The following is a 57,671-nucleotide window of genomic DNA, read 5'->3' on the forward strand; positions in this document are numbered from 1 at the left end:
GGACCTTGGTAGACGTCATTGCCGACAGCCACATCCAACACGCCCGAGCTTGCGCCGGCTGCGATGGTGATGGTTTTGCCGCTTTCCAAAGTAACAGTGACAGGACCGTTCTGCGCGGTGACCGGTTTGCCGTCGGCGCCGGTCAGCGTGGCGGTGTAGGTGATCGTGCCGTTTTCGTTCACGGTCGGCGTAGCGGTCAACGTCACGGTAGTAGCGTCTATCGAATCGGTAATCGTAGTCACCGCAGGCGCAGTGCTCGGCACCAAACTCTCGAAGTTGCCACCGGTCGCGCTAGTAATGGTGGTGCTGACAGTGCTGCCGTTGTTGTAGACGTCGTTGGCCGGGGTGTCCACGGCAACGGTGCCTGTAGTGGCACCGGCGGCGATGTTGATCACCGCGCCATTGCTCAAGGTCACGGTCACTGGGGTTTGAGCGGCATTGGTCAAGGTGGCGGTGTAGGTAATCTGGCCGCCTTCGGTGACGGTGTTGCTGGCCGAGAGGGTCAGGCCGGTGGTATCGACCGAATCGGTAATAGTGGTCACCGCAGGCGCAGTGCTCGGCACCAGATTCTCGAAGTTGCCACCGGTCGCGCCAGTAATGGTGGTGCTGACAGTGCTGCCGTTGTTGTAGACGTCGTTGGCCGGGGTGTCCACGGCCACTGTGCCGGTCGTCTGGCCGGCGGCAATGGCGATGACCGAGCCGTTGCTCAAGGTCACGGTCACTGGCGTCTGGGCCGGATTGGTCAGGGTGGCGGTGTAGGTGATCGAACCGCCTTCAGTGACGGTGTTGCTGGCGGACAGAGTCAGGCCAGTGGTGTCCACCGAGTCGGTAATCGTAGTCACCGCAGGCGCGGTGCTCGGCACCAGGTTCTCGAAGTTGCCACCGGTCGCACCGGTAATGGTGGTGCTGACAGTGCTGCCGTTGTTGTAGACGTCGTTGGCTGGCGTCTCGACGTTGACGGTGCCGGTGGTCTGGCCCGCAGCGATGTTGATCACCGCGCCATTGCTCAAGGTCACGGTCACTGGGGTTTGAGCGGCATTGGTCAAGGTCGCGGTGTAGGTAATCTGACCGCCTTCGGTGACGGTGTTGCTGGCGGACAGGGTCAGGCCAGTGGTATCGACCGAATCGGTAATGGTGGTCACCGCAGGCGCAGTGCTCGGCACCAGGTTCTCGAAGTTGCCACCGGTCGCGCCAGTAATGGTGGTGCTGACAGTGCTGCCGTTGTTGTAGACATCGTTGGCCGGGGTATCCACGGCCACTGTGCCGCTAGTCTGGCCGGCAGCAATGGTTATGACCGAGCCGTTGCTCAAGGTCACGGTCACTGGCGTCTGGGCCGGGTTGGTCAGGGTGGCGGTGTAGGTGATCTGGCCACCTTCGGTCACCGTGTTGCCTGCGCTCAGGGTGACATTGGTGGTGTCGATGGTATCGGTGATCTGAGTCACTGCCGGGGTGGTGGGCAGGGTCACGGCAATGCCGGTGCCACCGGTGGTCCCGGTGACGCTCACGCTGATCTGGCTGGCGTCGTTGTAGACGGTATCGTTCGCTGCCAGCGGTACGTTGACGCTACCGGTCGTTTGGCCGGCCGGGATTACGATCACGGAGCCGTTGGACAGGGTCACGGTCAGGTTGGTCTGGGGCGCCTGGGTGACCGTCGCGGTATAGACCAGTACACCACCGGCCTCGGTCAGGGTCGGGGTGGCGCTCAGGGTCAGTGTCGCGTTGAGCAGGGTGTTGGCTGTGGTATTGGCGTTGGTGTCGAGACCGTTGATGTTGTTGTCAGCGACGGCGGCCGTGCTCAAGCCTTCAGTCGGGAAACCGATGGTCGGATCGACGCTGCCGGCGGTGGCGTCCAGTGCCACGAAGCTGTGACCGCCACCGGCGGCACCCCCCGCGCCCGCAGCGGTAGCACCGGCGGCCGTGGCTTCAAGGGCAGTGGTCGGGTCGGCGCCCGCAGCGATGGCTTGCTGCAGCTCTTCTACGGACGGCGCGGCCTGGGCAGTGGCTTGCGCCAGGTCCGTGGACGAGTCCGGGGCGTTGGCGCTCCATTGGGTATCGCGACCCAGGTCCAGGGTACGGCCATCGGCCAATTCCAATGTGACGGCGCCGGCCGGCCCGGTGTCCAACTGATCGCCTGTGTAGAGGCGATCGCCTTCAATGAGTACGCGACGGATGCCCTCTGGGGATACGACGAAAACCTGACCAACAATGCTTTTGACGACGGCAATAACACTGCTCATTGAAGACTCTCCGGGTGCCACGTTCAGTAGACTTCCATGGACCCGGGGGCCTCTGGGCCTCGGCGGTCTGGACGTTCTCTTTAACTAAGTAAGGTTGTTTGACGCTTTACCGTGTCAGAAATTTGGCTGTCTAGTTTCGATTTATTTGTTTATGCCAAACTATTGACCTTATGTTGGCCATCCTAAACAATCGCTTCAGTAATGTCACATTGATATTTAAGCGGCGACCTGTCCTTTCGGTGCTTGATCCAGTTCTTGTTTCGAACTTTCCGACATACGGTCATTCCGGTTGCCATCATCCGATGCAGCGCCACGTTTCGCTGTGATTCAAGACAAGAGTTCAGGAAAAAACCACCATGCGTCCGCACTTGTTCATGGCTTTGCCCTTCGCCCTCGCCGCAAATTTCGTACAAGCACAAACCTTGCCGCAAGCCATGCAACAGGCCTTGGATGTCCATCCGGAAATCCAGGCCGGTGTGAACAGTCGTCTCGCGGCGGATTACCAACTCAAGGCGGCCAAGGGCGGCTACCTGCCTAGGGTGGACCTTGCAGCCGGGTACGGGCGTGAAGGCACTGACAGCGTCACCACCCGATCGGGCAGCAACAACCATTGGGAAACCCTGAACCGCAGCGAGTCGAGCCTGCGCCTGTCACAAATGGTTTTTGACGGTTTTGCGACGTCCAGCGAAGTGGGGCGTCAACAAGCCACCGTCAACGCCCGTGCCTACTCGTTGCTGGATGCGTCCGAGCGCACCGGCCTGACCGTGGCCCAGGTCTACCTGGATGTGCTGACCCGTCGCGAGTTCGTGCGCCTGGCCGAGGAAAACCTCAAGAGTCATGAACGCATCTTCGACCAGATCAAGCTGCGCACCTCCCGTGGCGTGGGCAGTGGCGCCGACCTGGACCAGGCCGAAGCGCGCATGGCCCAGGCCCGCAACAACCTGATCACCGAACAGACCAACCTGGCCGACGCCGAGACCAACTTCCTCAGCGCCGTGGGCCAAATGCCCGATCAACTGGAGCGCCCCGCCGATTTTCTGGCGCTGTTGCCGGCCAACCTGACCGAAGCCCGCGCCCAGATGCTGGAAAACAGCCCGGTGCTGCGTTCGGCCGAAGCGGACATCGCCGCCGCCGAACAACAGTACGAAGCCGCCAAGTCGAGTTTCTACCCACGTTTCGACGCTGAGCTGGGCCGCACGGCCGACAATGACCTGGACGGCCAGAACGGTCATAACAATGAATGGCAAGCCATGCTGCGCATGCGTTTCAACCTGTATGCCGGTGGCAGCAACAAGGCGGACCTGGAATCCAAGTCGTACCTGTCCAACCAGGCCCTGGACATCCGCAACAATGCCCTGCGCCAATTGAATGAAGAGCTGGGCCTGGCCTGGAACGCCCTGAACAACGCCAATGCCCAGGTGCCGATCGCCCAGCAATACGTGGACCACAGCACCAGCGTGCGTACCGCCTATCAGAGGCAGTTCAGCCTTGGCGAGCGGACCCTGCTCGACTTGCTCGACAGCGAAAACGAGCTGTTCACAGCTTCCCGGCGCCTGGCGGAAATCAAGAATGTGCAGTTGTTCACCCAATACCGGATCAAGGCAACCATGGGCCAACTGTTGAAAAGCCAGGGTGTGGTCGCACCGTTGGCATCGGTTGTGCAGAACGACGTGAAACCCAAGGTTCAGTTGCCTGGGATGAATTGAGTCCTACCACCTGTTTTAATCAGTCAGAGTGCCGAGCGTGGAATCAGAAGTCAGTCCAGTCGAACTAGTTCATGACCCGCGCACGCTGCACGACGACCCGTTGCTGGACGGTCTGCTGGCGCTCTGCATGCTGCATCAGAAGCCGGCCAGCGCAGCGATGCTCACCACGGGCTTGCCACTGCCCAAGCAACGGCTGAGCGTCGAATTATTGTCGCGCGCGGCGGCCCGTGCCGGTCTGCAAGGCCGGGTGCTGCAACGCAAGCTGGAGCAGATCCCGACCATCGCCATGCCGGCGCTGTTGCTGCTCAAAGACGGCCGCAGTGCCGTGCTGCTGGGCTGGGTCGGTGACGACCAGGCGCGGCTGCTGCTCAGCGAAAGCGATGGAGGGGAGGTCACGGTCAGCCGCGAACTGCTGGCGGACGACTACAGCGGCAAGGTGTTCTTCGCCCAACCGCAGCATAAATTTGACGTCAACCACGGCACGCTCATTCCCCGGGCGCGTTCGTGGTTCCGCGACACCCTCAAGCGGTCCCGCTGGCTATACGCCGACGCCATCGCCGCGAGCCTGCTAATCAACATCATCGCCATGGCCGCGCCACTGTTCGTGATGAACGTCTACGACCGCGTGGTGCCGAACCAGGCCGAATCGACCCTGTGGGTGCTGGCCGTCGGTATCACCGGCGCCTATGTGTTCGATCTGATCCTCAAGATGCTGCGCAGCCTGTGCCTGGACCTGGCGGGCAAGAAAACCGATCTGATCATCTCGGCGACGCTGTTCGAGCGTATCGTCGGCATGTCCATGAAGTACCGCCCGGCGCGGGTCGGCAGCTTTGCCCAGAACATCCATGAGTTCCAGAGCCTGCGGGACTTCCTCGCCTCGCTGACCCTCACCAGCCTGATCGACTTGCCGTTCACCCTGCTGATCTTCATGGTCATCGCGATTATCGGCGGGCACCTGGTGTGGATTCCGGTGCTGGCGTTCCCGATTGCCCTGCTGATCGGCTATGCGTTGCAGAAGCCCCTGGTGGCGACGATGGAGCGCACCATGGCCCTGGGCGCCGAGCGCCAGTCCAGCCTGATCGAGACCCTGGCCGGCCTGGACGCGGTGAAGGTCAACAACGCCGAGAGCGAGCGTCAATACCAGTGGGAGCAGACCATCGGCACCCTCAGTCGCCTCGAACTGCGGGTGAAGATGCTGTCCGGGCTGGCGATGAACATCACCTTGCTGATCCAGCAATTGGCCGGGGTGATCATGATCGTCTTCGGCGTTTACCTGATCATCGCCGGCAACCTGAGCATGGGTGGGCTGGTTGCCTGCTACATGCTCAGCGGCCGCGCCCTCAGCCCGCTGGCGTCGCTGTCGGGCCTGTTGACCCGTTACCAGCAGGCGCGGGTGACCATGACCTCGGTCGACCAGATGATGGAGCTGCCCCAGGAGCGCAATTTCGACGAGCGCCCCCTCAGCCGCAAGGTGTTGCAGGGCGCCATTGAATGCCGTCAGTTGAGCTTCACCTACCCGAACCAGCAGAACGCTGCGCTGAAAAACATCAATCTGGTGATCAAGCCGGGGGAGAAAATCGGCATCATCGGTCGTAGCGGTTCGGGCAAAAGCTCGCTCGCCAAATTGCTGGTGGGCCTGTATCAGCCTGACGACGGTGCCTTGCTGGTGGACGGCGTGGACATCCGCCAGATCGACGTCAGCGAGCTGCGCTACAACATTGGCTACGTGCCCCAGGACATCCAGCTGCTGGCCGGCACCCTGCGGGACAACCTGACCTCCGGCGCCCGTTACGTCGAAGACGAACTGGTGCTCCAGGCCGCTGAGCTGGCGGGCGTGCACGAATTCGCCCGCCTGCATCCGCAAGGCTATGAACTGCAAGTCGGCGAGCGCGGGCAGAACCTGTCCGGTGGCCAGCGCCAGAACGTCGCCCTGGCCCGCGCGCTGCTGCTCAACCCGCCCATCCTGCTGTTGGACGAACCCACCAGCGCCATGGACAACACCGGTGAAGAACGCTTGAAACAGCGTCTGGCCGCCGTGGTGGAAAACAAGACCGTGCTGTTGGTGACGCACCGGGCATCCTTGCTGTCGCTGGTGGATCGCCTGCTGGTGGTCGACCGTGGACAGATCCTCGCCGATGGCCCGAAAGCCGCTGTCATGGAAGCGCTGAAGAAGGGGCAGATCAGTGTTGCTTAAGTCAGGTTTAAAGGGCGGGGTGGGCCGCTATTTCAAAGGTTCCGACTCGCTGCACGGCCAACCGCTGCCCGAGGTCAACAAAGCCCTGATCGAGGACGCTCCCCGGGTGGTGCGTTTGACGATCTGGGGCATCATCGGCTTCTTTGTGTTCCTGATGCTGTGGGCCAACTTCGCCGAGATCGACGAAGTGACCAAGGGCGACGGCAAGGCGATCCCATCGTCCAAGATCCAGAAAGTCCAGAACCTGGAAGGCGGTATCGTCGCTGAGCTGTTCGTCAAGGAAGGGCAGATCGTCGATGTCGGCGCGTCGTTGATTCGCCTGGACGACACACGGTTTGTCTCCAACGTCGGCGAAACCGAGGCTGATCGACTGTCCATGCTGTTGCGAGTCGAGCGCCTGAGCGCCGAGGTCGATGACCGGCCGCTGAACTTCCCGGCCGATGTGCTCAAGGCGGTGCCGGGCCAGGCCGCCAGCGAAGAGTCGCTGTACATCAGTCGCCGCCAGCAGTTGCACGATGAAATCGGCGGCTTGCAGGAGCAGTTGATCCAGCGCCAGCAGGAACTGCGCGAGTTCGTGTCCAAGCAGGCGCAGTACCGCTCCGGCCTGGCCTTGCAACGCCAGGAAATCAACATGTCCGAACCGCTGGTGGCCCAGGGTGCGGTGTCGCCGGTGGAAGTGCTGCGGCTCAAGCGCGCCGAAGTCGAGACCCGTGGGCAACTGGACGCCACGACGCTGGCGATCCCCCGCGCCGAATCGGCGATCAAGGAAGTGCAGCGCAAGATCGACGAGACCCGCGGCAAGTTCCGCAGCGAAGCCCTGACCCAGCTCAACGAAGCCCGCACCGACCTGAACAAGGCCCAGGCCACCGGCAAGGCCCTGGAAGACCGGGTGAGCCGGACCCTGGTGACGTCGCCCGTGCGTGGCATTGTCAATAAATTGCTGGTGAACACCATCGGCGGCGTGATCCAGCCCGGCAGCGACCTGGTGGAAATCGTGCCGCTGGACGACACCATCCTGGTGGAAGCGAAAATCCGTCCACAGGACATCGCCTTCCTGCACCCCGGCCAGGACGCCACGGTGAAATTCACCGCGTACGACTACACCATCTACGGCGGGATGAAAGCCAAGCTGGAACAGATCGGCGCCGACACCATCACCGATGAAGACAAGAAAACCACCTACTACATCATCAAGCTGCGCACCGAACGCAGCCACCTGGGCACGCCTGAAAAACCCTTGCTGATCATCCCAGGGATGGTGGCGTCGGTGGACATCATCACCGGCAAGAAAACCGTGCTCAGCTACCTGCTCAAGCCCATCATCAAGGCCCGGTCCGAGGCGTTGCACGAGCGCTAGAAACCCAATAACTCGGGCCGGCGCTATCTCTGTGGCGAGGGGATTTATCCCCGCTGGGCTGCGCAGCAGCCCCCGAAATAGCTGAATGTAACCAAGCCTGACACACCGAGGTGGCAGGTTTTAGGGCTGCTTCGCACCCCAGCGGGGATAAATCCCCTCGCCACAGGGAGGGCGGTGAAAACTCTAAGCCATATCGTTATTCATTAACGGTATTTAAATTTCAATTCTTATACCCTTAAAGTCATCCTCCTGCGTACCTGCCGACCAATCGGCACGCCGCACGACACAAACCAACACGGTGACCCGTGAGTTTTTGATCGATTGCGCGCCCATTGAAGCGCGCTGTGTGGGAGTGATGTATGCCAGCCGTTTCCTTTTCTCCAGATTCAAATGCCGCGACCATCGCGCCGCAGTCGTTCGCCATCCTCCCGTTTCGCGATGCCGTCGGCGCCGAGATCGTCGGGCTGGACCTGTCCCGGCCCATCAACGACCAGGATTTCGCCCGCATCCATCGCGCGCACCTGGACTATCACGTCGTGGTGTTCCGTGACCAGCGCATCACCCCCGAACAGCACATCGCCTTCAGCCGCCGTTTTGGCGTGCTGCAAATCCATGTGCTCAAGCAGTTCCTGCTGGCCGGGCATCCGGAAATCCTCATCGTGTCCAACATCATCGAAAACGGCCAATCCATTGGCCTCGGCGATGCAGGCAAGTTCTGGCATTCGGACCTTTCCTATAAGGAGCTGCCCAGCCTCGGCTCGATGCTCCACGCCCAGGAACTGCCGAGCGAAGGCGGCGACACGCTGTTCGCCGACATGCACAAGGCCTGGGACGGTTTGCCCGAAACGTTGCGTAAAGCGGTCGAGGGCCGTTCGGCGGCGCATTCCTACACTGCGCGCTACAGCGAAACCAAATTCGAAGGCAACTGGCGCCCGACGTTGACGCCGGAGCAACTGGCCCAGGTGGCCGAAGTCGTGCACCCCATCGTCCGCACCCACCCGGAAACCGGGCGCAAGGCATTGTTCGTCAGTGAGGGGTTCACCACCCGCATCGTCGGCCTGCCGGAGGATGAAAGCAAAGCCATCCTGACGGAGCTGTATGCCCACAGCGTGTTGCCTCAAAACATCTATCGCCATCAATGGCAGCCCCATGACTTGGTGTTCTGGGACAACCGCTCGCTGATCCACCTGGCCGCCGGTTGCCCGAGCCATCTGCGCCGCAAGCTGTATCGCACCACCATCCAGGGCGACGCCCCTTTCTGATCGGCTGCGCCTCGCGCCAAGAGCCCGGAGAATCACCATGTCCAAGCGCATTGCTTTTGCACCGCTGGCCGCCGCCATCGGCCTGGGCTTCAGTTTGCTGGCCGGCAGCCTGGTCGCGCCGGCCAGCGCCCACGCCGAGGGCGAGATTCGGATCGCCGAGCAGTTCGGCATCGTTTACCTGTTGCTGAACGTGGTCCGCGACCAGCAATTGATCGAGAAGCACGGCAAGGAAGAGGGCATCGACATCAAGGTCGATTGGACCCAACTGTCCGGTGGGGCGGCGGTCAACGATGCATTGCTGTCGGGTTCCATCGACATTGCCGGAGCCGGCGTCGGGCCGTTGCTGACGGTCTGGGACCGCACCCGTGGCAAGCAGAACGTCAAGGCCGTGGCTTCCCTGGGCAACTTTCCCTATTACCTGTTGAGCAACAACCCCAAGGTCAAGACCATTGCCGACTTCACCGAGAAGGACCGCATCGCGGTGCCAGCGGTGGGTGTTTCGGTGCAGTCGCGTTTCCTGCAATACGCCGCCGCCAAGCAGTGGGGTGACAAGGACTTCAATCGCCTCGACAAGTACACCTTGGCCGTCCCGCACCCGGATGCCACGGCGGCGTTGATTGCCGGCGGCACTGAATTGACCGGGCATTTTTCCAACCCGCCGTTCCAGGACCAGGCCCTGCAAAACCCCAACGTCCATGTGGTGCTCAACTCCTATGACGTGCTCGGGCCGAACTCACCCACGGTGCTGTTCGCCACTGAGAAATTCCGCGATGAAAACCCGAAGACCTACAAGGCGTTCGTCGAGGCGCTGACCGAAGCGGCCGAGTTCGCCCAGAACGATAAAGGTGCGGCGGCGGACACCTACCTGCGGGTGACCAAGGCCAAGATCGACCGGGCGACCTTGTTGAAAATCATCGACAACCCGCAAATCGAATTCACCGTCACACCGAAAAACACCTACCCGCTGGCCGAATTCCTCTACCGCGTCGGCGCCATCAAGAACAAGCCGGCGTCATGGGAAGACTATTTCTTCCAGGACGCCAAACCGTTGCAGGGGAGCTGATTGTCATGAACGCGCGTTTGCAAGGCCACGCGGCCAGCAATCCCACCGCCACCGGCACGGCATTGCTGTCGGTGGACAACGTCAGCCTGGAGTACCGCACGCCACAACGCGTGGTGCGGGCCACCCACCAGGTGAGTTTCGAAGTCGACCCGGCGGACCGTTTTGTTTTGCTTGGCCCGTCCGGGTGCGGCAAGTCCACCTTGCTCAAGGCCATTGGTGGCTTCATCACGCCGTGCGAAGGCGAGATTCGCTTGCAAGGCCAAACCGTCAACGCGCCGGGACCGGACCGGATCGTGGTATTCCAGGAGTTCGATCAACTGCCACCGTGGAAAACCGTCAAGCAGAACGTGATGTTCGCGCTGCTGGCGTCCGGCACCCTCAAGCGTCGCGAGGCCGAGGAGCGGGCGCTGCATTACCTCGACAAAGTGGGCCTGGCGGCGTTTGCCGATGCCTACCCTCACACGTTGTCCGGTGGCATGAAAGCGCGCGTCGCCATTGCCCGGGCGTTGGCGATGCAGCCGAAAATCCTCTTGATGGACGAGCCCTTCGCCGCCCTCGATGCCCTGACCCGACGCAAGATGCAGGAAGAACTGCTGCTGCTCTGGGAAGAGGTGCGTTTCACGCTGTTGTTCGTCACCCATTCCATCGAGGAAGCGTTGGTAGTGGGCAATCGCATCCTGCTGCTGTCACCGCACCCCGGGCGTGTGCGGGCGGAAGTCCACAGCCATCAATACGATCTGCACAGCCTCGGTGGCGTGGGGTTCCAGCACACGGCGCGGCGGATTCATGGCTTGCTGTTCAATGAAGGTCAGCCGCCTGAAACCGAGCGTGAGCTGGATTTCACCGACATCCGTATCGCCTATTGACCCCCGTAGGAGCTGCCGAAGGCTGCGATCTTTTGATCTTTCGCTTGTCGGCGCAAAGATCGCAGCCTCGCTTCGCTCGGCAGCTCCTACAGGTTGGTGCAAGGCATTGAGGAAGAGAGTTTTATGAGCCAGTTATCGCCTGCGCGCGAAGAGTACGAAGTCGACCTGCAACCCCTGACCCACGTGCCATTGGAGCGGGAGTTGCCCTTGGGCCAGCGCCTCTGGCAACAGGGTTGGCTGCGCAAAAGTTTGATCCTGTTGTTGCTGGCGGTGGTGTGGGAGGGCGTGGCGCGCTACCAGAACAATGACCTGCTGCTGCCGAGTTTCTTGCAGACCGCCAGCGCTTTGTACGACGGTTTGCTCAGCGGCGAGCTGTTGGGCAAGGTGTGGATTTCCCTGGTGGTGCTGCTCAAGGGCTATTTACTGGGCATCGTCCTGGCGTTTGGCTTGACCACCTTGGCGGTGTCGACGCAGTTGGGCCGCGACCTGCTCAGCACGTTGACGTCGATGTTCAATCCGCTGCCGGCCATCGCCCTGTTGCCGTTGGCGCTGCTGTGGTTCGGCCTGGGGCAGAACAGCCTGATTTTCGTGCTGGTGCATTCGGTGCTGTGGGCGCTGGCGTTGAACATGTACGCGGGGTTTCTCGGTGTGTCGGAAACGCTGCGCATGGCCGGGCGCAACTACGGGCTCAAGGGCCTGCGTTTTGTGCTGTTCATCCTGATTCCGGCAGCGCTGCCGTCGATTCTCGCCGGGCTGAAAATCGGCTGGGCCTTCGCCTGGCGCACCCTGATCGCCGCCGAACTGGTATTCGGCGCCACCAGCGGCAAGGGCGGCCTGGGCTGGTACATCTTCCAGAACCGCAACGAGCTGTACACCGACAAGGTGTTTGCCGGGTTGGCGGTGGTGATTTTGATTGGGTTGTTGGTGGAGAACCTGGTGTTCGACAGTTTGGAACGGGTGACGGTGAAGCGTTGGGGGATGCAGCGCTAATCGGTGGGGTGAATGAACCCTGTAGTGAGGGTTGTCTGGGCTGGCCTCATCGCGAGCAAGCTCGCTCCCACAGTTGACGGGCGTTGATCTCGATATCTTAGTCGACACAAAACCCCTGTGGGAGCGAGCTTGCTCGCGATGGCGGTTTTCAATCCACCACAGGAATGTCAGCCCGAAGCCTGGACCTCAAGCCGATCCATTGCCCGCTCCACCAATAAATGCACGCCATCAGCCATGCGGCTGATCGCCAGGATGACACTGCGACGACTGCCTTCAACGTCATCCGCCAGGTCGGCGGCGATGGCGCTGATGGACAGCAGGTCTTCGGAGGCATTGGCCAGCAGGGTTTCGGTGTCGATGTCCGGGGCGACCATGAAGAGGTGGGCGGTTTGGGTTTTGCCAGAGGCTTCATCGGTCGGTTTGGGATTGAGGTAGTAGTCGAGGGCGCGTTGGGCGGCTTCGTCGAGCTTTTTGGACTCTGGGGTCTCAGCGCGGGTGTCAGGTGAGACGGGGGGAGGGTTAGGTGTAGGTTTGAACATGGTAGGTTTCCATTGGAGAACCACTTTGAATCGCTTGCACGCGATGGAAGGTGGCAGCTGTGAGCGAGTGTGCAAGACCGGGTAACCATACCAAAACCCCGGCAGACCTTGAGAGTCTCCCGAACACAGCCGCCATAAAACGCGGGCACGAATGCACCATAAATGGCCGGAGGCATTATGATTCGGTTGTTGTACCCGGACTTGCACGTCCGTGTCACCGTTTTTTCAGTGACAAACCCAGACTAGCGGCGGGCCCGAAGCCGGACAAGTTCACCAATATCGCTACAACTTGAAGGAAATCTCCTAGGACCCAACTGTACGAGTGCACCCAATCCAAATAGCCAGATAAAGCCTCCTCCTTTTCCATTAGACTTGCGACCCTCCAGCAAGCCTTCAGGACACGGAATGCCAGTCCCTCAAAGCCCCCTTCGCAAAGCCTTGGTCAATTGGCTTTATACCGCCGCCCTGATGCATCTGCTTGCCGGCATCACCTTGAGCTGGGCAGGCCATTCGGGCTTGCTCGATGGCTACCTGCAAAACATCGAACAGGCCTTCTGGGGCGCCGCCGTGGTGCCCGCGACGGCCAGCGCACAGCAGGTCTGGTGGCTGGCCTTGTTCGGCGCCACGTTGCAAAGCTACGCGTTGTACATGTTCGCCCTCGTGCACATCGGCAATCGACTGAAAAGCGCCATGCCTTGGGCCTGGATAATCGCCGGCATCCTGCTCTGGGCGCCCCAGGACATGTTGATTTCCGCCCAGGCGCGGGTCTGGTCGCACTTGTGGCTCGACGGTCTCGCGCTGCTGCTGTTACTGCCGCCGCTGTTCTGGCTCTATCGCCATGACCGCCGCACCTCCCTGACTGACCACGCGCCGAGTGATGCAAACCATGCCTGACTTTTCCCTGCTGGACTGGGCCATCACGCTGTTGATCGCCCAGGCGATCCTGGGCGCGCTGGATACCCTGTATCACCACGAACTGACCGTCGCCTTGCCCTATCGCCACAGTGCGCGGCTGGAGCTGTCGATCCACGCCTTGCGTTCGTGCTTCTACGGGATCTTGTTCCTGGGCATTGCCCATCTGGCCTTCGAAGGCACCTGGGCGATTGTCATCGCGTTGCTGTTCGCCTTGGAGATCGGCCTGACGCTGTGGGACTTCGTGGTCGAGGACCGTAGCCGCAAACTGCCGCCCATCGAGCGCATCATGCACACGGTACTGGCGGTCAACGGCGGTGCCTTCTTCGCGCTGTACGGGGTGCAGCTGGCGCAGTGGGCGAGTTTGCCCACCGGCCTGAGCGGGATCGACCTGGGCTGGCGCGGCTGGCTGCTGACCTTGTTCGCCATCGGGGTCACGGCCTCGGGGATTCGCGACGGCTTGGCGGCCTTGCGCATGCAGCGCGCGGGCAAGCCCGCCAACCCGTTTGCCGGTGGCGCCTATAAGCGCGTGCTGGTCACGGGGGGCACCGGGTTTATCGGCGAGACGCTGGTCAATCAACTGCTCGATGCCGGGCACACGGTCAGCGTGCTGGCTCGTGATCCGTTGAAAGCGGCGTATCTGTTTGACGGTCGCGCTCGCTGCCTGCGTTCGCTGGGCAAGCTGGGCCATGACGAAACCTTCGACATCGTGATCAACCTGGCGGGCGCGCCGGTGGCCGGGCCGCGCTGGAGTCCCAAGCGCCAGGCGCAACTCATCGCCAGTCGGGTCAATACCACCGAAGCCTTGATGACCTGGTTGAAAAACGCCCGACACAAACCCGCATTGTGGATACAGGCCTCGGCTGTCGGTTTTTATGGCGTGCGCGACGCCAGCGAAAGCCTCGATGAACGTGCCACCCGGGGCGAGGGCTTCATGGCTGAACTCTGTGCGCGCTGGGAGGCCTCGGCCCGGCCCGCCACGGAGCTGGGCGTGCGCCAGGTGGTAATGCGCCTGGGCGTGGTGTTCGGCCCGGGCGGTGCGTTGTTGCCGTTGCTGATTCCGTTTCGCCTGGGGTTCGGCGGGCGGATGGGCGATGGTCGGCAAATCATGAGTTGGGTGCACCGCGACGATGTCATCCAAGTGATCGCCCGTGCGTTCGATGACGAGAGCCTGAGCGGCACCTACAACCTGGTGGCGCCAGAAACGGTCAGTCAGGCGCTGTTCGCCGAGCGCGTGGGCAAGGTGCTCAAGCGTCCGGTGTGGTTCCACATCCCAGCCGCGCCGGTGCGTGCCCTGGCGGGTGAGATGGCTCAGTTGTTTTTCGACGGCCAGCGCGTGGTGCCCAATCGTCTCGTCGAGGCCGGTTATACCTTCCGTTATCCGACCCTCGACGCAGCCCTGCGCGACCTGGCCTGAGGACCGTCCATGAGCAAGCCCCGGATGTACCTGCTGGCCGGCAACGGTAGCGCCGCCGATTGGTGGGATGACGCGCTGCCGCACTTTGAACGCTACGACGTGGTGCCATTAGAGTTGCCGGGCTTTGGCAATAACCCACAGGCCCCTTGCGAGGACCTGGCGGCCTATGCCCAGGCGTTGCTGGCGGCAACGGACAAGGGCAGCGCGATCATGGCGGTCGGGGTCAATGCCTTGCTGGTGCTGCACGCCTTGCAACGGCAGCCGGGACACTTTTGCCGCAGCGTGTTGCTGGCGCCGGTGGGCGCATTTTTGTGGCAGCGACGATTGCCGGCGTTGATGTCGCCGCTGCTGATTCGCAAGACCATCCACTGGCTGCTCTCGAACAAGCCGACGCTGTTCGCCCACAAATTCTCCCGCCAGACCTGGACGCCCGCGCAATACCAGCGCATGGGCGCCGGCTATGCCCGTTGCCGCGCCTTTGTGCCGCTCTGGGATCAGTTGCGTGCGGACACTGCGTTGCCGTTGCTGGAATGGATCACCGACCCGGTCGAGCTGGTGTGGGGCGATCAGGACAAAGTGCTGGGTGTCGTGCAAGCGGCGGCCTGGTCCGCCATTCTGGCCCGTGCCGACCTGACCATCAGCCTGAAACCCGGCTGGGGCCACTACCCATGGATCGATGCGCCGGCCGAGTTCGCCGCATGGTTGGAGTCGGGCGAGCGTGGTTTCGTCGCGCACACCAAGGGTGGGCGCTTGTGCCTGGCGGAGCTGGCCGGGCAAGCAGTGCCTGCGGCGCTGTCGCTCAACGACTGTCATGATCCGCGCTTACCAGGATTTTTGAAGAGCCAGCCGGACGCTATCTGGGCCGTGCGTTCTTCCAGTTACGGCGAAGATCAGGCCGACGCGGCGAATGCTGGCCTGAGCACCACGTTCCTGCGTGAACCGACGCACAACGTGCCGGTGCGTATTGCCGAGTTGACGGCGGCGGGTGTCGAGGAAGTGGTGGTGCAGCGTTTCATCACGCCACGGCTGTCGGGGATCGCCTTCGTGCGCCACCTGTCCGTCGAGCTGGAGTGGGTCGAAGGTCACCTGGAGTCGTTGGCCGATGGCCAGGTGAGCCCCGAGCGGGCGATCCTTTCCCGCCTCGGCGAGTCATGGAGCAGCGGCACATTCAAGCCCGCCCATGGCCTGACCGAAGACGTGCTATGGCGTTTCCTGCAAGGCGTGCTGCAGGTGTTCCACTACGTGCCCGGCGACGTCGAATGGGCCTGGGACGGCACCCAACTGTGGTTGCTGCAATACCGACCGATCAGCGACTACGGCTGGCGCCGTCACCTGACCGCCGCCAACATCGCCGAGATCCTGCCGCCGCAACCCAGCGCCTTGGTGGAGTACGCCCAGCGCCGTGCGGCGGCGAGCATCCCGGCGATCATGGCGCGCTGGGACTCACGGGTGTTGCAGGACAATGAGCCGTTCACGGCGGTGTTTGGCGGTGCTTCGTATATCAACAATGACCTGTTTCTCGCCCGGCTGGCCGACTGGGGCATCAGTGCCAGCAGCTACGCCGGCGAGGTCGGCGGTGCGACACCGCACCTGCCGTGGCGGCCACTGCGCCTGCTGCGCTCGCTGCCGTTGTTCCTGCGCATGCAACGCATCGCCCGTGGGCATTTGCTGACGTTGGAAAACGGCTTGCGACGTTTTGACCGAGAGCTGCACGCACTGAACGGACAAGGTGCCGACGGCCAGCAATTGGCTGACTGGTTCACCCGCTTCTACGTGTTCGTGGTGCAAGGCAACCTGTGCATCGCCAGCGCCTTGGCCAGCAGTGGCGGCGACTGGCTGGGGCGGCCGCCGACCGCCTATGACAACCTTGAACACAGCCCCCATCGCCTGCCGTGGGAAACCGACCCGGCCACGCCACGCCCAGCACTGACCGAGTTGCCCTTGCAGGCCTTCCCACAATCGCCCCTGGCGATTCGCCTGGCTCATTCGACCGGCCTGCCGGGCTTGCGTGGCTACTACCTGCAAGTGCGCGAATGGTATCGCGACAACCTGATGCGGATGTTCTTTCGCCTGCACCACGCCATGCCGACGGCTGACCGAGCGCATTGGTTCGCGCCGCACCCGGACATCCGCACCCGCGATGGCAGCTTCTGGCAGGACGGTCGTGAAGGCACCGAGCAGGCCAGCGGCTTCATGATTTATCCGGGGCAGGCCCAGGGGATTCTGGGCGAGGACATTCTGCTTGAAGACACGTTGGACCCTGGTCGCCACGCACACTATCAAAGCGCCCGGGCCGTGATTGCGCGAATGGGTGGGCGCTTGTCCCACGGCTCGACGTTGCTGCGTGAGTTGCGTAAACCTTCGGCGGTGCTGCCGCAGGTGGATGTGGCGTGGCTGGGGCGTGAGGTGTTGTATCGGGATGGTGAGTTGACGTTGGTTGCTACCAATAGTCCGGCTTGATGGCGGGGGCTTTGTGCGTGGGTACTTGGTTGGGGAACTGGTGAAGTAATCAACTGAGGCAGTTGTGCTGTGCGGGTTTTCGATATGCGCGATGTGTGTGACAACAGGCTTCGCAAATCCAGCCATTTGTAAGGTGTGTCTGCGAGCAGTCCATAGAACAGGTTATAGCCGTCAACAAAAAATGCGGTGCGCACAAACTCGATCCCCAGAAACGAAAAAACCGGCCTAAGCCGGTTTTTTCACCCCAACAGCCAGAGAACTGAATCTCTGCGTACGGGGTTGAGTAGGGCCATCCTAAGTTGAGCGTGTCATAACGTCAACCGTTGGCTGGATTCTCTCGTCACCGGCGCAACAGTGTTGAGCGTATGCATGGTGGAAGGTCAAATCCATTCTTTGCTTGCTCTGTCAGCGTTTGTTACGAAATAGAGCCTCTCTTAGAGCAACGGTAGAAATCCATCACCGAAAACCATTTTCCAACGAATGGAAATTCTCAATACTTTGTAGGATTTGATGTCCGTACATATCAGGAAAAAACTGAGCGTTTTTTTGTCCCCTCTTCGACCTTTTTGAAACAAGAGTTTTCTCACTCCTGACGGCTATTCCCTTGACGCCCCCCACCGCTGTCGTAGACTCCGCCCATCCGTCAGGGAGTAACGGCATGGGACGTTTGAGTAGTTGGGTTGTGGGATTGACCTTTGTAACGTGCGGCGTGCAGGCGCAAACGCCTGTCGCGGACGATCCTCTGCTGGAAAGCGGTGTCACGGCCAGTGCGCCGAGTGGCAATGAGGCGCGTGGGGTGCTTCGGGCGCGAGACCAGGCGGTGCTGGCCAGCGAGTTGGCCGGGCGCATCGTCGAGTTGCCGTTCAGCGAGGGCGAGTCGTTCAAGAAGGGCGATACTCTGGCGCGGTTCGATTGCTCAGCCTATCAGGCCCAGCTCAACGCGGCCCAGGCGGCAAGCCGGGGGGCCGGTGAAGAGCTGGCGCATAATCGGCAATTGGCGGAGTTGAAATCGGTCGGGCGCTTTGAGGTGTCGCGGGCCGAGGCCCGGCTCAGCGAGGCTCAGGCCCAATCCCAGGTGTACCAGGTTCAGGTCAAGCGTTGCAGCGTGATCGCGCCCTTCGACGGGCAAGTGGTGGCGCGCAAGGTCCAGCGCTACGAAAGCGTGGCGGCCGGCGCGCCGTTGCTCGATGTGGTCGACAACCGCACCCTGGAGATCCACCTGCTGGTGCCGTCGCGCTGGATGGACCGGCTCAAGCCTGGCCAGCCCTTTACCTTCGTCCCCGATGAAACCGGCAAGCCGTTGCAAGCGACGGTCAAGCGCCTGGGCGCGCGCATCGACGAGGGTAGCCAGACCCTGTTGCTGGTGGCGAGCGTGCCGGATGCCAGCGGCCTGCTGTCGGGCATGAGCGGCACGGCGCGTTTCGCGGAGCCCAAGTGAACGCGCCGGTATCGGGCAGCGCCGAGCAGGTGTTTGCCCGCTTCCTTGACCTTGAACGCCAGACCCGGGCTGCACGAACGCCGGCACAATTGAGCTACAGCCTGGTCAATGACGGCCAGGCCCTGTTCGGCTTTCGTCATGCCGCGTTGTTGATCGCCGGCAAGGTCCAGGCGGTGACCGGCGTCAGTACCGTGGAGCCGAATGCGCCATTCGTGGCATTTGTCGAGCAGGCGGTGGCGCAGCTATTCAAACAGGGCCTGTTGAATCAGGCTCGGGTGATCGCCGCCGATGGGGTGAGCGAATCCATCCGGGCGGACTGGCAAAGCCTGTCCGCCGGGCAAGTGTTCTGGCTGCCGTTGATCGATCATCAGGGCCAGGTATTCGGCGGTTTGTGGCTGGCCCGGGACCTGCCCTGGACCCCACCCGAACAAGTGCTGCTGTCGCAACTGGGGGACACCTACAGCCATGCGTGGCTGGCGCTGCAACCGCGCAAGCCGTGGCGCCTGCGTTGGACGCGCAAGCGCCAGGTCGCCCTGGTGGCGGTGTTGCTGCTGGGCTTGCTGATCCCGGTGCGCCAGTCCGTGTTGGCCCCGGCCGAAGTAGTACCGCTGGGCGGGCAGGTGGTAGCGGCGCCGCTGGATGGGGTGATCGCCGACTTCCTGGTCAAGCCCAACCAAAGCGTCAAGAACGGCGACCTGCTGCTGCGTTTCGAAAGCACCAGCCTCAAGGCCCAGGCCGATGTGGCCGAACGTGCGTTGGGCGTGGCCGAGGCCGAACTCAAGGCCAATTCCCAGCGCTCGTTTGCCGACGCTGAATCCAGTTCGAAGATTGACTTGCTGGCCGCCCGCGTCGAACAGAAACGCGCCGAGCGCAACTACGCGCTTGAACTGCTCAAGCGTAGCGAAGTACGCGCCGAGCGCGACGGCATTGCGGTGTTCGCCGACGCCGAGCGCTGGCTCGGCAAGCCCGTGCAGACCGGCGAGCGACTGATGGAAATCGCCGATCCGAACCAGGCCGAGTTGCGTATCGAATTGGCGGTGGGCGACGCGATCGCCCTGGAGCCCGGTGCGCAAGTGGCGTTGTTTCTCGACAGCGACCCGTTGCAGCGGCACCTGGCCTGGCTCGAACGCTCGGCCTATGAAGCGCAGCCTACCGCCGCCGGGCAACTGGCGTATCGGTTGGACGCGCGTTTCGATGCCACGGCGCCGCGCATCGGCCTGCGGGGCACGGCGAAGGTCTTCGGCGACCGCGCGCCGCTGGCGTTGTACCTGTTGCGTCGGCCACTGGCCGGCCTGCGCCAGAGCGTAGGCCTGTAGCATGGACTTGCCGAGCCTGCGGCCGGACCTGCAGTTGTCCCCGGCGGCGCCGGACCCGGACGGTTCGCCGCAGTGGACCTTGGCCGATCCGGTGCGCGGGCGCTACTTCAAGCTTGGCGCGGCGGCAATGCGCATGTTGCGGCACTGGTCACTGGGCGATCCGGAGCAGGTGCTGCAAGCCGCAAACCGCGAGCCGGGCCTGCCGCTCAATGGCGAGTCGCTGGAACAACTGCTGGGTTTCTTGCGCGGCCATGACCTGATCAGCGCGATGGACTCACAACAGCGCGACAGTTACCTCTTCAAGACCGCCGCACAACGCCAGAGCCTGTGGCAGATCTTGCTGCATCAATACCTGTTTTTTCGCATACCGCTGTGGCGCCCGGATGCCTTTCTCAACCGGGCCTGGCCCTGGTTGGCGCGGTTCGGGCCCGGGATCCTGCGCTATGGCCTGCCGCTGACCCTGGGCCTCGGCATCTTTTTGGTGTCGCGGGACTGGCAGCGCTTCATCGCGACGTTTCCGCACCTGTTCAGCCTGGGCGGTGCGCTGGCCTTCGGGACGGCGTTGCTCTTCGCCAAGCTGTGCCATGAGTTCGGCCATGCCTTCATGGCCAAGCGCGCCGGTTGTCGTGTGCAAAGCATGGGCGTGGCGTTCATGGTGCTGTTGCCGATGTTCTACACCGATGTCAGCGACGCCTGGCGGATCAATGATCGTCGCGCGCGGTTGCTGATCGGTGCCGGCGGGGTCCTGGCCGAATTGCTGCTGGCGTGCATCGCGCTGCTGGCCTGGTCGCTGCTGCCCGACGGGCCGGCACGGACCGCGGCGTTCATGCTGGCCAGCGCCACCTGGATCACCACGCTGATCATCAACTTGAACCCTTTCATGCGTTTTGACGGGTATTTCCTGCTCAGTGATTTCTGGGCGGTGGATAACCTGCAGGGGCGTGCGTTCGCCCTGTGCCGCTGGCGCCTGCGCGAAGCCTTGTTCGGTTATGGCGCGGCGGCGCCGGAACCCTGGTCGCCGAAGATGCGTCGGCGTTTGCTGGTCTGGGGGTACGGTTCCTGGCTGTGGCGGGCGTTGTTGTTTTTCGGGATTGCCCTGGCGGTCTATCACCTGTTCTTCAAGGTGCTGGGCATTTTTCTGATGATGGTGGAATTGGTGTGGTTCATTGTGATGCCCATCGTGAATGAATGGCGGCAATGGTGGAGCCGCCGTGAGCAAGCCCACCGTGGGCGGATGCTCCTTACCGGCCTGGTGTTGCTGGGGTTGCTGTTGGCGTTGCTGTTGCCCTGGCGCAGCGCGGTGGAAGTGCCGGTCATGCTCGAGGCCGGGCGGGCCAGTGCCTTGCATGCGCCAGTGGCGGCACGGGTCAAGCAGGTGAACGTGCACGACGGCCAGACCGTGGCCCAGGGCGATGTATTGATTGAACTGGAATCGCCGGACATGGCCTCGCGCCTGGCCATCGTGCGCCGGGAAATCCAGATCCAGCAGTTGCAGATGCGCCGCCAGGCCGGGCGCAGCGAAACCGCCGCCGATGCCGGCATCATCGAACAGCAACTGGCCGAAGCGGTGGCCGAGCACCGGGGCCTGGTGGCCCAGCGCGAACGGCTGTTGTTGCGTGCGCCCCATGCCGGCCAGGTGCGCGACTTGTTGCCGCAACTGTCGGTAGGGCGCTGGCTGTCACCGACGCAGGCGCTGGCGCGAGTGGTGCAGACCGATTCGCGGTTGCGCGGGTACCTCACCGAAGCCGAGCTTTGGCGGGTCGGGCCGGGCGCCACGGGACGGTTCATCGCGGACGATCCGATGCACACGTCGATTGCCGTGCAGTTGAATGAAATCGACACCAACGGCGTGGCCTGGGTCGAACAGCAAGCGTTGACGTCCGACCACCATGGGCCGATTGCGGTGCGCCGCGATTCGCAGCAACGGGCCGAGCCGGTGCAGGCCCAATACGGTGTGCGCCTGAGTGCGCTGGACGACACGTCCGCTCCGGCGCAGCCGCTGCGTGGCGTGGCGGTGTTGCAGGGCAAGGGCGAGTCGGTGTTGGGAGCGGCCTGGCGACGGTTGGCGGCGTTGGGTGTCAGGGAAAGCGGGTTCTAGTCTTGGGGAGCGAGCATGGATTCAGTGGCGGCAGAGGGATTGGTGGTGCGTCCATCGCGGGTCAGCGATGGCCCATTCCTGCAGGGCCTTTACCAGGCGGCGCGGCCTGACCTGCAATGGATCGACGGCGACCCCGAACAGGTGCAGCAGGTGATTGCCCAGCAGTTCCAGGTGCAGGAGCAAGGGTTGGGCGAGAACTTCCCCGACGCCATGCATTACGTCGTGGAAAAACTCGGCACCGCGATCGGTGCCTTGAGCACGGATTTCGGCCCCAATGAAATTCGCGTGCTGTACCTGGCCTTCATTCCCCAGGCGCGTGGGCAGGGGTATGGCCGGGCGGTGTTGCAAGGGGTGCAGAAAGCCGCGCAACAGATCCGCTGCCCGGTGGCGACGGTGGTCTGGGCCAGCAACCCCCATGCACGCCGGCACTACCTGGCGCTGGGTTTCGAAGTGCAAGAGCGCAACCCGGCGGCGGAGCGGTTAGTCTGGTATCCGAAAGGCAACTGAACAGTGCCTGACTTGCCACCTGTTCAATGTGGGAGCGAGCTTGCTCGCGATGAGGGCGGTAAATCCAACATGGATGCAAGCAGACCGTCCGCCATCGCGAGCAAGCTCGCTCCCACAAGGGGCCACCAGTCTTTAGTTAAACGCGATGTAGAAATATCCCAGCGCCGGATCCCGTCCCATAGGCGGTATCCGTGACACGAACACCCCCTCGATCTTGCCCAGTTCAGGCACCTCCAGCCCGCAAAGACCGTCCACGAACGCAGTGCTTTCCAGGCTGTTGAACTCGACGCTGAAGGGCATGCGCTCGGTGTTCGGCATCTTCGCCCGAGGTGTTTCTTCAAGGGTTTCGAAGCGCACCGGCAGGCAACTGCCATCAGGCAGGGTCAGGCTGCCGGTCTGGCCCAGCAGCGCTTGGAAATGGCGGCTATGAACCTGTTGCAGCATATCGACACTCCAAAAGGCCGGAGGACCGCAGCCCTCCGGCGGTTCATCAGTTGCGGGACGGGAAGTAGCCTTGAAGGGCGATGCTGAAGTTGATGGCCAGGAACGGGTTCATGATGGCCAATGGCATGCCGTTGCCTGCGGGGGAAATCGTGCCGCTGACGGTCGTGCTGACACCTTGCAGCGGTACGGGCGAGGCACCGATCTGGTCGGAATAGATCGTCGCCGAGCCTGGTCCGGTGCCCGAGGTGCCGATGAATGAGTTGGTGGCCGTGGGCGTGTTCACTGGATTGCTGGCCGGGTTCGCCAGTTGCAGGGTGGTCGAGGCGGTGACGCCCGTGAGGGTGTGGGTGTGGATGGGCAGGTTGTTCAGCGTCGGGGTGACGTTTTCGGTGCCGGAGACCTCGCCTATGACGCGCGGGGTCAGGCCCAGGCCGTTGCCTTGCCCCAAGGGCAGGCGACCTTGCAGGTTGGGTAGCATGAAGTTGGTCTGGCCATTGCCTCCGTACGTCACGCCGATCAAGGCGAACAAGGTCTGGTACTGGGAAAGGGAAAGCGTCTGCCCGTTGCACAGGGCCCAATCCCTGGGGGCAAAGTTAAAGGCGAATGACTGGATAGTGCCAATGAATACTTCCATAGATTCCTCATCCTTCAGGTGATTGGTTTCGCAATGCCCGGCGCATAAAGGACAAGAGTGCGATCAGCCCGACTCCTTTGATTCCCTGGCCTGGTCACGCACGGCTGAGCGTAGACCGGGATGTTTGATTTGCCGAGCGAAGCGGGCGGAAAAATGTCGCGAAACGGCTTAATCGATTCAGGTTCACCGAGGGTTTCTACCGTCCATCCTTATTTTCAGTCTGGGCGAATCTGATATCAAAGTACTACTAGGCGAAGGTTATTTCATCGGCTACGCTTGGCGATACAAAAGGACTACAAAACAGGTGAAGGGATTGCCGCAGTTTCACTTTATTTCCGGTTTACCGCGCTCAGGCTCGACCCTGCTTTCTGCCATTTTATTGCAGAACCCGCGCTTTCATGCCGGCATGACCAGTCCCGTCGGTTCGCTGTTCAGCACCGTCCTGCAGCAATGCAGCGCCGGCAGCGAGTTCGGTTCGGTGATCGACACCGACCTGCGCCGCCGCCTGTTGCGTGGCCTCTTCGATTCCTACTACGCCGACAAAGCCGATAAACCGGTCATCTTCGACACCAATCGCCAATGGTGCGCCCGCCTGCCTGCCCTGCAGGACCTGTTCCCCCAGGCCAAGACCATCGCTTGCGTGCGCAACGTCGCCTGGATCCTCGACAGCCTGGAGCGCCTCTATCGCGCCAACCCGTTCGAGAACACCAAGCTGTTCAACGACGATGACGAGCGCAACACCGTCTACAGCCGCTGCGAAACCCTGGCCCAGCGCAATCGCCTGGTGGGGCTTGCCTGGACGGCGCTCAAAGAGGCCTATTACGGCGAGAACGCCGAGTCGCTGCTGATCGTTGACTACGACCTGCTGAGCCAGGCCCCGGAGCGGGTCATGCGCCTGGTGTACGAGTTCATCGGCGAGCCCTGGTTCGAACACGATTTCAATCACTTGACCTACGACGCACCCGCCTTCGACCAGGCCCTGGGCGTTGCCGGCCTGCACAAGGTCAAGCCCAAGGTCGCGCCGCAAGCCCGGCGGACCCTGTTGCCGCCGGATCTGTTTGAAAAATATGCCGAGTTGTCGTTCTGGCGCGATGGGTCCGCAAGCGCCGCCAATGTCATTCGTATGAAAACCGACGCCGCCGTCAGCTGACAGCGGTTTTTTTCATTTGCGTTCAAGAAGTTCGAGTCCAGGTGATCGTCATGTGGTGGAGCAAAGGCAAATCGCGGGTAACCGAGGGCGCACAGGCCCTGGCATCGCCAATGATCATGTCCCTGGAGCCGCGGATGCTGTTCGACGGCGCGGTGGCGGCCACCGTGGCCGACGCCGCGCAACCGGACGCTCATCCGACTGCCGAGGCGGCCAAGACGCCCACGGCGGACCAGCCGGCCGACACGCATGCGCCCCAAGGCCAGGTCGATGCCACCCAGGCTGCCGTTCCGGGCAAATCCGTGGTGTTCGTCGATTCCCGGGTCAAGGATTCCGCCAGCCTGCTCGAAGGCGTGGCGCCCGGGACCCAGGTGGTGCAACTGGATGCCACCAAGGACGGCCTGCAACAGATCGCCGATTACCTGGACACCCACCAGGGTGTCAGCTCGGTGCAGATCATCGCCCACGGCAACACCGGTGATTTGTGGCTGGGCAACAGCTACCTGTCGGCGGACAACGTCCAGGCGCGCAGCGAAGTGCTGGCGCAGATCGGCCAGGACATGAACGCCGGCGGCGATATCCTGATCTACGGCTGCTACACCGCCGAAGGTGACCGTGGCCTGAGCCTGGTGAATTCATTGGCACAGTTGACCGGCCGCGACGTGGCGGCTTCCGACGATCGCACTGGCGTCGGCGGCGACTGGGACCTGGAGATTGCCACCGGCAACATCGAGAGCGCCAACGTGCTCTCGGCCAATGCCATGAGTGAATACCAGTGGGGCCTGGCCACCTGGACCGCCACCAACAATGCCAACACCGGCGTGGGCTCCCTGCGCGCCGCCCTGGCTTCCGCCCAGAACGGCGATATCGTTACCTTCAACAGCAGCATGACCGTCGCCTTGACCCAGGTGCTGGTGGTGAACAAGAACATCACGATCGACGGCGATCTCAACAACGACAACGTCGCCGATGTCACCCTGGACGGGCAGTTCCGCACCCAGGTGATCAACGTGACGGCCGGCACCACGGCCACCCTCGATGGCCTGGTGATTACCCGGGGCATGACGGCGGGCAATGGTGGTAACGGCGGCGACGATGCGCTGGTGTCCAAGGGCGGCGGGATCTACAACGCCGGCACCTTGACCCTGAGGAACGTTACGGTCACCGCGAACGTCGCTTCTGGCGGTGGTGGCGGCGGCGGTGTGACTCCTGAATACGCGGGTGGCGGCGGTGGTGGTGGCGGAGCGGCCGGCAGCGGCATCGGCGGTCGCGGCGGCGATACGCTTAACTCCACGGGTTCTAACGGCTCGACGGGGCAGGGCGGTGCCGGTGGCGGCTTCTTCAACATCGGTGGCCGTGGCGGCTCCACGACGGGCGGTGCCGGCGGCGCCGTCTATGCCGGCTACAGCACCGGTTCCTCCGGTGGCACGGCCAGCAGCGGCGGGTTGTCCATCGGCGGCGGCGGTGGTGGCGACGGCTATAACGACATCGGTGGTGCCGGCGGTGGCGCGGTCGGCGGGATCTACAACGACACGGGCGCAACCCTGCGGGTCATCGGTAACTCGGTCATCTCCAACAACATCGGAGCGGGCGGCGGAGGCGGTGGCGGCGGTGCCGGTAGTGGCTACACCCAGGCGGGCGGCGCCGGTGGCGTGGGTGTCGGTGCGATCTGGAACAAGGGTTCGATCCTGATGACCGCGGCCAACTTCGCGGCCCTGGCCGGCAACGTCGGCGGCAGCGGCACAGGCGGGACGAGTGCCGGCACGGCAGGTGTCACGCCGAGCTCGGTGGCCAACGTCTATGGCGATGGCGGTACCATCAACACCAACTACACGCCGGACGAAACGCCGCCCACCGCGACTGTCGTGGTGGCCAACACCAACCTGAACTCTGGCGGCACCTCGCAGGTGACCATCACCTTCTCCGAGGCGGTGACCGGGCTGACCGCGGCGGACCTGACCGTGCAGAACGGCACCATCGGCACCCTGACCAGCGGCGACGGCGGCATCACCTGGACCGGTACGCTGACGGCGGCAAGCAATATCGCCGATACCACCAACATCATCACCTTGAACAATACCGGTGTGGCGGACCTGGCCGGTAACGCCGGCGTGGGCACCACCGATTCGAACAATTACGTGGTCAACGACACCGTGGCACCGACGGCGTCCATCGTGGTATCTGACACTGCCCTCAGGAGCGGTGAAACCTCGCTGGTGACCATCACCTTCTCCGAGGCGGTCAGCGGATTGACCACGGCCGACCTGACGGTGGCCAATGGCACCCTCAGCGGCCTGAGCAGCAGTGACGGCGGTATCACCTGGACCGCAACCCTGACACCCGACGCCGCTGTCACCGACACCACCAATCTGGTGGTGCTGAACAATACCGGTGTCGCGGACCTGAGCGGCAACGCCGGTGTCGGCACCACCAACTCCAACAATTACGCCATCGACACCGTGCTGCCGACCGCCACTATCGTGGTCGCCGACACGGCGCTGAGCGCCGGTGAAACGTCCTTGGTGACCATCACTTTCAATGAAGCGGTGACCGGTTTCACCACCGCCGACCTGACGGTCGCCAACGGCTCGGTTACCGGGCTGAGCACCAGCGACGGTGGTATCACCTGGACCGGAACGCTGACCCCGACCGCCAGCGTGAGCGATACCGCCAACCTGATCACGTTGAACAACGGCGGCATTGCCGACCTGTCCGGCAACGTCGGTACCGGCACCACCGACTCGAACAACTACGCCATCGACACTCTGCGCCCGACCGCGACGATCGTGGTGGCCGATAACGCGCTGAGCATCGGCGAAACGTCCCTGGTGACGATTACCTTCAGCGAGGCGGTGACGGGTTTCACCCTGGCCGACCTGACCGTCGCCAGCGGCTCTCTGAGCGGACTAAGCAGCAGCGACGGTGGCATCACCTGGACCGCGACGCTCACCCCAAGCGCCAGTGCCACGGATGCCACCAACCTCATTATCCTGGCCAATACCGGCGTACTGGACCTGGCCGGTAACGCCGGTACTGGCACCACCAGCTCCAACAACTATGCTGTCGACACCGTGCGCCCGACCGCGACTATCGTCGTCGCCGATAACGCCCTGAGGGTCGGCGAAACGTCCCTGGTGACCATCACCTTCAACGAGGCAGTGACCGGCTTCACCACCGCCGACCTGACGGTCGCCAATGGCACCCTGACCGGGCTGAGCACCAGCGACGGCGGTATCACCTGGACCGCGACACTGACCCCGAGCGCCAGCACCAGCGACGCCACCAACCTGATCACCCTGGACAACACCGGCGTGGCGGACGCCGCCGGCAACGCCGGCAGCGGTACCACCGACTCCAACAACTATGCCATCGACACGGCACGCCCCACCGCCACCATCGTCGTCGCCGATACGACCCTCGCCCTGGGCGAAACCTCGGTGGTGACCATCACCTTCAACGAGGCGGTGACCGGCTTCACCCTGGCTGACCTGACGGTCGCCAACGGCAGCCTGAGCGGGCTGAGCACCAGCGACAACATCACCTACACCGTCACCTTCACCCCGAGCGTCGGCACCAGCGATGCCACCAACCTGATCACGCTGAACAACACGGGCGTCGTGGATGGGGCGGGCAACGCGGGCACCGGCACCACCGACTCCAACAACTACGTCGTCGACACGTTGCGCCCGACCGCGACCATCGTGGTGGCCGACAACGCGCTGAGCGTCGGCGAAACCTCGCTGGTGACCATTACGTTCTCCGAGGCGGTCAGCGGTTTCGACAATTCGGACCTGATCGTGGCCAATGGCACCCTGAGCGCCGTCAGCAGCAGCGATGGCGGCATCACCTGGACCGCCACGTTCACCCCGGCCCTCGGGGTCAGCGACACCTCCAACGTCATCACCCTGAACAACACCGGCGTCAGCGATGCAGCAGGCAATACCGGCACCGGCACGACCAACTCCAACAACTACCAGGTCGACACCAATGTGCCGACCGCGACCATCGTGGTCGCCGACAGTACGCTGGGGATCGGCGAGACGACCCAGGTGACCATCACCTTCAATTCGGCGGTGAGCGGTTTCGATAACTCCGACCTGACGGTCAGCAACGGCACCCTGAGCAACGTTTCATCCTCCGACGGGGGCGTGACCTGGACGGCCACGTTCACGCCGAGCGCGAGCATTTCCGATACCAGCAACGTGATCACCCTGGACAATACCGGCTTGATCAACGGCGCGGGCAACGCGGGCGTCGGCACCACCGATTCCAACAACTATGTGGTCGACACCGTGCGTCCCACCGCGACCATCGTCGTGGCCGACCCAACCGTTGCCATTGGCGAAACCTCGCTGGTGACCATTACCTTCAGCGAGGCCGTGACAAGCTTCACCCTGGCTGACCTGACTGTGGCCAATGGTTCACTGAGCGGGCTGAGTACCAGCGACAACATTACCTTCACCGCGACCTTCACCCCGAGTGCGGGAATCAGCGACAGTACCAACCTGATCAGCCTCAACAGTGGCTCGATCGCCGATGTGGCGGGCAACATCAACACCAGTACTGCGGATTCGAACAACTACGTTGTCGATACCCTGCGTCCGACCGCGACCATCGTGATGACCGACAGCAACCTCAGCGTCGGCGAAACATCATTGGTGACCATCACCTTCAGCGAGGCGGTCAGTGGTTTCGACAATTCGGACCTGAGCGTGGCCAATGGCACCCTGAGCGCCGTGAGCAGCAGCGATGGCGGCATTACCTGGACGGCGACCTTCACCCCGGCCACTGGCACGCGGGACGCCACCAACCTGATCGTCCTGGACAACAGCGGCGTGAGCGACGCGGCCGGCAACGCCGGTACCGGTACCAGCAATTCCGCCAACTACACCGTCGATACCCAGGTGCCGACGGCGACCATCGTGGTGGCCGATACGTCCCTGAGCATCGGTGAAACCTCCCTGGTGACCATCACCTTCAATGAGGCGGTGAGCGGTTTCGACAACAGCGACTTGACTGTCAGCAATGGCACGCTGAGCAACGTTTCCTCCTCCGATGGCGGCGTGACCTGGACGGCGACGTTCACGCCGAGCGCGAGCATCTCCGACACCAGTAACCTGATCAGCCTGGACAACACCGGCGTGCGCAACGGTGCGAACAACGCCGGGGTCGGCACCACCGATTCCAATAACTACGCCATCGACACCGTGCGCCCGACCGCGACCATCGTCGTCGCCGACACCGCCATCGCCGCGGGCGAGACTTCGCTGGTGACCATCACCTTCAGCGAGGCCGTGACGGGCTTCACCGCTGCCGACCTGACCGTCGCCAACGGGACCCTCAGCGGGCTGAGCAGCAATGACGGTGGCATTACCTGGACCGCGACCTTCACGCCTGCCGCTGGCATCACTGACTCCAGCAATGTCATTACCCTCGTCAATGGCGGCGTCGCCGACCTGGCGGGCAACGTCGGCAGCGGCACCACCGATTCGAACAACTACAGCGTCGACAGCCAGCTTCCGACCGCCACCATCGTGCTGAGCGATTCGGTGTTGAAACCGGGCGAAACCGCCCAGGTGACCATCACCTTCAGCGAGGCGGTAACCGGCTTCAGCAACGCTGACCTGAGCGTGGCCAACGGCACCCTGAGCGCCGTCAGCAGCAGCGATGGCGGCCTGACCTGGACCGCGACCTTCACGCCAACCCTGGGCGTGACCGACGCCACCAACCTGATCAGCCTGGACAACACCGGCGTGAGCGATGCGGCCGGCAACACCGGGACAGGCACGACCGATTCGGCCAACTATGCGGTCGAGACGCAGGTACCGACTGCCACGATCGTGGTGGCTGACAGTGCCCTGCGGATAGGGGAAACCTCACAGGTCACCATTACCTTCTCGGAAGCGGTCAGCGGTTTCGACAACGCCGACCTGAGCGTGAGCAACGGCACGCTGAGCAATGTCTCGTCCTCCGATGGCGGCGTGACCTGGACGGCGACGTTCACCCCGAGCGCGAACATTACCGACACCAGTAACCTGATCACCCTGGACACCGGCGGCGTGGTCAATGCCTCGGGCAACAGCGGCGTCGGCGTGGTGAACTCCAACAACTACGCGATCGACACGGTTCGTCCTGGCGCGACCATCTCCCTGGGCGATACCACCCTGGGCATCGGCCAGAGCACCACCGTGACCATCAGCTTCACCGAGGCGGTGTCCGGTTTCGACTTGTCGGATCTCAGCGTGGCCAATGGCGTGCTGTCCAACCTCGCCAGCAGCGACGGCGGCCTGACCTGGACGGCGACCCTGACGCCCACCGCAGGCGTCAGCGATGCCACCAACCTGATCCTGCTGGACACCGGCAACGTGCAGGACCTCGCCGGCAACGTCGGGGCAGGCATTGCGATCTCCAGTAACTACGCGCTCGATGCCTCCCGGCCGACAGCGACCATCGTGGTGGCCGATCCGAACCTGACCGTGGGCGAGACGACCCAGGTCACCATCACCTTCAGCGAGGCAGTGAGCAATTTCGATCTGTCGGACCTCAGCGTCACCAACGGCGAACTGACCAACCTGACCAGCAGCGACGGCGGCAGGACCTGGACCGCGACGTTCACGCCCACGGCGAACCTCACCGACCCGAGTAATTTCATCGCCTTGGACACCAGCAATGTCAGCGACCTGACCGGCAACACCGGGGCCAGCGTGGCGGTGTCCAACAACTATGCGATCGACACTGTGGTACCCAACGATGTGAAGCCGCCGCCGGAGTTCCTGACGTCCGACCCGGTCACGGTCATCCCGCCGTCCGAGGTGCCGCTGCAACCGATCGTCTTTACCCCGCCGACCGGCAACCTCGGTTCGCCGCTGGGGTTCCCGCCGTTGTTCGAGCAGCGGGACGTTGGCGGTGGCCTCAAGCCGATTGGGGATATTTTCATCAACCGGGGCCAACTGGCGCCGAGCTATATCGCCCAGGTTTTCGGCACCGACGCCGCCGGCGATGGTTCCGGCCAGGGGTTCCTGGGCTTTGGTGGGGGCGATGGCGGGGTGTTCGGCAGCAGCACGTTGTCGGGGCTGTTCAATCGCGATTCCGGTTCCGACACCGAGACGCTGAACGCCTTCGGCAGCCAGTCGATGCAGGGGGGAGATGTGTCCCAAGGGCTGCGCGGAATGTTCGGCGCACCGACCTTGGGCCAGCAGCTGCAACAGCTCAAGGACACTGAACAGCGTCAGGTCGACAGCCTGGCAACTGCGTTACGACAGGTCGGCATCAGCCAAGCGCAGGCCTGAATTCTAAAAATATTGGGGCAGCCAGGGGCAATCCAGGGAATGAATAGAAGTCAGAAGTTATTCGGTATGAGTTTGCTGGCGTTGGTGGTCAGCGGGTGTGCGGTCACCAGCGAGCCGATCGATCGCAGCGTCAGCGAACAGCGCGCCCGAACCGACCTGCAGAACATGTACAAGGACCAGGAGCCGCTGAGCGGCCCACTGACCTTGCACCAGGCCATGGCCCGGGCGGTGAAGTACAACCTCGAAGGTCGCTTGAAGATCATGGAGGAGGCCCTGGCCAAGCGTCAGTTGGACCTGGCCAGTTTCGACATGCTGCCACGCATGGCCCTGGACGCCGGGTATGTGGGCCGCAACAACGTCAATGCCTCCAGCAGCCAGAGCGTGGAAACCGGTACCCAGTCCCTGGAACCGTCGACCTCCCAGGACCGTGACCGTGAAGTGGCGGACCTGACCATGGTCTGGAACGTGCTCGATTTCGGTGTGAGCTACATCAGTGCCAAGCAGGCCGGGGACCAGCGTCTGATCGTGCAGGAGCGCCGGCGCAAGGTGATCAACACCATCGTCCAGGACGTGCGCTCGGCCTACTGGCGCGCCATGGCCGCCGAGCGCCTGCTCAAGCAGATCGACAGCCTGATGGCCCGGGTCGACGTGGCGCGTGGCAACAGCCAGAGCATGAGCGAACAGCGCATCGGCGACCCGGTGCAGGCCCTGGGTTACCAGCGCTCGCTGATCCAGGCCACCCGCCAGCTTGAAGAACAGCGCCGGGCGCTGTCCCTGGCCAAGACCGAACTGGCGACCCTGATCAACCTGCCCCTGGGCACCGAGCTCACCCTGGCGACCCAGGATGAATACGACATTCCGGAACTCAAGGTCGACCTGGCCCGTCTCGAACAGGAAGCCCTGGCCAGCCGCCCGGAACTGCGCGAGCAGGATTACCAGACCCGCATCACCGCCGCCGAAACCCGCAAGGCCATGTTGCGCCTGCTGCCGGGGCTGGAGTTTTCCGCCGGCGGGCACTACGACAGCAACTCGTTCCTGGTGGAGCAGGGCTGGGCTGACTATGGTGTGAAAGTCACCTGGAACCTGTTCAACGTGATCTCCGCCCCGGCGGCCATCGACGTGGCCAAGGCCGGTGAAGAAGTTGCGGCGGCGCGGCGCCAGGCGATGTCGATTGCCGTGTTGGCGCAGTTGTACGTCGCCAACGCCAACTATCGTGAAGCCCTGCGCCAGTTCAAGACCAGCCAGCAACTGTCGGACATCGACGGGCAGATCGTTGGCCAGTTGCGCAGCCGTCACCAGGCCGCCGGCATTGGCGAACTGGACCTGATCCAGGGCGAGCTGAACACCTTGCAGGCTGATCTGCGCCGGGACCTGGCCTATGCCGACCTGCGCAACGCCTACGGTCAGATCTTCGCCAGCGCCGGCCTCGATCCAATGCCCAACGAAGTGCAATCGACCGCAGTGCAATCGATCGCGACGGCGCTGGCTAACCGCGAAGCGGCCTGGGCCCAGGGCGATATCACCGTGCCGAAGACGGCCGCGGTGACTCAATAACCGGGCGCTGGCATGACGCGCCCGGCGTTTTCCCGGCTGCCGGTGGCGGTGAACCTGCCGTTGCTGTTGCAGGCACTGGCGGCCATTGAAGACGCGCGCTGGCAAGGGCATTTCAACAGTGCCTATTACAGCGGCGACTGGAGCGGGGTGGCGCTGATTTCGGCGGCGGATGCCGTCACCGAGCTGTCGCCCGGGCGCGGTCAGCCAAGCCAGCGTGCGCCTTGGCTAGCGGACGGTCGTTGGCAGGAGGCGTTGCGCGACTGGCCCCTGGAGATCGTCTCGGCCCGGCTGCTGCGGCTGGGCCCCGGTGGGTGCATCCACGAGCATCGCGACTATGACCTGGGCGGGCCGGACGCCGATCTGCGCCTGCACGTTCCGCTGCTCAGCCCACCGGACGTGGACTTTTTCCTGGATGGACAAATCATTCCGCTGACGGCCGGCGAGTGCTGGTTTCTCGACCTGGCGCGGCCTCACCGGGTGGTTAACCGAAGTGCTCATTCGCGGGTTCATCTGGTGCTCGATTGTCGCCCCGGGCCGTGGCTGGCCCGCCAGATCGCCGATGGGCTGCCCACCACCCCCGCTGCGGGCGTCAGGCACAGCGACTTCGCCCGTTTTCAGCAGCGTGTGGAAAGCGATCCTGACCTCGCCCGCACCTTGCAGAGCCTGCACGACCTCGACGCTTTCATTGAATCCACTCTGGCGCTGGGGGCCGAGCGAGGGCTTCATTTCACCCGGGAAGAATTGCGGGCCGCCATGCGCAACGGTCGCCAGCAGTGGAGAAAACCGTGGAAGACCTGAACCTGCACGGTTGGTTGCCGATCCGCCTATGGCAAGAGGTTGGGCAGTGGTGGGTCGATTGGTGCTGGTTCGGCGACGCGCATCTGTCACAGCCGTTCTTTGGCGATGCGGTGGAAGACGCCTTGCGCCTGCCCTTCAACCAGGCGTTCCGCCGCCGGACGCCCTTGGACGCCCTCGGTCAGTGGCAACGACAAACCCCGGGACTTGAGCCCAGCGCATTCATATTCCATGCCTCCCGGTGTGGCTCGACATTGATCAGCCAGATGCTCGCCCAGTTGGACGACCATATCGTTATCTCGGAACCGCCGCCTCTGGATACGCTGCTGCGCAGTGATTTGCCACCAGCCGAGCGGTGTGTGGCACTCAAGGGCTTGATGTCGGCCTACGGGCAGCGCCGCCGAGGTGTGGAGCAACGCCTGGTGGTCAAGCTCGACGCTTGGAACATCGGTGAACTGCCGCGGCTGCATGAGTGCTTTCCCGACACACCCTGGCTGTTCGTGTACCGCGACCCCTTGGAAATTTCGGTCTCACACCTGCGGCGTCCCGGCATGCACATGGTGCCAGGGATGATCGGGGCGACGGTCCTGGACGATGGATTGCCGTTCGGCAGCCAGGAAGATTTCATCCCGCGTCGGGTGGGGCGCTTGCTGGGATCGGGTTTGCAACACTGCCGGGCATTGGCTGGGACGGCGGTCAACTACACCGAACTGCCCGAGGCGATGACGGGCAGGTTGGCGGCGTTTTTCGGGCTCGATGACGAGCAATGCAGGCACGTGTTCGCGACGGTGGGGCAGCATGCCAAGCAGCCGGCGCAGGCGTTTGTCGGCGACAGCGAGGACAAGCGCCGGGAGGCTTCGGCGCTGTTGCGTGAGCGGGTCCTGCGCTGGGCGCAGGGGCCTTATGAGGCACTCGAAACATTGCGCTATGGCGAGGGGTTTTAGCTTATGCCGCACGCTCCCGTTGTGGGAGCAAAGCTTGCTCGCGAAACAGGCGCCTCGATTTCTGAAAGACCGCATCGCCGCCATCGCGGGCAAGCCTTGCTCCCACTGTGGGCAGTGCGTGCATTGTCGGTAACGCATCAGGCCTTGTTGGGCGATAACTCCGCCGTCCCTGGCGGTCGGCGAGGGGCTAGACTGCCCAGGAGCGACCCCGTCATCCATTCATGTCCAGGAGCCCCCTATGGAACCGCCGATCCACACCCTTCGCGCATTGTTCAAGCAGTTGGGCTTGCCCGATGACGCCATTGGCATTGATCAGTTCATCGCCACGCATTCACCCCTCAAGCCCGGGTTGCACCTGGCCGATGCGTTTTTCTGGAATGAAGGCCAGCGGCAAATGCTGCGCGAGGAAATCCTCGAGGATGCGGACTGGGCGGAAGTGATAGACCAGTTGGATGTGTTGTTGCGCAAGGGGCGTAGCGAGCGACCTGCCTGAGAGACCTGTGGGAGCGAGCTTGCTCGCGATAGCGGTATGTCTGTTACATCAATGTCGACTGACCGTTCGCTATCGCGAGCGAGCTCCCACAAGGGTCAACCTGTTATTCATTTTAAGTATTAACAAATAGCTTCTTATTCCTTAAATAATATAGCTCTCCTCCCTATACTCGTCCGGGAACAGACACGCAGGAGAGCACCCATGCGCAACGAATCGATTCGCTACCTGATTGTGCCGGGCTGGCAAGGATCGCCGGAAAATCATTGGCAAACCCACTGGCAGAACAGCCTGCCCAACAGTGCCAGGGTCGAGCAGGCCGACTGGGTGACGCCTCGGCGTGAAGACTGGGTCGCGGCGCTGGCCGAGGCCGTGGCCGCCGACAGCACCCCGGTGATCCTGATTGCCCATAGCCTGGGTTGCATCACGGTGGCCCATTGGGCCGCCACCGCGCCGGTGCAGTTTTTGCGGCAGGTGCGTGGAGCGTTGCTGGTGGCGCCGGCGGATGTCGAGCGGCCAGCCTGCGTCCCGGCGCTGCGCAACTTCGCGCCGATACCCAGCGATCTGTTGCCGTTCCCAAGCCAAGTGGTCAGCTCCGATAACGACGACGCCGTGAGCGCCCCACGCGCCCTGGAACTGGCGCGCAACTGGGGGGCCGAGGCCGGAATCCTGGCCGGAGCGGGGCATATCAATGTGAAGTCCGGCCACCAGCGTTGGGAGCAGGGTTTCGCTTATCTCTATCGTCTGCAAAACCGCATGGAGCATCACGCCCTGCGTCGCGCCTGAATTTTTAGCGCCCCCCGTCTCCCGGCGGCCTGGGGCGGGAGCCTGCCATGAGTTTGCATGAAACCTTCGGTCAGCCCTTGCTGACCTTTCCCGATGCGGAAAAAAGCCCCCTGAGCATTCGCGCCAAGGCGCTGGTGTTTGTCGACCCCCGTTCACGGCAGTTGCGCCAGGAGTTGGAGCAACTGGCGCCTCGTGCGATCTCGGTGCTGATACGCGGCGAAACCGGTAGCGGCAAGGAACTGCTGGCCCGGCATATCCATCGCGAAAGCGATCGCGGCGGATTGTTTGTGTCGGTCAACTGCGGCGCCATCAGCCCGACCTACGCCGACGCCGAACTGTTCGGTTATGCCGCCGGCAGCTACAGCGGCTCGGCCAGCAGCCGGGCCGGTTGGTTCGGTTCGGCCAACGGCGGCACCCTCTACCTGGATGAAATCGGCGATTTGCCGCTGCCGATCCAGATCAAGTTGCTGGCGGCCCTGGAGAACCACGAAGTCACCCGTGTCGGCGCGCACCAGCCCAGCCCGGTGGATGTCCGCCTGGTCGCGGCCACCAGCATCGACCTGGCGCAAGCGGTGGCGGCCGGGAAATTCCACGAACGGCTCTACCACTACCTGGGCGAAGGCCGGCTGGAACTGCCGGCCCTGCGTGAACGGGTGGGCGATATCCTGTCCCTGGCCGAATACTTCCTGGGCATCTACAGCCAGCGACTCGGCCTGGCCGTGCCGCTGATCAGTGAAGCGGCGCAGTCCGCCCTCGAGCGGCACAGTTGGCCGGGCAACACCCGCGAGTTGGAAAACGTCATTCACTTCGCATTGCTGGTGAGTACGGGCGAGGAAATTTTGCCGGAGCATTTGAATTTGCCGCCCCAGCCTTCAGTGCCGGAACTGATCGAGCAGCAAGTGGCGCAGGTCATCGCAGGGGGATCGGAAGGTGAGCGTGCCGCACTCAAGGTGCTGCTCAGTCGATTGGGCTCGACGCTGTAAGTGTGGCTGACCCGCTCTTGTGGCGAGGGAGCTTGCTCCCGCTGGGCTGCGTAGCGGCCCCAAGATCTTGCGGTTGCTGCGCAACCGAGCGGGAGCAAGCTCCCTCGCCACAAAAGCGGTGTTAGCTATATGAGCAAAATGAATATGAACTTGAACAAAAGATATTGTTAAGGAATAAAAAATATCGGTATTGTCCGCATCACGCCAGCGATAGCACTTCACTGGCACACCCTCATTTAGCCGTCGTCCGTGACGACTGTGATTTTCGATAAGGACACTGCATGAAAAAGGTTCTGTTGTTCACCGCATTGGCGGCAGCCCTGACGTCGGGCCTGGCCCAGGCCGCGGAGAAACTGGTCGTGGCCGCCACGCCGGTGCCCCACGCTGAAATCCTCGAGCTGATCAAGCCAACCCTGGCCAAGGAAGGCGTGGACCTGGAAATCAAGGTCTTCACCGACTACGTCCAACCCAACGTGCAAGTTGACCAGAAACGCCTGGATGCCAACTACTTCCAGACCCTGCCGTACTTGAAGAACTTCAACGAAGGCAAGGGCACGAACCTGGTGACCGTGATCGGTGTTCACGTCGAACCGTTCGGTGGCTACTCGAAGAAGTACAAGAAGCTGGCTGACCTGCCAAACGGCGCGACCATCGCGCTGCCTAACGAAGGCAGCAACAGCGGCCGTGCGCTGATCCTGTTGCAGAAGGCTGGCCTGATCGAGTTGAAAGACCCGAAAAACGCGTTGGCGACGCCGAAAGACATCGCCAAGAACCCGCACAACTTCAAGTTCAAGGAACTGGAATCGGCCATGCTGCCGCGGGTACTGGACCAAGTCGACCTGGACCTGATCAACACCAACTATGCCTTGGAAGCGGGTCTTAACCCGGCCAAGGATGCCCTGCTGATCGAAGGTTCGGATTCGCCTTACGTCAACTTCCTGGTGGCCCGTCCGGACAATAAGGACAGCCCGGCCATCCAGAAACTGGCCAAGGCCCTGACCAGTCCTGAAGTGAAGGCGTTCATCGAGAAGAAATACAGCGGCGCGGTACTGCCGGCGTTCTGATTCGCGCGGTCAACCCTTTCATGGTTTCAAACGCCGACGGCTCGTACAGCGTCGGCGTTTTTTACTATGGGAGCTTGCTCGCGATGGCGGTTCATAAGCACTGAGGTGACTGACGGGCCGCTATCGCGAGCAGGCTCGCTCCCACAGGCGCTCCCACAGGGATTGGATCAGGCCGCCCCACTCTTCAACGCCCTGCGCAACGCCATCAACAATTTCACTATGTCCTGCGGTTCCAGTCGCTGCGGCACTTTTATGTCAGCCATGTTTTCTTCCTTGTAATGGTGAGGGAGATGGCGAAAAAAGATCCTCCCTGCGGCGCAAGGAAAATAGTCGTCTTTGCTCTTCGCGGCAAATCCGGGGATAGTTTTTTGCGTGCTATCAATATGCTTTAACGGTATTTAAATTGAAGTTCTTATGCCATTAAAGTCAGTTCCTGCCGAGCAGCTATCCGCTGCCCATGGACCGCACGACCGCCGCTTACCGAGTGGCGTCCAGGATGTTCAATGAACTTCGATTACGCTTTTATCCTCAGCACCCTCCCTGCGTTTCTCAAGGCCGTGGGCGTGACGCTGCACGTTGGCCTTATTGCCATCGCCACCTCACTGCTGGTGGCGCTCGTGAACGCAACGATCCTGGTGTCGCGCACGCCTTACCTGCAACGCCTGGTGGGCCTGTATGTGGAGCTGGCCCGCAACACGCCGCTGCTTATCCAGTTGTTCTTCGTCTACTTCGCCTTGCCGACGCTGGGCATCAAGGTGTCGGGGTTTGCGGCGGCGATCATCACCATGACGTTCCTCGGCGGTGCCTATCTCACGGAAGTGCTGCGTGCGGGCGTGGACGCGGTGCCCCAGGCGCAATTGGAATCCGGTCGTTCCATCGGCCTGTCTCACGGGCAGTTGCTGCGCTACGTGATCCTGCCGCAGGCCGGGATCCTCAGCCTGCCGTCGCTGTTCGCCAATTTCATTTTCCTGCTCAAGGAGACCACCGTGGTCTCGGCCGTGGCGGTGCCGGAGCTTCTCTACACCACCAAAAGCTACATCGCGCTCTATTACAAGACCTACGAAATGCTCGCCGTGCTGACGCTGATTTGCGTGCTGCTGTTCTTGCCACTGTCGCTGCTGCTCAGCCGCCTGGAAAGGAGGCTCCAGCATGGCCAGTTCGGGTCTTGAGTTGCTGTGGGTGTCGTTGCCGCAACTGGGCAAGGGCGCCGCGCAAACCTTGTCGATTTCCTTCCTGGGCATCGCCCTCAGCACCGTGGGCGGCGTGCTTTATGGGGTGTTGCGGACGTTGGGCGTCAAAGGCGTGGATGTCGTTCTGCGGGTCTACCTGGAGTTGTTCCGGGCGATCCCGGTGCTGGTCTGGTTGTACCTGCTGTTCTTCGGCCTGCCGATTTTTTTCGGCCTGAGCCTTCCAAGCTTTTGGTGCGCGGTCCTGGTGTTGTCGTTGTGGGGCGCCAGTGAGGTGGGTGAAGTGGTACGCGGTGCATTGCATTCGCTGCCGCGCGGCCAGCGCGAGGCGGGCTTGTCCATTGGCCTGAACGGTCCGCAACTCTACGGCCATGTGCTGTTGCCGCAAGCGCTCAGACGCATGACGCCGCCGACCATCAACGTCTACACGCGCATCATCAAGACCAGTTCCCTGGCCGTGCTGATCGGCGTGGTGGACGTGATCAAGGTCGGCCAGCAGATCATCGAGCGCACCTACGAGTCCGTGTTGATCTACGGCGCGCTGTTCCTGTTTTTCTTTTTTATCTGCTACCCGCTTTCGGCCGCCTCCCGCGTGCTGGAGCGGCGCTGGACGCAAGCATGAGCGCATTGATCGAGTTCAAGGGTTTCAACAAGTTTTTCGGCGAACAGCAGGTGCTCGATGGCATCGACCTGCAAGTGCAGTCGGGCGAAGTGATCGTCATCCTCGGCCCCAGTGGTTGCGGCAAAAGTACTTTGCTGCGTTGTCTCAACGGGCTGGAAGTGGCCCACAGCGGCAGCTTGGCATTCGCCGGTCGCCAGTTGCTGGACAAGGGCACCGACTGGCGCGAAGTGCGACAGCAGATCGGCATGGTGTTCCAGAGCTATCACCTGTTCCCGCACATGAGCGTGCTCGATAACCTGCTGCTAGGCCCGGTCAAAGTGCAAAAGCGCGACCGCCGCGAAGCGCGTGGCCAGGCCGAAGCCTTGCTGGCGCGGGTGGGGCTGCTGGACAAGCGCGATGCCTTTCCCCGCCAGCTCTCTGGCGGCCAGCAGCAACGCATCGCCATCGTGCGTTCGCTGTGCATGAACCCCAAGGTCATGTTGTTCGATGAGGTCACCGCTGCCCTTGATCCGGAAATGGTCAAGGAAGTGCTGGACGTCATCCAGGGCCTGGCCCGCGAAGGCATGACGCTGTTGATCGTCACCCACGAAATGGCCTTCGCCCGCGCCGTGGCTGATCGCATCGTGTTCATGGACGCCGGGCGGATCCTTGAACAAAACCCTCCCGAGATTTTCTTTACGAACCCGCAAACCGCACGAGCGCAGCAGTTCCTGGAGAAGTTCTCCTACGTCGCCGCACTACCCAAAACGACTCAAACAAAGGAACTGGAACTGTCATGAAAACTGCCAAGTCTTCTCTGCTGCTACTGCCGTTGCTCGCCGCCGCTTTGCTGGCCGGCTGCAATAAAACCGAAGAACCGCCGAAGCCGAACGTTGCCAGCCCAAGCGCCGCCTCGACCAGCTACCTGGACAAAATCAAGGCGCGGGACAAATTGATTGTCGGCGTCTTCACCGACAAGCCACCGTTTGGCTTCGTCGATGAGGCGGGGCGTTATGTCGGCTTCGATACCGACATCGGTCGTCGATTCGCCAAGGACCTGCTCGGCGATGAAAACAAGGTCGAGTTCGTCGCGGTCGAACCGGCGAGTCGGATTCCGTTCCTGCAAAGTGACAAGGTCGACCTGATCCTGGCCAACATGACGGTGACCCCTGAGCGCAAGGAGGCGGTGGAGTTCACCAACCCGAACCTGAAAGTCGCGGTGCAGGCGCTGGTGCCACAGGCCAGCGCGGTGAAAAGCCTCGATGACCTGGCGAGCCGCACCACCATCGTCACCACCGGCACCACGGCGGACATCTGGCTGACCAAAAATCACCCGGACTGGAAGCTGCTCAAGTTCGAGAAAAACTCCGAGTCCTTGCAAGCCCTGGCCAACGGGCGTGGCGATGCCTATGCCCAGGACAATCTGGTGCTATTCAGTTGGGCCAAGCAGAACCCCGGCTATCGCGTGCTGGAGCAGACACTGGGCGCCGAAGCGCCGATTGCACCGGCGGTGAAGAAGGGCAATATCGAGTTGCGTGATTGGGTCAACGCCGAGTTGGCGAAGCTGGGTGAAGAGAAGTATTTGCTCAAGCTGTACGACCAATACGTGCGCAAGGAACTGAGCGATGACACCAAGCCGGAGAGTGTGATTGTCGAGGGTGGCAAATGGCAGGGGTGATTCTCTGAGGGTTGTGTAGGCCGTCAGAGCGCCTTCGCGAGCAAGCCCGTTCCCACAGGGGAATTGTGTGTGGGGGCGAGCTTGCTCGCGATCCGGTTTACAGGCGCCACTCAATCCGGCCAGTGCCACGCCGGCTCATCCAATGCCCGTTGCCCGACGATGCCGGTCTGTCCAAGGTCTTTCTCCAGCACGATGCAATTGCACTGCTCATCCTGTTCCAGGGCGGCGATCAGGCGCGTGGCGTGGGACACGACCCAGACCTGGCAATTTGCCGAGGCGCGGATGATCAACCGCGCCAGGGCCGGCAACAGGTCCGGGTGCAGGCTGGTTTCCGGTTCGTTGAGCACCATCAGCGAAGGCGGTCGAGGGGTGAGCAGGGCGGCCACCAGCAACAGGTAGCGCAGGGTCCCGTCCGACAGTTCGGCGGCGGACAGTGGCCGCAGCAGGCCATGTTGTTGAAATGCGATGGCGAAACGTCCGCCTTGCAGTTTCTCGATGTTCAGGCGGGCACCGGGGAACGCGTCGCCGATGGCGGCATGCAGGGCTTCGTCTTCGCCGATTTCAAGGATGGTCTGCAGGGCGGCGGCCAGGTCGCGTCCGTCGTGGTGCAGCACTGGCGTGCGGGTGCCCAGTTGCGGTTGGCGCACCGGGGCGTCGGCGTCGCTGCGAAAGTGGTCATAAAAGCGCCAGCGACGAATGAACTCGCGCATCTGCAGGACCTCCGGCGAAGTGCGCAGGCTGCCGACCTGGTCGAACAGGCTGTCGAAGGTGGGCGTGTGCTGGGCCAGCACATCCCAGGAGCGGCCTTCGCGGGCACGGATCATCGGCCCGTTGCGGTCCACCAGCAGGCTGGCGGGCCGAAACACCGGGCCGGCCCAGATGCATTCGCGCTTGATTTCAGGGTCCAGTGAGAACGCTGAACGACTGGGCTCCGGCAAGCCCAGGGCGATCGAATAGCTGAAGTCTTCCCCGGCGAAACCCAGGCGCAGGCGCTTGGTGCCTTGGCGCACTATCGCCTGGACCGGCACCTCGCCGTTGCGCATGCGGCGGCTGATTTCCTCCGGGCCGGCCCAGAAGGTCGAGTCGAGTCCGCCTTCACGGGCCAGGGCGTTGACCACCCCACCCTGGGCCGTCTCGGCCAGCAGGCGCAGGGCGCGGTACAGATTGGATTTGCCGCTGCCGTTGGGGCCGGTGATCAGGTTCAGCCGGCCCAGAGGAATGACCAATTTATTGATCGAACGGTAGTTGGCCACCGCCAATGTCTTGAGCATGAGCAGACTCCTGCTGCATGGGTTCGTAGGAGCTGTCGAGCGAAGCGAGGCTGCGATCTTTTGATCTTTCGCTTGAGATTCAACTGTCAGGGGAAAGATCGCAGCCTCGCTTCGCTCGACAGCTCCTACAGGAGGCGATCAGTTTGCCTGATTTGCTGCACCCATTGTATTCGCGGAACCCTGTTCTAAGCTCACAGTCGTATCGTCACTGGTACGTCCGTACAACGCAAAGGAGTCTGCATGACTGGTCCCGGAATCAAATGGGTTATTGGTTTGGGCGTGTGTGCATTGTTGACGGGGTGCGGTGATAAGAAGCCCGAAGAAAAAGCCCTGCCACGGGTTTTCGTGCAGCAAGCCGTGCCCAGTGAATACGCAGCCTCGGTGACCCTGACCGGCGATGTCCAGGCGCGGGTGCAGGCCGATCTGTCGTTTCGTGTGGGCGGCAAGATCATCGAGCGCAAGGCCGATGTCGGTGACCGGGTCTCGGCCCGGCAAGTGCTGGCCCGGCTCGATCCCCGGGACCTGCAGACCAACGTCGATTCCGCCGAGGCCCAGGTGGCCGCCGAGCAGGCGCGGGTCAAGCAGAGTGCCGCTGCGTTCGTACGCCAGCAGAAACTCCTGCCCAAGGGCTACACCAGCCAGAGCGAATACGACGCGGCCCAGGCTCAACTGCGCAGCAGCCAGAGTGCGCTGGCCGCCGCCCAGGCCCAATTGGCCAACGCCCGTGAGCAACTGAGCTACACCGCGCTGATTGCCGAGGCACCGGGCATCATCACCGCGCGCCAGGCGGAAGTCGGCCAGGTGGTGCAGGCCACGGAGCCGATCTTCAGCCTGGCCCGGGACGGCGAGCGCGACGCGGTGTTCAACGTCTACGAATCGCTGTTGAGCGAACCGCCGTCGGACCCTGCAATCACCATCAGTCTGCTGGATGACCCCGCCATCAAGACCACCGGTACGGTGCGCGAAATCACCCCGGCGGTGTCTGCCCAGACCGGCACCGTGCAGGTCAAGGTCACCCTCAATGATCTGCCCGAAGGCATGCGCCTGGGGTCGGTGGTCAGCGCCACCGCCAAGTCCGCCGGCAAGACCGCCTTCGAGCTGCCTTGGTCGGCCCTGACCAAGAACCTCAGTGAGCCGGCCGTATGGCTGGTGGATGGCGAAGGCAAGGCGCAGTTGCAAACGGTGACGGTCGGCCGCTACCTGACCGGCAAGGTCATCATCAGCGACGGCCTCAAGGGCGGTGAGAAAGTCGTCACCGCAGGCGGGCAGTTGCTGCACCCCGGCGTAGGCGTCGAGATCGCTGAAGACACCTATGGAAAAACCACCCCGGGAGCCCAGCCATGAAGCGTTTGTGGATGATCTCGGCCGGCCTGTTGCTGGCCGCCTGCTCCAAGGAAGAAGCGCCGCCCGAACCGGTGCGCCCGGTGTTGTCCGTTGAGGTCCGGGCCCTGGATCAGCAGGCACTCGGGCGGTTCGCCGGGAATATCCAGGCGCGATACGAGAGCAACGTGGGGTTCCGCGTGCCAGGCCGCATCGCCAGCCGCAATGTCGATGTCGGTGCCGAAGTGAAGAAGGGCGACCTGCTCGCCACGCTCGACCCCACCGACCAGCAGAACCAGTTGCGCGCCGCCGAAGGCGACCTGGCGCGGATCGAGGCGCAGTACATCAATGCCCAGGCCAATGCCCGTCGCCAGCAGCAATTGTTCGACCGTGGCGTCGGGGCCCAGGCGCAACTGGACATCGCCCAGACCGATCTGAAAACCACCGGCGCCTCTCTCGAACAGGCCCGGGCCTCGGTGGAGCAGGCCCGCGACCAGCTCAACTACAGCGAGCTGCGTACCGATCACGACGCCATCGTCACTGCCTGGAATGCCGAAGCCGGGCAGGTGGTCACCGCCGGCCAACAAGTGGTGACCCTGGCCCGCCCGGACGTCAAGGAAGCGGTGATCGACCTGCCGGCCGGGCTGGTCGAGCGCCTGCCCGCGGACGTGGTGTTCGAGGTCGCGGCGCAATTGGACCCGACTGTCCACACCAGCGCCATCGTGCGCGAGATCGAACCCCAGGCCCAGAGCGCTACCCGCACCCGCCGCGCGCGCCTGACGCTGAACGACACACCGCCAGGTTTTCGCCTGGGCACGGCCATCAGCGTGACCCTGAGCTCGACCATCGAACCGCGCATCGAGCTGCCGCTCAGCGCCCTGCAAGAGATCGACGGCAAGGTGCGCATCTGGCTCATCGACCCGCAGAACCAGACCGTCTCCCCCCACGAAGTACGGATTCTCGAACGCTCCAATGATGCGGTGCTGGTGGCCAACGGTATCAAGGCCGGCGACCGCGTGGTCAGCGCTGGCGTGAACAGCCTCAAGCCGGGGCAGAAAGTGAAACTCGACGAGGACGCACGATGAAAGGGCCTTTCAACTTATCCGAATGGGCCCTGCGGCATCAGTCGTTCGTCTGGTACCTGATGTTCGTGGCGCTGTTGATGGGCGTGTTCTCGTACATGAACCTGGGACGGGAGGAAGACCCGTCGTTCACCATCAAGACCATGATCATCCAGACCCGCTGGCCGGGCGCGACCCAGGAAGAGACCCTCAAGCAGGTCACCGACCGCATCGAGAAGAAACTCGAAGAGCTGGACTCCCTCGACTACGTCAAAAGCTACACCCGTCCGGGCGAATCGACGGTGTTCGTGTACCTGCTCGACACCACCGGGGCCAAGGATATCCCCGAGATCTGGTACCAGGTACGCAAGAAGATCGACGACATTCGTGGCGACTTCCCCCAGGGGCTGCAAGGCCCGGGGTTCAACGACGAGTTCGGTGACGTGTACGGTTCGGTGTACGCCTTCACCGGCGACGGTCTGTCGATGCGCCAGTTGCGCGACTACGTGGAGCAGGTGCGCGCCGAGATTCGCGACGTGCCCGGGCTGGGCAAGGTGGAAATGCTCGGCGAGCAGGATGAAGTGCTGTACCTGAACTTTTCCACGCGCAAACTCGCTGCGCTGGGCATCGATCAGCGCCAGGTGGTGCAGAGCCTGCAATCGCAGAATGCCGTGACGCCGGCCGGGGTCATCGACGCGGGGCCGGAGCGGATTTCCGTGCGTACGTCCGGGCAATTCCAGTCGGAAAAAGACCTGGCCAACGTCAACCTGCGGCTCAATGACCGGTTCTATCGACTGGCCGACATCGCCGATATCAGCCGGGGTTATGTCGACCCCGCCACACCGATGTTCCGCTTCAACGGCACGCCGGCCATTGGCCTGGCCATCGCGATGAAGAAGGGTGGCAACATCCAGGATTTCGGCAAGGCACTGCATGCGCGCATGAACGAACTGACCGCCGACCTGCCGGTGGGCGTTGGCGTGCACACCGTGTCGGACCAGGCCGAGGTGGTGGAAGAGGCCGTCGGCGGCTTTACCAGCGCCTTGTTCGAGGCGGTGATCATCGTACTGGTCGTCAGCTTCATCAGCCTTGGCGTACGGGCCGGCCTGGTGGTGGCCTGTTCGATCCCACTGGTGCTGGCGATGGTCTTCCTGTTCATGGAATACAGTGGCATCACCATGCAGCGGATTTCCCTCGGCGCGTTGATCATCGCCCTCGGCCTGCTGGTGGACGACGCGATGATTACCGTGGAGATGATGGTCACGCGCCTGGAAAAAGGTGACAGCAAGGACCAGGCCGCGACCTTTGCCTATACCTCGACGGCGTTCCCGATGCTCACCGGGACCCTGGTGACTGTCGCCGGTTTCGTGCCCATTGGCCTGAATGCGAGTTCCGCCGGTGAGTACACCTTCACCCTGTTCGCGGTCATCGCCGTGGCGATGCTGGTGTCGTGGATCGTCGCGGTGCTGTTTGCCCCGGTGATCGGCGTGCATATTCTCAGCACCAACGTCAAACCTCACAGCGCCGAGCCGGGGCGGATCGGCCGGGCGTTCAACGGCGGCCTGCTGTGGGCGATGCGCAATCGTTGGTGGGCCATTGGCATCACGGTGTTGCTGTTCGTGCTGGCGGTGTTTTGCATGCGCTTCGTGCAGAACCAGTTCTTCCCCTCCTCGGACCGACCGGAAATCCTGGTGGACCTCAACCTGCCGCAGAATGCCTCGATGGACGAGACCCGCAAAGCCGTCGACCGCCTGGAAGCGACCCTCAAGGGGGACCCGGACATCGCGCGCTGGAGCACCTACATCGGCGAAGGCGCGATTCGCTTCTACCTGCCGCTGGACCAGCAATTGCAGAACCCCTACTACGCGCAACTGGTGATCGTCAGCAAGGGCCTGGAGTCGCGCAACGCCCTGACCGAGCGCCTGCAAAAGCGTCTGCGCGAGGATTTCGTCGGCATCGGCAGCTACGTGCAGGCCCTGGAAATGGGCCCGCCGGTAGGCCGTCCGATCCAGTACCGGGTCAGTGGCAAGGACGTCGACCAGGTGCGCAAGCACGCCATCGAGCTGGCCACCGAGCTGGACAAGAACTCGCACATCGGCGAAATCATTTACGACTGGAACGAGCCGGGCAAGGTCCTGCGCATTGATATCGCCCAGGACAAGGCGCGGCAATTGGGCTTGTCTTCCGATGACGTGGCCAGGCTGATGAACAGCATCGTCAGTGGCTCGCCGGTGACCCAGGTCAACGACGATATCTACCTGATCGATGTGGTCGGCCGCGCTGAAGATGCCGAGCGCGGTTCGCCGGAAACCCTGCAGAACTTGCAGATCGTCACCCCGGGCGGCACCTCGATTCCGCTGCTGGCGTTTGCCACGGTGCGCTATGAACTGGAGCAGCCGCTGGTGTGGCGTCGTGACCGCAAGCCGACCATCACCATTAAGGCCGCGGTGCGCGACGAGATCCAGCCCACCGACCTGGTCAAGCAACTGCAACCGGACATCGACAAGTTCGCCGCCGGCCTGCCGGTGGGTTACAAGGTCGCCACGGGCGGTACGGTGGAAGAAAGCAGCAAGGCCCAAGGGCCGATCGCCAGTGTCGTGCCGCTGATGCTGTTTCTGATGGCGACCTTCCTGATGATCCAGCTGCACAGCGTGCAGAAACTGTTCCTGGTGGCGAGCGTTGCGCCCCTCGGGTTGATCGGCGTGGTGCTGGCGCTGGTGCCGACGGGCACGCCCATGGGCTTCGTGGCGATCCTCGGGATCCTCGCCTTGATCGGCATCATCATCCGTAACTCGGTGATCCTGGTGACCCAGATCGACGAATACGAACGTGATGGCTACGAGCCCTGGGATGCCGTGGTGGAGGCCACCGAACACCGGCGCCGGCCGATCCTGCTCACGGCGGCCGCAGCGAGCCTGGGGATGATCCCGATTGCCCGGGAAGTGTTCTGGGGGCCGATGGCCTACGCGATGATCGGCGGGATCATCATCGCCACGCTGCTGACACTGCTGTTCCTGCCGGCGCTGTATGTGGCCTGGTACAAGATCCGCGAGCCGCAAAAATCATAAGGGCTGCTTCCGTAGGAGCTGACGAGCAACGCGAGGCTGCGATCTTTCCCCAGACAATTGAGTCGCAAGCGAAAGAGTCAAGATCAAAAGATCGCAGCCTTCGGCAGCTCCTACATGCGCAACAACCGCAACCCATTGAACACCACCAACAAACTCACCCCCATGTCGGCAAACACCGCCATCCACATGGTGGCAAGCCCGGCGAAGGTGACCCCAAGGAAAATTGCCTTGATCACCAACGCCAGGGCAATGTTCTGCTTGAGAATGCTGGACGTCTGCCGCGACAGGCGAATGAACGCCGGAATCTTGCGCAGATCATCGTCCATCAGCGCGACATCGGCGGTCTCGATGGCCGTGTCGGTGCCGGCCGCCGCCATGGCGAAACCGATTTCCGAACGGGCCAGGGCCGGGGCGTCGTTGATGCCGTCGCCGACCATGCCGACGCGGTGACCCTGGGCATACAGCGCTTCAATGGCTTGCAGCTTGTCTTCCGGCAACAAGTCGCCCCGCGCCTGATCCATGCCCACCTGCGCGGCAATCGCTTCGGCGGTGTGGGCGTTGTCACCGGTGAGCATCAGGGTCTTGATGCCCAGGTCGTGCAATTGCCGGATGGCTTCGCGGCTGGAGTCCTTTACGGTGTCGGCTACGGCAAACAGCGCCAAGGGGCCTGTAGCGTCGAGCAGCAGCACCACCGACTTGCCTTGTTTTTCCAGGGCGAAGAGTTTTTCTTCCAGCTCGGGAGAGCACAGGCCGAGGTCTTCCACCAGGCGGTGATTGCCCAAGTGATAGGTCTGGCCGCCGATGTCGCCGCGCACGCCGCGTCCGGCAAGCGCCTCGAAGTTATCCACAACCTGCGGGGCCAGTTGCTTATCCACCGCCGCATTGGCAATCGCCCGGGACACCGGGTGGTCGGAACGGGCGGCGAGGCTGGCGGCCAGGGCCGGGGCGGTGCTTTGCACCGTCGGGTCCAGGGCCACGTAGTCGGTTTGCACCGGTTTGCCGTGGGTGATCGTGCCGGTCTTGTCCAAGGCCAGGTAGTCGAGCTTGTAGCCGCCCTCCAGGTACACGCCGCCCTTGACCAGGATGCCTTTGCGCGCCGCGGCGGCGAGGCCGCTGACGATGGTCACGGGCGTGGAAATCACCAGCGCGCAGGGGCACGCGACCACCAGCAGCACCAGCGCCCGGTAGATCCAGTCGAACCACGCCGCGCCCATGAACAGCGGCGGGATGACGGCCACGGCCAAGGCCAGGGCGAACACCGCCGGGGTGTAGATTTTCGAGAACTGATCGACGAAACGTTGGGTCGGTGCACGGGCGCCCTGGGCTTGCTCCACGGCGTGGATGATCCGCGCCAGGGTGGATTGGTCGGCCGCCGCGGTCACGGTGTATTCCAGTTCGCCGGCCTGGTTGATGGTGCCGGCGAACACTTTGTCGCCGACGGTTTTTTCCACCGGCAGGCTTTCGCCGGTGATCGGTGCCTGGTCGAGGGTGGAGCGGCCCGCGACCACGTCACCGTCCAGGCCCACGCGTTCGCCGGGGCGCAACCGCACTCGCGCACCCAGGGCAATGGCCTTGACCTCTTGCACCTGCCAGCTGCCATCGGCCTGTTGCACGGTGGCCTGTTCCGGGGCCATCTGCATCAGGCCACTGATGGCGTTGCGCGCCCGGTCGAGGGATTTGGCTTCGATCAGCTCGGCCACGGTGAACAGGAACATCACCATCGCCGCTTCCGGCCATTGGCCGATCAGCACGGCACCGGTCACGGCGATGCTCATCAGCGCATTGATGTTCAGGTTGCGGTTCTTCAGGGCGATCCAGCCCTTCTTGTACGTGCCCAGGCCACCGCTGAGGATCGACACCAACGCCACCAGCGCGACCACCCAGTTGGGCGCGGCATTGGTGAAATGGATCAGCTCGGCGCCCAAGGCCGTCACGCCGGACAGCGCCAACGGCCACCAGGGTTTGGCCGGGGCGGGCAGGTCGTTGGTTTCCGGTTTCTGGCCCGGGACCAGCGGGTCGGCCTGCATCCCTAAGGACTCGATGGCCTGGATGATCGGCGCGTCGCTGGGCAAATCGTGAGTCACGCCCAGCACCCGGTTGATCAGGTTGAATTCCAGTCGCTGCACGCCTTCGAGCTTGCCGAGCTTGTTCTGGATCAGTGTCTGCTCGGTGGGGCAGTCCATGGCTTCGATGCGGAAACTGCTCAGCCGCGCACCGTCCGTCGGCGTTTTGCCGAGGTTGACCACCGCTGGCGCGGCTTTCGAGGCGCAGCAGGAATGCCCGTGGTCATGGCCGTGGCCGGGTTTGTGGGTGTGAAGGGAATCGCTCATCGGGTGACGTCCGTGAAAAGTGCCTGTTGCGCAGTAAAGACCCTGTAGCCACTATAGGGTCAAGCACCTATTTCGGAGGCCGCATCATGAAGATCGGAGAATTGGCGAAAATCACCGACTGCCAGGTCGAAACCATCCGCTATTACGAGCGCGAAGGCCTGCTGCCGGAACCGGCCCGCAGCGACGGCAATTACCGCGTCTACACCCAGGCCCATGCCGAGCGGCTGACGTTCATCCGTAACTGCCGCACCCTGGACATGACCCTGGAAGAAATCCGCAGCCTCCTGGTCCTGCGCGACAGCCCCCAGGACCAGTGCGAAAGCGTCAATGCGCTGATCGACGAACACATCCAGCACGTCAAGGCCCGCATCGATGGCCTGCTGGCCCTGCAGACGCAACTGATCGACCTGCGCCATCGCTGTGGCGAAGGGCCGGACCTGGATCAATGCGGGATCTTGCAGCGGTTGGAGGTGAGCGGGGCGGTGGCGCCGGAGGTGGAGCATTCGCATGTGGGGCGTAGTCATGGGCATTGAGTGCCCATGCCACCGATCTTGACCCCATGGAGATCCAATGTGGGAGCGAGCTTGCTCGCGATAGCGGCCTGGCAGTCAACCTCTATGTTGAATGTAAGGGCTTCATCGCGAGCAAGCTCGCTCCCACAGGGAGGGTGGTGTGGCTCAGACCGCCATCGGCGCGGTCATCGGCGCGTGGTGCTGGTAGCCTTCGAGGGAAAAGTCGCCCGGCTCCACCAACTCCAGCCACTCCGGCTGGTACACACCGGTCTTGGCAAACGCCGGCACGCGTTCGGAAATCACCAGCTTGGGCATCGGGAACGGCTCGCGGGTGAGCTGTTCGTTGAGCATGTCCAAGTGGTTTTCGTAGACGTGGGCATCGCCGATGAAATAGGTGAACCAGCGCGGTGTATAACCGGTCAGGCGACCGATCAGGCTCAGCAGCGCGGCGCCTTCGGTGAGGTTGAACGGCGTGCCCAGGCCCAGGTCGTTGGAGCGGATGTAGAGGGTCAGGGAGATTTCCCGGGTCTCGACATTCGGGTGGAACTGGTAGAGCAGATGGCACGGCGGCAGGGCCATTTCATCGAGCTGGGCGCAGTTCCAGCCGTGGAACAGGATACGGCGGCTGCCCGGGTCCTTGATGATGGTGTCGACGCACTGGCGCACCTGGTCGATGGCCTTGTACAGCACCACGTAGGCCTGGCCGTTCTCTTCGCCTTCGGCGATCTGCCGGTAACCCTGGGCCAGCGTCTGCTCGATGGCCGCCGGGTTGCTCAGGGGGATCTGCTTGTAGGCCGGCCATTTGCGCCATTGCACGCCGTAGATCTCGCCCAGGTCGTCGTCGCCCTGGCGGAACGGGTTGGCCAGCCACTGGGCGTTTTCGTTGGCGTTCTGGTCCCAGACCTTGCAGCCCAGGGCGCGGAACTCGGCGGCATTGTTCACGCCACGGAGAAAACCGCACATTTCGCCTATGGCCGACTTGAAGGCCATCTTGCGGGTGGTGATGGCCGGGAAGCCGTCCTGCAAGTCATAGCGCAGCATGGCGCCGGGGAAGCTGATGGTATTCACACCGGTGCGGTTGGCTTGCTTGGTGCCGTTCTTGATGACGTGGGCCACCAGATCGAGATATTGCTTCATGGGTTACCTGTGTCCTTGAACCCGGGGCCAGCGCCCCGGGGTTCGAATTTTAAACCTTGGCCGCCGCAGCCGGCGCTCGATGATAAGCCAGCCAGATCAACGCGAGGCCACCGATGATCATCGGCAGGCAGAGCAACTGGCCCATGGTCAGCCAGTTCCAGGCCAGGTAGCCGAGCTGGGCATCCGGTACACGGACGAATTCAACGATGAAGCGGAAGATCCCGTAGAACAGCGCGAACATGCCCGACACCGCCATGGTTGGCCGCGGCTTGCGCGAGAACAGCCAGAGGATCAGGAACAATGCCACGCCTTCGAGGGCGAACTGGTACAGCTGCGACGGATGGCGCGGCAATTGCGCCGGATCGCTGAACGGCGGGAAGATCATCGCCCACGGCACGTCGGTCGGTTTGCCCCACAATTCGGCATTGATGAAGTTGCCGATGCGCCCGGCGCCCAGGCCGATCGGCACCATCGGCGCGACAAAGTCCATCAGCTCGAAAAACGACTTGTTGTTGCGCTTGCCGAACCACAACGCCGCCAGCATCACGCCGATGAACCCGCCGTGGAACGACATGCCGCCCTTCCAGACTTCGAAGATCAGCGTCGGGTTGGCCAGATACGCGCTCAGGTCGTAGAACAGCACGTAGCCCAGGCGTCCGCCGACGATCACGCCCATGGACAACCAGAACACCAGGTCGGAGAGCTTTTCCTTGTTCCAGGTCGGGTCGAAGCGGTTGAGCCGGCGCGACGCCAGCAGCCAGGCGCCGCCGATGCCGATCAGGTACATCAGGCCGTACCAGTGGATTTTCAGCGGGCCGATGGCCAGGGCCACCGGATCGATCTGCGGGTAAGGCAGCATTGATATTCCTCGTAAACGTCAAAAATGCCCGGGCGACGCTGCCACCTCGGGATTAAGCCAGGATTGCGTCAGAACAGAAAACTCAAGCCCACGCAGAATAGCAAGGCGGCGAACAGCCGCTTGAGCAAGCGCGGCGACAGGCGATGGGCCAGCCGCGCGCCGAAACGGGCGAAGACCATGCTGGTCAAGGCGATGCCCAGCAGCGCCGGCAAATACACAAAACCGAGACTATGGGCCGGCAGCAGCGGATCGTGCCAGCCCAGGATCATGAAACTTAACGCACTGACCACGGCGATGGGCAGTCCGCAGGCCGATGACGTCGCGACCGCTTGTTGCATCGGCACGCTGCGCCAGGTCAGGAACGGCACGGTCAGCGAACCGCCGCCGATGCCGAAAATCGCCGAGGCCCAGCCGATCACGGTGCCGGCCGCGGTCAGCCCGGCCTTGCCCGGTACGGTGCGGCTGGCCTTGGGCTTGACGTCCAGGGCCAGTTGCACGGCAACGATCAGGGCGAACACGCCGATGATCTTTTGCAGGTGCGGGCCGGAAATCGCTTCGGCGGTGATCGCGCCGAAACCGGCACCGATCAGGATTCCCACCGTCATCCAGGCGAAAATCGGCCAGCGCACCGCGCCTTTGCGCTGATGTTCGCGCACGGCATTGATCGAGGTGAAGATGATCGATGCCAGGGACGTGCCGACGGCCAGGTGCGTCAATACCTGCGGATCGAAACCCTGCAGGGTGAAGCTGAACACCAGCACCGGGACAATGATGATCCCGCCCCCCACGCCGAACAGCCCGGCCAGCACCCCCGCGCAGGCGCCAAGCAGCAGATAGAGCACAAATTCCACCAGACTCTCCCCGCCCATCCCCGAAATAAGAGCGGCATGGTAACGGATCCAGGGCCCCTGGCTCCACTGAAGGCGATGGATGCCGGGGCGATGTGTGGGTAGAGTGACCTACAGATGATCTGGAGCGGAACCTCTGTGGCGAGGGGATTTATCCCCGTTTGGGCTGCGAAGCAGCCCTGGAAAACCTGACAGCCGGATTTGCCAGGTTGATTGATTCGATAGTTTTGGGGCTGCTTCGCAGCCCAGCGGGGATAATCCCCTCGCCACAAAAGCGGAGTGTTCGGTTCATTTTTTAACAGGACGACCTGATGTGCCTGATCGTATTTGCCTGGCGCCCCGGCCACGCCCAACCGCTGATCGTGGCGGCCAACCGCGACGAGTTCTATGCCCGGCCGACCTTGCCCCTGGCCCAATGGCCTGACGCGCCCCATGTCCATGCCGGGCGCGATCTCGAAGCCGGTGGCACCTGGCTCGGCATTGGCGCCGAAGGGCGTTTTGCCGCCCTGACCAATATCCGTGACCCGGGCCAGTTGCCGGCCTTCAAGTCGCGCGGTGAGCTGGTCGCGCGGTTCCTGACCGGGAATCTGTCGATTGCCGATTACCTCGGCGAAATCGTGCCCCGCGCCAACGAGTATGGTGGCTTCAACCTGCTGCTCGGCGATGGCACCGAGCTGTGGCACTACAACGCCCGCGATACCCAGCCCCAGCGGCTGGCCGAGGGTGTCTATGGTTTGTCGAACGCTGGGCTGAACACGCCATGGCCCAAATTGCTCAAGGCCCGGGTGGCCCTGGGCGAGGTGCTGGACGATCCGCAGCCCCAGGCCTTGTTGGCGCTGCTGAACGACCCACAACCCGCGCCGGTGGCGGAACTGCCAGACACGGGCGTGGGCCTGGCGACCGAGATGCTGCTATCGAGTGTATTCATTGCCAGTCCGGCCTACGGGACGCGGGCGAGTACGGCGCTGATTGTCCATGCCGATGGGGCGCGGCACATGGTCGAGCGCAGTTTCGGGCCCCATGGGGGGCATTTGGGGGAGGTGGAGGTCAGGGCTTAGTTTTGCTGTGTCGCTGCTGGCCTCATCGCGAGCAAGCTCGCTTCCACAGTCGATCGTCAGTGAACACAAGTTTTGTGAACAACCGAGATCCACTGTGGGAGCGAGCTTGCTCGCGATAGGGGCGCCGCAGGATCAGAGCGTCTTGTTCGAAGCCGGATTGATCATCCGCGCCAACCCAAGGTTCTTCAGCGCCAGTTGCAGGGAGCTGTGGATCACCTGCGGGTTGTCGATGGTCATCACTTCCGCCAGCAATTCCTGGGCTTTGCTGAGGTTGATCTGGCGCAGCATCCACTTCACTTTCGGCAGGTTGGTGGCGTTCATCGACAGGCTGTCGAACCCCATCGCCATCAGCAGCACCGCGGCCGCCGGGTCGCCGGCCATCTCACCGCAGATGCTCACCGGCTTGCCTTCGGCATGGGCGTCACGCACCACGTTCTGCAGGGCTTGCAGCACCGCCGGGTGCAGGTAGTCGTACAGGTCGGCGACCCGTGGGTTGTTACGGTCCACGGCCAGCAGGTACTGGGTCAGGTCGTTGGAGCCCACCGACAGGAAGTCCACCTGTCGCGCCAGTTCCTTGGTCTGGTACACCGCCGCGGGGATCTCGATCATCACCCCGACCGGCGGCATCGGCACGTCGGTGCCTTCGTCGCGCACTTCGCCCCAGGCCCGGTGGATCAGGTGCAGGGCTTCTTCCAGTTCATGGGTGCCGGAGATCATCGGCAACAGGATGCGCAGGTTGTTCAGGCCCTCGCTGGCCTTGAGCATGGCGCGGGCCTGGACCAGGAAGATTTCCGGGTGGTCGAGCGTCACGCGGATGCCGCGCCAGCCGAGGAACGGGTTGTCTTCCTTGATCGGGAAGTAGGACAGGGACTTGTCGCCGCCGATGTCCAGGCTGCGCATGGTCACCGGTTGCGGGTGGAACGCGGCCAGTTGTTCGCGGTAGATCGCCAGCTGTTCCTTTTCGCTGGGGAAGCGCTGGTTGATCATGAACGGCACTTCGGTGCGGTACAGGCCCACACCCTCGGCCCCACGCTTCTGCGCCCGGGCCACGTCGGCCAGCAGGCCGGTGTTGACCCACAGCGGCATACGGTGGCCGTCGAGGGTCACGCATGGCAGGTCCCGCAGCGCATCCAGTCCCAGGGACAGTTGCTTTTCTTCCTCCACCACATCGGCAAACTGCTTGCGCAGCACGTCGCTGGGGTTGGTGTAGACCTCGCCGTGGTAGCCATCGACGATCATCTGGATGCCGTCGACCTTGGAATACGGCAGGTCCACCAGGCCCATCACCGTCGGAATGCCCATGGCCCGGGCCAGGATCGCCACGTGGGAGTTGCCCGAGCCCAATACCGAGACCAGCCCCGCCAGCTTGCCTTCGGGCACTTCGCCGAGCATGGCCGGGGTCAGCTCTTCGCTGACCAGGATGGTGTTGTCGGGGTAGACCAGGGTCTGCTGGCGCTCCTGCTGCAAGTAGGCCAGCAACCGGCGGCCAAGGTCCTTGACGTCCGAGGCGCGCTCGCGCAGGTAGGCATCGTCCATCAGTTCGAAGCGGTTGACGTGGTCGGTCACTACCTGGCGCAGCGCGCCCTGGGCCCACTGGCCGGTCTTGATGACGGTGGTCACTTCGCTGCCCAGGGAGGCATCGTCGAGCATCATCAGGTAAACGTCGAACAGCGCGCGCTCTTCAGGGCGCAGCTGCGTCGCCAGCTTGGCCGACAGGGCCCGCATGTCGGCACGCACGCCTTCGATGGCGGTCTTGAACAGGCCCAGCTCGGCGTTGATGTCGGTGATGGTCTTGTCCGGCACCACGTCGAGGTCGGCGGGCGGCAACATGACCACGGCCGTGCCCACCGCCGCGCCCGGCGAACCCGGCACGCCGACGAACTTGGCTTCCTGGATGCCCTTGCCCTGGCGACCCAGGCCGCTGATCGAGCCGGTGGCCTCGGCGTGGGCGATAACGCCGGCCAGTTGCGCGCTCATGGTCACGAGGAAGGCTTCTTCACCTTCGTCGAACTGGCGGCGCTCTTTTTGCTGGATGACCAACACGCCGACGACGCGGCGGTGGTGGATGATCGGTGCGCCGAGGAACGAGGCATAACGCTCTTCGCCCGTTTCGGCAAAGTAGCGGTAGCGCGGGTGATCCGCGGCGTTTTCAAGGTTCAGGGGTTCTTCGCGCGTGCCGACCAGGCCGACCAGGCCTTCATTGGGGGCCATGCTGACCTTGCCAATGGAGCGCTTGTTCAAGCCCTCGG

At 63.0% G+C, this 57,671-nt stretch carries 42 protein-coding genes and 1 pseudogene (1 of these 43 running past the window's edge); 32 read left to right on the plus strand and 11 right to left on the minus strand.

The genetic code is table 11. The annotated features are described in order from the left end of the window. The coding region (locus BLU85_RS16155) for a retention module-containing protein (RefSeq protein ID WP_139212811.1) at positions 1 to 2,237 on the minus strand (2,237 nt) is incomplete at its 3' end. Positions 2,238 to 2,593: 356 nt separating this feature from the next. Here BLU85_RS16155 and BLU85_RS16160 point away from each other — a divergent pair. The 7 genes from BLU85_RS16160 to BLU85_RS16190 all read left to right on the plus strand — a co-directional run bounded on the left by BLU85_RS16160 (position 2,594) and on the right by BLU85_RS16190 (position 11,675). Beyond that, positions 2,594 to 3,943, plus strand: a complete 1,350-nt coding sequence (locus BLU85_RS16160; protein WP_092201392.1) for a TolC family outer membrane protein — start codon at positions 2,594 to 2,596, stop codon at positions 3,941 to 3,943. A gap of 37 nt (positions 3,944 to 3,980) precedes the next feature. Further along, positions 3,981 to 6,137 (plus strand): type I secretion system permease/ATPase, encoded by a 2,157-nt coding sequence (locus BLU85_RS16165; RefSeq protein WP_092201408.1) that lies wholly within the window; start codon positions 3,981 to 3,983, stop codon positions 6,135 to 6,137. Beyond that, positions 6,127 to 7,494: an HlyD family type I secretion periplasmic adaptor subunit gene (locus BLU85_RS16170; protein ID WP_092201390.1), complete on the plus strand. Its 1,368-nt coding sequence runs from the start codon at positions 6,127 to 6,129 to the stop codon at positions 7,492 to 7,494. Before BLU85_RS16165 ends, BLU85_RS16170 begins: the two co-directional genes overlap by 11 nt. A 359-nt stretch (positions 7,495 to 7,853) precedes the next feature. After that, on the plus strand, positions 7,854 to 8,756 hold the full coding sequence (locus tag BLU85_RS16175; RefSeq protein WP_072409312.1) for a TauD/TfdA dioxygenase family protein: 903 nt from the start codon (positions 7,854 to 7,856) through the stop codon (positions 8,754 to 8,756). A 37-nt stretch (positions 8,757 to 8,793) separates the two neighbouring features. Further along, entirely contained in the window at positions 8,794 to 9,819 is a 1,026-nt protein-coding gene (locus BLU85_RS16180; protein WP_092201388.1) for an ABC transporter substrate-binding protein, read from the plus strand. Positions 9,820 to 9,824: 5 nt separating this feature from the next. Further along, complete coding sequence (locus tag BLU85_RS16185) at positions 9,825 to 10,685, plus strand: ABC transporter ATP-binding protein (protein ID WP_092201386.1); 861 nt, start codon at positions 9,825 to 9,827, stop codon at positions 10,683 to 10,685. A 123-nt stretch (positions 10,686 to 10,808) separates the two neighbouring features. Next, complete coding sequence (locus BLU85_RS16190; RefSeq protein ID WP_092201384.1) at positions 10,809 to 11,675, plus strand: ABC transporter permease; 867 nt, start codon at positions 10,809 to 10,811, stop codon at positions 11,673 to 11,675. 167 nt (positions 11,676 to 11,842) lie between these two features. Here the strand turns inward: BLU85_RS16190 and BLU85_RS16195 are convergent, their stop codons facing one another. Then, entirely contained in the window at positions 11,843 to 12,214 is a 372-nt protein-coding gene (locus tag BLU85_RS16195) for a DUF6124 family protein (protein WP_092201382.1), read from the minus strand. A 405-nt stretch (positions 12,215 to 12,619) separates the two neighbouring features. On the opposite strand from BLU85_RS16195, the gene BLU85_RS16200 reads away from it, so the two are divergent. Genes BLU85_RS16200 through BLU85_RS16210 form a run of 3 tightly spaced genes read left to right on the plus strand, consistent with a single transcriptional unit; the run spans position 12,620 to position 17,003 of the window. Continuing rightward, positions 12,620 to 13,108: a cell division protein gene (locus tag BLU85_RS16200; RefSeq protein WP_170847590.1), complete on the plus strand. Its 489-nt coding sequence runs from the start codon at positions 12,620 to 12,622 to the stop codon at positions 13,106 to 13,108. Then, a complete protein-coding gene (locus BLU85_RS16205) occupies positions 13,101 to 14,543 on the plus strand; it encodes a TIGR01777 family oxidoreductase (RefSeq protein WP_092201380.1) in 1,443 nt (480 codons plus the stop codon). Before BLU85_RS16200 ends, BLU85_RS16205 begins: the two co-directional genes overlap by 8 nt. Before the next feature lie 9 nt (positions 14,544 to 14,552). After that, entirely contained in the window at positions 14,553 to 17,003 is a 2,451-nt protein-coding gene (locus BLU85_RS16210) for an alpha/beta fold hydrolase (RefSeq protein ID WP_092201378.1), read from the plus strand. A 33-nt stretch (positions 17,004 to 17,036) separates the two neighbouring features. Here the strand turns inward: BLU85_RS16210 and BLU85_RS31420 are convergent. Further along, a pseudogene (locus tag BLU85_RS31420) lies at positions 17,037 to 17,197 on the minus strand (NYN domain-containing protein); the annotation flags it as partial. Positions 17,198 to 17,661: 464 nt separating this feature from the next. On the opposite strand from BLU85_RS31420, the gene BLU85_RS16220 reads away from it, so the two are divergent. The 4 genes from BLU85_RS16220 to BLU85_RS16235 are packed head-to-tail and all read left to right on the plus strand — an operon-like array spanning position 17,662 to position 22,362. After that, positions 17,662 to 18,441, plus strand: a complete 780-nt coding sequence (locus tag BLU85_RS16220; RefSeq protein WP_060739731.1) for an efflux RND transporter periplasmic adaptor subunit — start codon at positions 17,662 to 17,664, stop codon at positions 18,439 to 18,441. Beyond that, positions 18,438 to 19,757: an efflux RND transporter periplasmic adaptor subunit gene (locus BLU85_RS16225; protein WP_092201377.1), complete on the plus strand. Its 1,320-nt coding sequence runs from the start codon at positions 18,438 to 18,440 to the stop codon at positions 19,755 to 19,757. Before BLU85_RS16220 ends, BLU85_RS16225 begins: the two co-directional genes overlap by 4 nt. Before the next feature lies 1 nt (position 19,758). Next, positions 19,759 to 21,855 carry an efflux RND transporter periplasmic adaptor subunit gene (locus BLU85_RS16230; protein WP_092201374.1) on the plus strand — a complete coding sequence of 699 codons (2,097 nt, stop codon included), beginning with the start codon at positions 19,759 to 19,761 and terminating at the stop codon, positions 21,853 to 21,855. Between the two features lie 15 nt (positions 21,856 to 21,870). After that, positions 21,871 to 22,362 carry a GNAT family N-acetyltransferase gene (locus tag BLU85_RS16235; protein WP_092169367.1) on the plus strand — a complete coding sequence of 164 codons (492 nt, stop codon included), beginning with the start codon at positions 21,871 to 21,873 and terminating at the stop codon, positions 22,360 to 22,362. A 132-nt stretch (positions 22,363 to 22,494) separates the two neighbouring features. On the opposite strand, the gene BLU85_RS16240 is transcribed toward BLU85_RS16235, so the two are convergent. Together BLU85_RS16240 and BLU85_RS16245 are read right to left on the minus strand one after the other, a co-directional pair. After that, positions 22,495 to 22,806, minus strand: a complete 312-nt coding sequence (locus tag BLU85_RS16240) for a DUF6916 family protein (RefSeq protein WP_092201372.1) — start codon at positions 22,804 to 22,806, stop codon at positions 22,495 to 22,497. A 46-nt stretch (positions 22,807 to 22,852) separates the two neighbouring features. Next, the gene (locus tag BLU85_RS16245; RefSeq protein ID WP_092201370.1) at positions 22,853 to 23,440 is read right to left on the minus strand and encodes a phage tail protein; all 588 of its coding nucleotides are present in this window, start codon (positions 23,438 to 23,440) and stop codon (positions 22,853 to 22,855) included. A gap of 304 nt (positions 23,441 to 23,744) precedes the next feature. On the opposite strand from BLU85_RS16245, the gene BLU85_RS16250 reads away from it, so the two are divergent. The 13 genes from BLU85_RS16250 (at position 23,745) to BLU85_RS16310 (ending at position 41,958) form a co-directional block, all read left to right on the plus strand. Next, a complete protein-coding gene (locus tag BLU85_RS16250) occupies positions 23,745 to 24,590 on the plus strand; it encodes a sulfotransferase family protein (protein WP_092201368.1) in 846 nt (281 codons plus the stop codon). 50 nt (positions 24,591 to 24,640) lie between these two features. Beyond that, positions 24,641 to 31,876, plus strand: coding sequence for an Ig-like domain-containing protein (locus BLU85_RS16255; RefSeq protein ID WP_092201366.1), 7,236 nt, complete (start codon positions 24,641 to 24,643; stop codon positions 31,874 to 31,876). Between the two features lie 39 nt (positions 31,877 to 31,915). Further along, on the plus strand, positions 31,916 to 33,430 hold the full coding sequence (locus BLU85_RS16260) for a TolC family protein (RefSeq protein WP_092201364.1): 1,515 nt from the start codon (positions 31,916 to 31,918) through the stop codon (positions 33,428 to 33,430). 12 nt (positions 33,431 to 33,442) lie between these two features. Further along, entirely contained in the window at positions 33,443 to 34,228 is a 786-nt protein-coding gene (locus BLU85_RS16265; protein ID WP_092201362.1) for an aspartyl/asparaginyl beta-hydroxylase domain-containing protein, read from the plus strand. Further along, positions 34,216 to 35,169 carry a sulfotransferase family protein gene (locus BLU85_RS16270; RefSeq protein WP_092201360.1) on the plus strand — a complete coding sequence of 318 codons (954 nt, stop codon included), beginning with the start codon at positions 34,216 to 34,218 and terminating at the stop codon, positions 35,167 to 35,169. The genes BLU85_RS16265 and BLU85_RS16270 overlap by 13 nt, the downstream gene beginning before the upstream one ends. Positions 35,170 to 35,407: 238 nt before the next feature. Beyond that, positions 35,408 to 35,662, plus strand: coding sequence for a DUF2789 domain-containing protein (locus tag BLU85_RS16275; RefSeq protein WP_092201358.1), 255 nt, complete (start codon positions 35,408 to 35,410; stop codon positions 35,660 to 35,662). A gap of 201 nt (positions 35,663 to 35,863) precedes the next feature. After that, positions 35,864 to 36,445: an alpha/beta hydrolase gene (locus tag BLU85_RS16280; protein WP_060739717.1), complete on the plus strand. Its 582-nt coding sequence runs from the start codon at positions 35,864 to 35,866 to the stop codon at positions 36,443 to 36,445. A gap of 47 nt (positions 36,446 to 36,492) precedes the next feature. Further along, complete coding sequence (locus BLU85_RS16285) at positions 36,493 to 37,428, plus strand: sigma 54-interacting transcriptional regulator (RefSeq protein WP_092201356.1); 936 nt, start codon at positions 36,493 to 36,495, stop codon at positions 37,426 to 37,428. Between the two features lie 281 nt (positions 37,429 to 37,709). After that, the gene (locus BLU85_RS16290; RefSeq protein WP_092201354.1) at positions 37,710 to 38,492 is read left to right on the plus strand and encodes a MetQ/NlpA family ABC transporter substrate-binding protein; all 783 of its coding nucleotides are present in this window, start codon (positions 37,710 to 37,712) and stop codon (positions 38,490 to 38,492) included. 503 nt (positions 38,493 to 38,995) lie between these two features. Next, entirely contained in the window at positions 38,996 to 39,661 is a 666-nt protein-coding gene (locus BLU85_RS16295) for an amino acid ABC transporter permease (RefSeq protein WP_092201352.1), read from the plus strand. Further along, positions 39,642 to 40,301, plus strand: a complete 660-nt coding sequence (locus BLU85_RS16300) for an amino acid ABC transporter permease (protein ID WP_092201350.1) — start codon at positions 39,642 to 39,644, stop codon at positions 40,299 to 40,301. The genes BLU85_RS16295 and BLU85_RS16300 overlap by 20 nt, the downstream gene beginning before the upstream one ends. Then, positions 40,298 to 41,080: an amino acid ABC transporter ATP-binding protein gene (locus BLU85_RS16305; protein WP_092201348.1), complete on the plus strand. Its 783-nt coding sequence runs from the start codon at positions 40,298 to 40,300 to the stop codon at positions 41,078 to 41,080. Before BLU85_RS16300 ends, BLU85_RS16305 begins: the two co-directional genes overlap by 4 nt. Beyond that, positions 41,077 to 41,958 carry a transporter substrate-binding domain-containing protein gene (locus tag BLU85_RS16310; protein WP_072409265.1) on the plus strand — a complete coding sequence of 294 codons (882 nt, stop codon included), beginning with the start codon at positions 41,077 to 41,079 and terminating at the stop codon, positions 41,956 to 41,958. Before BLU85_RS16305 ends, BLU85_RS16310 begins: the two co-directional genes overlap by 4 nt. A gap of 110 nt (positions 41,959 to 42,068) precedes the next feature. Here BLU85_RS16310 and BLU85_RS16315 read toward each other — a convergent pair whose 3' ends face one another. Next, on the minus strand, positions 42,069 to 43,229 hold the full coding sequence (locus BLU85_RS16315) for an AAA family ATPase (RefSeq protein WP_092201346.1): 1,161 nt from the start codon (positions 43,227 to 43,229) through the stop codon (positions 42,069 to 42,071). A 240-nt stretch (positions 43,230 to 43,469) separates the two neighbouring features. Here BLU85_RS16315 and BLU85_RS16320 point away from each other — a divergent pair, with 240 nt between their 5' ends. From BLU85_RS16320 to BLU85_RS16330, 3 genes are read left to right on the plus strand one after another with little or no spacing between them, the layout of a single operon-like run. Further along, positions 43,470 to 44,573, plus strand: a complete 1,104-nt coding sequence (locus tag BLU85_RS16320) for an efflux RND transporter periplasmic adaptor subunit (RefSeq protein WP_092201344.1) — start codon at positions 43,470 to 43,472, stop codon at positions 44,571 to 44,573. Next, positions 44,570 to 45,634 (plus strand): efflux RND transporter periplasmic adaptor subunit, encoded by a 1,065-nt coding sequence (locus tag BLU85_RS16325; protein WP_092201342.1) that lies wholly within the window; start codon positions 44,570 to 44,572, stop codon positions 45,632 to 45,634. The genes BLU85_RS16320 and BLU85_RS16325 overlap by 4 nt, the downstream gene beginning before the upstream one ends. After that, on the plus strand, positions 45,631 to 48,678 hold the full coding sequence (locus BLU85_RS16330) for an efflux RND transporter permease subunit (protein WP_092201340.1): 3,048 nt from the start codon (positions 45,631 to 45,633) through the stop codon (positions 48,676 to 48,678). Before BLU85_RS16325 ends, BLU85_RS16330 begins: the two co-directional genes overlap by 4 nt. Before the next feature lie 110 nt (positions 48,679 to 48,788). On the opposite strand, the gene BLU85_RS16335 is transcribed toward BLU85_RS16330, so the two are convergent. After that, positions 48,789 to 51,008: a heavy metal translocating P-type ATPase gene (locus BLU85_RS16335; RefSeq protein ID WP_092201338.1), complete on the minus strand. Its 2,220-nt coding sequence runs from the start codon at positions 51,006 to 51,008 to the stop codon at positions 48,789 to 48,791. A gap of 86 nt (positions 51,009 to 51,094) precedes the next feature. On the opposite strand from BLU85_RS16335, the gene cadR reads away from it, so the two are divergent. Further along, on the plus strand, positions 51,095 to 51,541 hold the full coding sequence (cadR, locus tag BLU85_RS16340; protein WP_092201336.1) for a Cd(II)/Pb(II)-responsive transcriptional regulator: 447 nt from the start codon (positions 51,095 to 51,097) through the stop codon (positions 51,539 to 51,541). A 144-nt stretch (positions 51,542 to 51,685) separates the two neighbouring features. On the opposite strand, the gene BLU85_RS16345 is transcribed toward cadR, so the two are convergent. From BLU85_RS16345 to BLU85_RS16355, 3 genes are all read right to left on the minus strand, one after another. Then, a complete protein-coding gene (locus BLU85_RS16345; protein ID WP_092201334.1) occupies positions 51,686 to 52,657 on the minus strand; it encodes a thymidylate synthase in 972 nt (323 codons plus the stop codon). 49 nt (positions 52,658 to 52,706) lie between these two features. After that, positions 52,707 to 53,516, minus strand: coding sequence for a prolipoprotein diacylglyceryl transferase (gene lgt, locus BLU85_RS16350; RefSeq protein WP_053214828.1), 810 nt, complete (start codon positions 53,514 to 53,516; stop codon positions 52,707 to 52,709). A gap of 68 nt (positions 53,517 to 53,584) precedes the next feature. Further along, on the minus strand, positions 53,585 to 54,367 hold the full coding sequence (locus BLU85_RS16355) for a sulfite exporter TauE/SafE family protein (protein WP_092201404.1): 783 nt from the start codon (positions 54,365 to 54,367) through the stop codon (positions 53,585 to 53,587). Positions 54,368 to 54,675: 308 nt separating this feature from the next. Between BLU85_RS16355 and BLU85_RS16360 the strand changes: the two genes are divergently transcribed. Beyond that, complete coding sequence (locus BLU85_RS16360) at positions 54,676 to 55,422, plus strand: NRDE family protein (protein WP_092201332.1); 747 nt, start codon at positions 54,676 to 54,678, stop codon at positions 55,420 to 55,422. 132 nt (positions 55,423 to 55,554) lie between these two features. Here BLU85_RS16360 and ptsP read toward each other — a convergent pair whose 3' ends face one another. Beyond that, positions 55,555 to 57,671 carry the 3' portion of a phosphoenolpyruvate--protein phosphotransferase gene (gene ptsP / locus BLU85_RS16365; RefSeq protein WP_053180992.1) on the minus strand. Its footprint extends 163 nt past the window's final position, so 2,117 of the gene's 2,280 nt are visible here — the last part of the coding sequence; the start codon falls outside the window, past its right edge; its stop codon occupies positions 55,555 to 55,557.

It is taken from the genome of Pseudomonas sp. NFACC14 (assembly GCF_900106885.1).
Taxonomy (GTDB): domain Bacteria; phylum Pseudomonadota; class Gammaproteobacteria; order Pseudomonadales; family Pseudomonadaceae; genus Aquipseudomonas; species Aquipseudomonas fluorescens_AA.

Excerpts from the sequence above, each read along its gene's own strand:
- BLU85_RS16160 (WP_092201392.1), top strand. The coding sequence starts at position 2,594 with ATGCGTCCGCACTTGTTCATGGCTTTGCCCTTCGCCCTCGCCGCAAAT.
- BLU85_RS16175 (WP_072409312.1), top strand. The coding sequence starts at position 7,854 with ATGCCAGCCGTTTCCTTTTCTCCAGATTCAAATGCCGCGACCATCGCG.
- BLU85_RS16180 (WP_092201388.1), top strand. The coding sequence starts at position 8,794 with ATGTCCAAGCGCATTGCTTTTGCACCGCTGGCCGCCGCCATCGGCCTG.
- BLU85_RS16185 (WP_092201386.1), top strand. The coding sequence starts at position 9,825 with ATGAACGCGCGTTTGCAAGGCCACGCGGCCAGCAATCCCACCGCCACC.
- BLU85_RS16190 (WP_092201384.1), top strand. The coding sequence starts at position 10,809 with ATGAGCCAGTTATCGCCTGCGCGCGAAGAGTACGAAGTCGACCTGCAA.
- BLU85_RS16195 (WP_092201382.1), bottom strand. The coding sequence starts at position 12,214 with ATGTTCAAACCTACACCTAACCCTCCCCCCGTCTCACCTGACACCCGC.
- BLU85_RS16200 (WP_170847590.1), top strand. The coding sequence starts at position 12,620 with ATGCCAGTCCCTCAAAGCCCCCTTCGCAAAGCCTTGGTCAATTGGCTT.
- BLU85_RS16205 (WP_092201380.1), top strand. The coding sequence starts at position 13,101 with ATGCCTGACTTTTCCCTGCTGGACTGGGCCATCACGCTGTTGATCGCC.
- BLU85_RS16210 (WP_092201378.1), top strand. The coding sequence starts at position 14,553 with ATGAGCAAGCCCCGGATGTACCTGCTGGCCGGCAACGGTAGCGCCGCC.
- BLU85_RS16220 (WP_060739731.1), top strand. The coding sequence starts at position 17,662 with ATGGGACGTTTGAGTAGTTGGGTTGTGGGATTGACCTTTGTAACGTGC.
- BLU85_RS16230 (WP_092201374.1), top strand. The coding sequence starts at position 19,759 with ATGGACTTGCCGAGCCTGCGGCCGGACCTGCAGTTGTCCCCGGCGGCG.
- BLU85_RS16235 (WP_092169367.1), top strand. The coding sequence starts at position 21,871 with ATGGATTCAGTGGCGGCAGAGGGATTGGTGGTGCGTCCATCGCGGGTC.
- BLU85_RS16240 (WP_092201372.1), bottom strand. The coding sequence starts at position 22,806 with ATGCTGCAACAGGTTCATAGCCGCCATTTCCAAGCGCTGCTGGGCCAG.
- BLU85_RS16245 (WP_092201370.1), bottom strand. The coding sequence starts at position 23,440 with ATGGAAGTATTCATTGGCACTATCCAGTCATTCGCCTTTAACTTTGCC.
- BLU85_RS16255 (WP_092201366.1), top strand. The coding sequence starts at position 24,641 with ATGTGGTGGAGCAAAGGCAAATCGCGGGTAACCGAGGGCGCACAGGCC.
- BLU85_RS16260 (WP_092201364.1), top strand. The coding sequence starts at position 31,916 with ATGAATAGAAGTCAGAAGTTATTCGGTATGAGTTTGCTGGCGTTGGTG.
- BLU85_RS16265 (WP_092201362.1), top strand. The coding sequence starts at position 33,443 with ATGACGCGCCCGGCGTTTTCCCGGCTGCCGGTGGCGGTGAACCTGCCG.
- BLU85_RS16275 (WP_092201358.1), top strand. The coding sequence starts at position 35,408 with ATGGAACCGCCGATCCACACCCTTCGCGCATTGTTCAAGCAGTTGGGC.
- BLU85_RS16280 (WP_060739717.1), top strand. The coding sequence starts at position 35,864 with ATGCGCAACGAATCGATTCGCTACCTGATTGTGCCGGGCTGGCAAGGA.
- BLU85_RS16285 (WP_092201356.1), top strand. The coding sequence starts at position 36,493 with ATGAGTTTGCATGAAACCTTCGGTCAGCCCTTGCTGACCTTTCCCGAT.
- BLU85_RS16290 (WP_092201354.1), top strand. The coding sequence starts at position 37,710 with ATGAAAAAGGTTCTGTTGTTCACCGCATTGGCGGCAGCCCTGACGTCG.
- BLU85_RS16295 (WP_092201352.1), top strand. The coding sequence starts at position 38,996 with ATGAACTTCGATTACGCTTTTATCCTCAGCACCCTCCCTGCGTTTCTC.
- BLU85_RS16300 (WP_092201350.1), top strand. The coding sequence starts at position 39,642 with ATGGCCAGTTCGGGTCTTGAGTTGCTGTGGGTGTCGTTGCCGCAACTG.
- BLU85_RS16305 (WP_092201348.1), top strand. The coding sequence starts at position 40,298 with ATGAGCGCATTGATCGAGTTCAAGGGTTTCAACAAGTTTTTCGGCGAA.
- BLU85_RS16310 (WP_072409265.1), top strand. The coding sequence starts at position 41,077 with ATGAAAACTGCCAAGTCTTCTCTGCTGCTACTGCCGTTGCTCGCCGCC.
- BLU85_RS16315 (WP_092201346.1), bottom strand. The coding sequence starts at position 43,229 with ATGCTCAAGACATTGGCGGTGGCCAACTACCGTTCGATCAATAAATTG.
- BLU85_RS16320 (WP_092201344.1), top strand. The coding sequence starts at position 43,470 with ATGACTGGTCCCGGAATCAAATGGGTTATTGGTTTGGGCGTGTGTGCA.
- BLU85_RS16325 (WP_092201342.1), top strand. The coding sequence starts at position 44,570 with ATGAAGCGTTTGTGGATGATCTCGGCCGGCCTGTTGCTGGCCGCCTGC.
- BLU85_RS16330 (WP_092201340.1), top strand. The coding sequence starts at position 45,631 with ATGAAAGGGCCTTTCAACTTATCCGAATGGGCCCTGCGGCATCAGTCG.
- BLU85_RS16335 (WP_092201338.1), bottom strand. The coding sequence starts at position 51,008 with ATGAGCGATTCCCTTCACACCCACAAACCCGGCCACGGCCATGACCAC.
- cadR (WP_092201336.1), top strand. The coding sequence starts at position 51,095 with ATGAAGATCGGAGAATTGGCGAAAATCACCGACTGCCAGGTCGAAACC.
- BLU85_RS16345 (WP_092201334.1), bottom strand. The coding sequence starts at position 52,657 with ATGAAGCAATATCTCGATCTGGTGGCCCACGTCATCAAGAACGGCACC.
- lgt (WP_053214828.1), bottom strand. The coding sequence starts at position 53,516 with ATGCTGCCTTACCCGCAGATCGATCCGGTGGCCCTGGCCATCGGCCCG.
- BLU85_RS16360 (WP_092201332.1), top strand. The coding sequence starts at position 54,676 with ATGTGCCTGATCGTATTTGCCTGGCGCCCCGGCCACGCCCAACCGCTG.